This window comes from Geodermatophilus pulveris (assembly GCF_900188375.1).
Taxonomy (GTDB): domain Bacteria; phylum Actinomycetota; class Actinomycetes; order Mycobacteriales; family Geodermatophilaceae; genus Geodermatophilus; species Geodermatophilus pulveris.
This window is the reverse complement of the sequence record NZ_FZOO01000004.1, coordinates 224,813-282,483: the sequence shown is the minus strand read 5'-3', so window position 1 is coordinate 282,483 and position 57,671 is coordinate 224,813. Positions and strand designations below refer to the sequence as shown.

Annotated in this window: 49 protein-coding genes (2 of these 49 running past the window's edge); 10 read left to right on the top strand and 39 right to left on the bottom strand. The window is 77.0% G+C overall.

Translation table 11 applies throughout. From position 1 onward, the window contains the following. Positions 1-368 carry the 3' portion of a DUF222 domain-containing protein gene (locus CHB98_RS10515; RefSeq protein ID WP_143425055.1) on the top strand. The gene continues 151 nt to the left of window position 1, outside the view, so only the last 368 of its 519 coding nucleotides appear in the window; its start codon lies off the left edge, out of view; its stop codon occupies positions 366-368. A 236-nt stretch (positions 369-604) separates the two neighbouring features. Here the strand turns inward: CHB98_RS10515 and CHB98_RS21595 are convergent, their stop codons facing one another. Genes CHB98_RS21595 through hisD form a run of 4 tightly spaced genes read right to left on the bottom strand, consistent with a single transcriptional unit; the run spans position 605 to position 3,833 of the window. Next, the gene (locus CHB98_RS21595; protein WP_179224394.1) at positions 605-781 is read right to left on the bottom strand and encodes a hypothetical protein; all 177 of its coding nucleotides are present in this window, start codon (positions 779-781) and stop codon (positions 605-607) included. A gap of 51 nt (positions 782-832) precedes the next feature. After that, positions 833-1,429, bottom strand: coding sequence for an imidazoleglycerol-phosphate dehydratase HisB (gene hisB / locus CHB98_RS10510; RefSeq protein WP_089305537.1), 597 nt, complete (start codon positions 1,427-1,429; stop codon positions 833-835). Beyond that, complete coding sequence (locus CHB98_RS10505) at positions 1,426-2,574, bottom strand: histidinol-phosphate transaminase (protein WP_089305536.1); 1,149 nt, start codon at positions 2,572-2,574, stop codon at positions 1,426-1,428. Before CHB98_RS10505 ends, hisB begins: the two co-directional genes overlap by 4 nt. After that, the gene (gene hisD / locus CHB98_RS10500; protein WP_245821061.1) at positions 2,571-3,833 is read right to left on the bottom strand and encodes a histidinol dehydrogenase; all 1,263 of its coding nucleotides are present in this window, start codon (positions 3,831-3,833) and stop codon (positions 2,571-2,573) included. The genes CHB98_RS10505 and hisD overlap by 4 nt, the downstream gene beginning before the upstream one ends. A gap of 151 nt (positions 3,834-3,984) precedes the next feature. On the opposite strand from hisD, the gene CHB98_RS10495 reads away from it, so the two are divergent. Beyond that, entirely contained in the window at positions 3,985-4,782 is a 798-nt protein-coding gene (locus CHB98_RS10495) for an LON peptidase substrate-binding domain-containing protein (RefSeq protein WP_089305534.1), read from the top strand. Here the strand turns inward: CHB98_RS10495 and CHB98_RS10490 are convergent. The 5 genes from CHB98_RS10490 to lspA form a co-directional block, all read right to left on the bottom strand. Beyond that, positions 4,779-5,429, bottom strand: a complete 651-nt coding sequence (locus CHB98_RS10490; protein ID WP_089305533.1) for a hypothetical protein — start codon at positions 5,427-5,429, stop codon at positions 4,779-4,781. The genes CHB98_RS10495 and CHB98_RS10490 overlap by 4 nt on opposite strands. A gap of 76 nt (positions 5,430-5,505) precedes the next feature. Further along, entirely contained in the window at positions 5,506-9,075 is a 3,570-nt protein-coding gene (gene dnaE, locus CHB98_RS10485) for a DNA polymerase III subunit alpha (RefSeq protein WP_245821060.1), read from the bottom strand. Between the two features lie 216 nt (positions 9,076-9,291). Next, positions 9,292-10,071, bottom strand: coding sequence for a CPBP family intramembrane glutamic endopeptidase (locus CHB98_RS10480; protein ID WP_089305532.1), 780 nt, complete (start codon positions 10,069-10,071; stop codon positions 9,292-9,294). A 6-nt stretch (positions 10,072-10,077) separates the two neighbouring features. Beyond that, positions 10,078-11,037 (bottom strand): RluA family pseudouridine synthase, encoded by a 960-nt coding sequence (locus CHB98_RS10475; protein ID WP_089305531.1) that lies wholly within the window; start codon positions 11,035-11,037, stop codon positions 10,078-10,080. A 36-nt stretch (positions 11,038-11,073) separates the two neighbouring features. After that, complete coding sequence (lspA, locus tag CHB98_RS10470; RefSeq protein WP_089305530.1) at positions 11,074-11,739, bottom strand: signal peptidase II; 666 nt, start codon at positions 11,737-11,739, stop codon at positions 11,074-11,076. A gap of 98 nt (positions 11,740-11,837) precedes the next feature. Between lspA and mqo the strand changes: the two genes are divergently transcribed. After that, positions 11,838-13,331 (top strand): malate dehydrogenase (quinone), encoded by a 1,494-nt coding sequence (gene mqo / locus CHB98_RS10465; protein ID WP_089305712.1) that lies wholly within the window; start codon positions 11,838-11,840, stop codon positions 13,329-13,331. Between the two features lie 101 nt (positions 13,332-13,432). Here the strand turns inward: mqo and CHB98_RS10460 are convergent, their stop codons facing one another. Then, positions 13,433-14,944 carry a potassium/proton antiporter gene (locus tag CHB98_RS10460; RefSeq protein WP_089305529.1) on the bottom strand — a complete coding sequence of 504 codons (1,512 nt, stop codon included), beginning with the start codon at positions 14,942-14,944 and terminating at the stop codon, positions 13,433-13,435. A 122-nt stretch (positions 14,945-15,066) separates the two neighbouring features. Between CHB98_RS10460 and ileS the strand changes: the two genes are divergently transcribed. Continuing rightward, on the top strand, positions 15,067-18,258 hold the full coding sequence (ileS, locus tag CHB98_RS10455; RefSeq protein ID WP_089305528.1) for an isoleucine--tRNA ligase: 3,192 nt from the start codon (positions 15,067-15,069) through the stop codon (positions 18,256-18,258). 19 nt (positions 18,259-18,277) lie between these two features. Here ileS and CHB98_RS10450 read toward each other — a convergent pair whose 3' ends face one another. The 19 genes from CHB98_RS10450 to mraZ all read right to left on the bottom strand — a co-directional run bounded on the left by CHB98_RS10450 (position 18,278) and on the right by mraZ (position 38,634). Continuing rightward, positions 18,278-19,081: a hypothetical protein gene (locus CHB98_RS10450; RefSeq protein WP_089305527.1), complete on the bottom strand. Its 804-nt coding sequence runs from the start codon at positions 19,079-19,081 to the stop codon at positions 18,278-18,280. A gap of 122 nt (positions 19,082-19,203) precedes the next feature. Then, positions 19,204-19,893, bottom strand: coding sequence for a DivIVA-like cell division protein Wag31 (wag31, locus tag CHB98_RS10445; RefSeq protein WP_089305526.1), 690 nt, complete (start codon positions 19,891-19,893; stop codon positions 19,204-19,206). Positions 19,894-19,994: 101 nt separating this feature from the next. Beyond that, a complete protein-coding gene (locus tag CHB98_RS10440; RefSeq protein ID WP_089305525.1) occupies positions 19,995-20,294 on the bottom strand; it encodes a YggT family protein in 300 nt (99 codons plus the stop codon). Positions 20,295-20,342: 48 nt separating this feature from the next. Further along, the gene (locus CHB98_RS22715) at positions 20,343-21,155 is read right to left on the bottom strand and encodes a cell division protein SepF (RefSeq protein WP_089305524.1); all 813 of its coding nucleotides are present in this window, start codon (positions 21,153-21,155) and stop codon (positions 20,343-20,345) included. Between the two features lie 31 nt (positions 21,156-21,186). After that, positions 21,187-21,927 carry a YggS family pyridoxal phosphate-dependent enzyme gene (locus tag CHB98_RS10430; RefSeq protein ID WP_089305523.1) on the bottom strand — a complete coding sequence of 247 codons (741 nt, stop codon included), beginning with the start codon at positions 21,925-21,927 and terminating at the stop codon, positions 21,187-21,189. Positions 21,928-22,000: 73 nt separating this feature from the next. Next, the gene (gene pgeF / locus CHB98_RS10425) at positions 22,001-22,732 is read right to left on the bottom strand and encodes a peptidoglycan editing factor PgeF (RefSeq protein ID WP_089305522.1); all 732 of its coding nucleotides are present in this window, start codon (positions 22,730-22,732) and stop codon (positions 22,001-22,003) included. Positions 22,733-22,768: 36 nt separating this feature from the next. Continuing rightward, on the bottom strand, positions 22,769-24,028 hold the full coding sequence (ftsZ, locus tag CHB98_RS10420; RefSeq protein WP_089305521.1) for a cell division protein FtsZ: 1,260 nt from the start codon (positions 24,026-24,028) through the stop codon (positions 22,769-22,771). 359 nt (positions 24,029-24,387) lie between these two features. Further along, positions 24,388-24,972 carry a peroxidase-related enzyme gene (locus tag CHB98_RS10415; protein ID WP_089305711.1) on the bottom strand — a complete coding sequence of 195 codons (585 nt, stop codon included), beginning with the start codon at positions 24,970-24,972 and terminating at the stop codon, positions 24,388-24,390. 40 nt (positions 24,973-25,012) lie between these two features. Beyond that, positions 25,013-25,825 carry a cell division protein FtsQ/DivIB gene (locus CHB98_RS10410; RefSeq protein WP_245821059.1) on the bottom strand — a complete coding sequence of 271 codons (813 nt, stop codon included), beginning with the start codon at positions 25,823-25,825 and terminating at the stop codon, positions 25,013-25,015. Continuing rightward, positions 25,822-27,291, bottom strand: a complete 1,470-nt coding sequence (gene murC / locus CHB98_RS10405; protein WP_089305520.1) for a UDP-N-acetylmuramate--L-alanine ligase — start codon at positions 27,289-27,291, stop codon at positions 25,822-25,824. The genes CHB98_RS10410 and murC overlap by 4 nt, the downstream gene beginning before the upstream one ends. After that, positions 27,288-28,379, bottom strand: a complete 1,092-nt coding sequence (gene murG / locus CHB98_RS10400) for an undecaprenyldiphospho-muramoylpentapeptide beta-N-acetylglucosaminyltransferase (RefSeq protein WP_089305519.1) — start codon at positions 28,377-28,379, stop codon at positions 27,288-27,290. The genes murC and murG overlap by 4 nt, the downstream gene beginning before the upstream one ends. Before the next feature lie 35 nt (positions 28,380-28,414). Continuing rightward, positions 28,415-29,959, bottom strand: a complete 1,545-nt coding sequence (gene ftsW, locus CHB98_RS10395) for a putative lipid II flippase FtsW (RefSeq protein ID WP_245821058.1) — start codon at positions 29,957-29,959, stop codon at positions 28,415-28,417. Positions 29,960-30,093: 134 nt separating this feature from the next. Beyond that, a complete protein-coding gene (gene mraY / locus CHB98_RS10390; RefSeq protein ID WP_089305518.1) occupies positions 30,094-31,173 on the bottom strand; it encodes a phospho-N-acetylmuramoyl-pentapeptide-transferase in 1,080 nt (359 codons plus the stop codon). Beyond that, entirely contained in the window at positions 31,170-32,549 is a 1,380-nt protein-coding gene (locus CHB98_RS10385) for a UDP-N-acetylmuramoyl-tripeptide--D-alanyl-D-alanine ligase (RefSeq protein ID WP_281251853.1), read from the bottom strand. Before CHB98_RS10385 ends, mraY begins: the two co-directional genes overlap by 4 nt. Positions 32,550-32,565: 16 nt before the next feature. Then, entirely contained in the window at positions 32,566-34,134 is a 1,569-nt protein-coding gene (locus CHB98_RS10380; RefSeq protein WP_089305516.1) for a UDP-N-acetylmuramoyl-L-alanyl-D-glutamate--2,6-diaminopimelate ligase, read from the bottom strand. Positions 34,135-34,240: 106 nt separating this feature from the next. Next, positions 34,241-36,061 (bottom strand): peptidoglycan D,D-transpeptidase FtsI family protein, encoded by a 1,821-nt coding sequence (locus tag CHB98_RS10375; protein ID WP_089305515.1) that lies wholly within the window; start codon positions 36,059-36,061, stop codon positions 34,241-34,243. Continuing rightward, a complete protein-coding gene (ftsL, locus tag CHB98_RS10370; protein WP_089305514.1) occupies positions 36,058-36,735 on the bottom strand; it encodes a cell division protein FtsL in 678 nt (225 codons plus the stop codon). The genes CHB98_RS10375 and ftsL overlap by 4 nt, the downstream gene beginning before the upstream one ends. After that, on the bottom strand, positions 36,732-37,703 hold the full coding sequence (gene rsmH / locus CHB98_RS10365) for a 16S rRNA (cytosine(1402)-N(4))-methyltransferase RsmH (RefSeq protein WP_143425053.1): 972 nt from the start codon (positions 37,701-37,703) through the stop codon (positions 36,732-36,734). Before rsmH ends, ftsL begins: the two co-directional genes overlap by 4 nt. A gap of 496 nt (positions 37,704-38,199) precedes the next feature. Further along, positions 38,200-38,634 carry a division/cell wall cluster transcriptional repressor MraZ gene (mraZ, locus tag CHB98_RS10360; protein WP_089305513.1) on the bottom strand — a complete coding sequence of 145 codons (435 nt, stop codon included), beginning with the start codon at positions 38,632-38,634 and terminating at the stop codon, positions 38,200-38,202. Between the two features lie 528 nt (positions 38,635-39,162). On the opposite strand from mraZ, the gene CHB98_RS10355 reads away from it, so the two are divergent. Genes CHB98_RS10355 through CHB98_RS10345 form a run of 3 tightly spaced genes read left to right on the top strand, consistent with a single transcriptional unit; the run spans position 39,163 to position 43,908 of the window. Continuing rightward, positions 39,163-40,155 carry an AAA family ATPase gene (locus CHB98_RS10355; protein WP_089305512.1) on the top strand — a complete coding sequence of 331 codons (993 nt, stop codon included), beginning with the start codon at positions 39,163-39,165 and terminating at the stop codon, positions 40,153-40,155. Between the two features lies 1 nt (position 40,156). Then, positions 40,157-41,512: a DUF58 domain-containing protein gene (locus CHB98_RS10350; RefSeq protein WP_089305511.1), complete on the top strand. Its 1,356-nt coding sequence runs from the start codon at positions 40,157-40,159 to the stop codon at positions 41,510-41,512. Next, positions 41,509-43,908 carry a transglutaminase TgpA family protein gene (locus CHB98_RS10345; RefSeq protein WP_089305510.1) on the top strand — a complete coding sequence of 800 codons (2,400 nt, stop codon included), beginning with the start codon at positions 41,509-41,511 and terminating at the stop codon, positions 43,906-43,908. Before CHB98_RS10350 ends, CHB98_RS10345 begins: the two co-directional genes overlap by 4 nt. A 62-nt stretch (positions 43,909-43,970) precedes the next feature. Here the strand turns inward: CHB98_RS10345 and CHB98_RS10340 are convergent, their stop codons facing one another. From CHB98_RS10340 to dinB, 3 genes are all read right to left on the bottom strand, one after another. Then, positions 43,971-44,309 (bottom strand): DUF2750 domain-containing protein, encoded by a 339-nt coding sequence (locus CHB98_RS10340; protein ID WP_089305509.1) that lies wholly within the window; start codon positions 44,307-44,309, stop codon positions 43,971-43,973. A gap of 80 nt (positions 44,310-44,389) precedes the next feature. Continuing rightward, positions 44,390-44,800: a DUF3040 domain-containing protein gene (locus CHB98_RS10335; RefSeq protein ID WP_089305707.1), complete on the bottom strand. Its 411-nt coding sequence runs from the start codon at positions 44,798-44,800 to the stop codon at positions 44,390-44,392. Positions 44,801-45,033: 233 nt separating this feature from the next. After that, on the bottom strand, positions 45,034-47,085 hold the full coding sequence (dinB, locus tag CHB98_RS22335; protein ID WP_245821057.1) for a DNA polymerase IV: 2,052 nt from the start codon (positions 47,083-47,085) through the stop codon (positions 45,034-45,036). A 270-nt stretch (positions 47,086-47,355) separates the two neighbouring features. On the opposite strand from dinB, the gene CHB98_RS10325 reads away from it, so the two are divergent. From CHB98_RS10325 to CHB98_RS10315, 3 genes are all read left to right on the top strand, one after another. Further along, on the top strand, positions 47,356-47,673 hold the full coding sequence (locus tag CHB98_RS10325) for a BatC protein (RefSeq protein ID WP_089305508.1): 318 nt from the start codon (positions 47,356-47,358) through the stop codon (positions 47,671-47,673). 233 nt (positions 47,674-47,906) lie between these two features. Further along, positions 47,907-48,983, top strand: coding sequence for a cupin domain-containing protein (locus CHB98_RS10320; protein WP_342744022.1), 1,077 nt, complete (start codon positions 47,907-47,909; stop codon positions 48,981-48,983). Positions 48,984-49,002: 19 nt separating this feature from the next. After that, on the top strand, positions 49,003-49,944 hold the full coding sequence (locus tag CHB98_RS10315) for a ferredoxin family protein (protein WP_089305705.1): 942 nt from the start codon (positions 49,003-49,005) through the stop codon (positions 49,942-49,944). On the opposite strand, the gene CHB98_RS10310 is transcribed toward CHB98_RS10315, so the two are convergent. The 7 genes from CHB98_RS10310 to CHB98_RS10280 all read right to left on the bottom strand — a co-directional run. Continuing rightward, positions 49,941-51,110, bottom strand: coding sequence for an alkaline phosphatase family protein (locus tag CHB98_RS10310; RefSeq protein WP_089305506.1), 1,170 nt, complete (start codon positions 51,108-51,110; stop codon positions 49,941-49,943). The genes CHB98_RS10315 and CHB98_RS10310 overlap by 4 nt on opposite strands. Beyond that, positions 51,107-51,868, bottom strand: a complete 762-nt coding sequence (locus tag CHB98_RS10305; protein WP_089305505.1) for a methyltransferase domain-containing protein — start codon at positions 51,866-51,868, stop codon at positions 51,107-51,109. The genes CHB98_RS10310 and CHB98_RS10305 overlap by 4 nt, the downstream gene beginning before the upstream one ends. Before the next feature lie 60 nt (positions 51,869-51,928). Further along, positions 51,929-52,408 (bottom strand): VOC family protein, encoded by a 480-nt coding sequence (locus tag CHB98_RS10300; protein WP_089305504.1) that lies wholly within the window; start codon positions 52,406-52,408, stop codon positions 51,929-51,931. Positions 52,409-52,506: 98 nt separating this feature from the next. Beyond that, positions 52,507-56,256 carry a DNA polymerase III subunit alpha gene (locus CHB98_RS10295; RefSeq protein ID WP_089305503.1) on the bottom strand — a complete coding sequence of 1,250 codons (3,750 nt, stop codon included), beginning with the start codon at positions 56,254-56,256 and terminating at the stop codon, positions 52,507-52,509. Beyond that, positions 56,253-56,738, bottom strand: coding sequence for an SAV_6107 family HEPN domain-containing protein (locus tag CHB98_RS10290; RefSeq protein ID WP_089305502.1), 486 nt, complete (start codon positions 56,736-56,738; stop codon positions 56,253-56,255). The genes CHB98_RS10295 and CHB98_RS10290 overlap by 4 nt, the downstream gene beginning before the upstream one ends. Next, complete coding sequence (locus CHB98_RS10285) at positions 56,738-57,061, bottom strand: DUF6504 family protein (protein ID WP_089305501.1); 324 nt, start codon at positions 57,059-57,061, stop codon at positions 56,738-56,740. The genes CHB98_RS10290 and CHB98_RS10285 overlap by 1 nt, the downstream gene beginning before the upstream one ends. Positions 57,062-57,353: 292 nt before the next feature. Next, positions 57,354-57,671: the 3' portion of an HNH endonuclease signature motif containing protein gene (locus CHB98_RS10280; protein ID WP_089305500.1), read on the bottom strand. 1,170 nt of this gene lie beyond the right edge of the window; 318 of the gene's 1,488 nt are visible here — the last part of the coding sequence; its start codon lies off the right edge, out of view; the stop codon is at positions 57,354-57,356.

Here is a 57,671-nt window from a genome sequence, read left to right as displayed (position 1 = left end):
GCGACGGCGCGGTCACGAGGATCGTGCTGGGCCCGGACGGCACCCCGCTGGACCACGGCCGCACCCACCGGCTGGTCCCCGCCCACCTGCGCCGGGCCGTGGAGGTCCGCGACCAGGGTCGTGTGTTCACCGGCTGCCAGGCGCCGACCGCATGGTGCGACGTGCACCGCGTACCGGCCTGGATCGACGGCGGGGACACCTCGCTGGCCAACTCCGCGCTGCTGTGCGAACGGCACCGCACCGAGGTCCACCACGGCTTCCGCGTCGAGCGACGACCCGACGGCCGGTGGCACACCTGGCGCCCCGACGGCACCCGGATCCCCACCGGTCCGGGCAGCACCGGACCACCCCTGACCACCGCCGCGTGACCCCGCCGACGACCAGCCACCACGCCGCGGCCGTCGCGGCGCTCCGACCTGCTGCTGCCGGCCTCACCGGCGCGATGCGGCGACCGTCGCGCGACACCTGCCGGTGTCGGCCGCCTACCCGGCAGCCGCGGTGTGGGGGCTGGCCGCTGCGTCCCCGGCCTGGCCGCGGTGCTCGGCGCGCTCGGCGTCGCGGCCGCCGCGCACCGACGGTCCTGACCGCGGTCGGGCGCCGGCGCTCACACCAGGCGCAGCACCCCGGACGCGGTGGCCAGCACGGCCGCGATCAGCAGCAGGACGGCGAAGACGACCTGCGGGCCGGTGCGGCCCCGGGTGTCGTGGTCGGCCTTCCAGATGCTCCAGGCCCCGCCGAGCAGGAAGCCGCCGAGGATGAGCAGGCCGGCGCCGTAACTCACGCGAGGCACCGGAGCGAGGTGGTGCGAGGCACCGGAGCGGGGGGCATGGCGCTACAGCGCGCCCTTGGTGGACGGCACGTCGGTCACCCGCGGGTCGATCGCGACCGCGGCCCGCAGCGCCCGCGCCAGCGCCTTGAACTGGCACTCCACGATGTGGTGGGCGTCGCGGCCGGCGTGGAGCACCCGCACGTGCAGGCTGATCCGGGCGTTGAACGCGAAGGACTCGAACACGTGCCGGGTGAGCGACGTCGGGTAGTCCGGCCCGATCACCGGCGTCATGCCCTCGGGCTCGGCGTGCACGACGTACGGCCGGCCGGACAGGTCGACGGCGGCCTGCGCGAGCACCTCGTCCATCGGGATGGTGGCGTCGCCGTAGCGGGTGATGCCCCGCTTGTCGCCGAGCGCCTGGGCGAAGGCCTGGCCGAGGGCGATGGCGACGTCCTCCACCGTGTGGTGGGCGTCGATGTGCAGGTCGCCGTCGGCCCGCACGGTGAGGTCGATGCCGCTGTGCCGGGACAGCGAGGTCAGCATGTGGTCGTAGAACCCGACCCCGGTGCTGATCGAGCTGGTGCCGGTGCCGTCGAGGTCCAGCTCGACGACGAGCTTGGTCTCGTTCGTCTCGCGCTCGACGCGTGCGGTGCGGGTCATGGGCCCGATCCTCCCAGGTGCAGCTCGCGGGCCACCTCACCCAGCGCGGTGAGGAAGGCGTCGGTCTCCTGCGGTGTGCCCGCCGTGACGCGCAGCCAGCCGGGCAGGCCGACGTCGCGGACCAGGACGTCGCGCTCCAGCAGCGCCTGCCACACCCCGGGGGCGTCGGCGAACCGCCCGAACAGCACGAAGTTGGCGTCGCTGGGCACGCTGGTCAGCCCCAGGCCGGGCAGCGCGGCGACGATCCGGTCCCGCTGCGCCTTGACCGCGTCGACGGTGGCCAGCAGCGCGTCGGTGTGCGCCAGCGCCGTCCGCGCCGCGGCCTGGGTCAGCGAGGACAGGTGGTAGGGCAGCCGCACCAGCTGCAGCGCGTCGACCACCGCCGGGTCGGCGGCCAGGTAGCCGAGCCGCAGGCCCGCCATGCCGAACGCCTTGCTCATCGTGCGGCTGACCAGCAGCCGCGGCCGGCCGGGCAGCAGGGTGAGCGCCGAGCGGGTGCCGGTGCGGGCGAACTCGGTGTAGGCCTCGTCGACGACCACCACGCCGGCGCGCCCGTGGCCGTAGGACGTGGCGTCGTGGATCCCGGTGATGGTCTCCAGCGCGACCGCGGTGCCGGTGGGGTTGTTCGGGCTGGTCACGAAGACGACGTCCGGGCGCACCTCGCGCACCTGCGCGGCGGCCTGCGCGGGGTCGATGGTGAAGTCCTCGCGGCGGTGCCCGTCGACCCACGCCGTGCCGGTGCCGGCGGAGATGATCGGGTGCATCGAGTAGGACGGCGTGAAGCCCAGCGCGGTCCGCCCGGCGCCGCCGAAGGCCTGCAGCACCTGCTGCAGCACCTCGTTGGAGCCGTTGGCCGCCCACACCTGCGCCGGCCCGACCGGCTCCCCGCTGGTGCGGGTCAGGTAGGCCGCCAGGTCCCCGCGCAGCCCCAGCGCGTCCCGGTCGGGGTAGCGGTTGAGCTCCACCGCGGCGTGCCCGAGGGCCGCGCCGAGGTCGGCGAGCAGCTCGGTGGGGAGCGGGTGCGGGTTCTCGTTGGTGTTCAGCCGGTGCCGCACCCGCAGCTGCGGGGCGCCGTAGGGCGTGCGGCCGCGCAGCTCCGGCCGCAGCGGCAGCTCCTCCAGCGACGTCCGGGGGGTGGCCGTCACGGGTGCTGCCGGGCCCGGACGGCGGCGGCGTGGGCGGGCAGGTCCTCGGCACCCGCGAGCGCGTCGACGTGCCCGGCGACGTCGGCCAGGGCCTGCTCGTCGTACTCGACGAGGTGGATGCCGCGCAGGAACGACTGCACGGACAGGCCGCTGGAGTGCCGGGCGCAGCCGCCGGTGGGCAGCACGTGGTTGGACCCGGCGATGTAGTCGCCCAGCGAGACCGGCGACCAGGCGCCGACGAACACCGCGCCGGCGTTGCGCACCCGCATCGCCACCGCGCGGGCATCCCGGGTCTGGATCTCCAGGTGCTCGGCGGCGTAGGCGTCCACCACGCGCAGACCGGCGTCGACGTCGTCCACCAGCACGATGCCGGACTGGCTGCCGTCCAGCGCCGTGGTGATCCGGTCGGAGTGCTTGGTGGCCGCCACCTGGCCGGGCACCAGGTCCAGGACGGCGTCGGCGAGCGCCTCGCTGTCGGTGACCAGCACCGCGCCGGCCAGCGGGTCGTGCTCGGCCTGGCTGACCAGGTCGGCGGCGACGTGCACCGGGTCGGCGGTGTCGTCGGCCAGGATGGCGACCTCGGTGGGGCCGGCCTCGGAGTCGATGCCGATGAGGCCGCGCAGCAGCCGCTTGGCCGCTGTCACGTAGACGTTGCCCGGGCCGGTGACCAGGTCCACCGGCTCGCAGGAGCCGGCGCCGTAGCCGAACACGGCGATGGCCTGCGCCCCGCCGACGGCGTACACCTCGCCGACACCGAGCAGCGCGCAGGCGGCCAGCACGCCGGGGTCGGGCAGTCCGCCGTGGTCGCGCTGCGGCGGGGAGGCGACCGCGATGGACTCCACGCCGGCGATCTGCGCGGGGACGACGTTCATGACCACGCTGGACACCAGCGGCGCCAGCCCGCCGGGCACGTACAGGCCGACCCGGCGCACCGGCAGCCACCGCTCGGTCACCGTGCCCCCGGGCACCACCTCGGTGGTGACGTCGGTGCGGCGCTGGTCGGCGTGCACCCGGCGGACGCGGGCGATGGACTCCTCGAGCGCGGCGCGCACGGCCGGGTCGATCCCGGCCAGCGCCGCGTCGATCGCGTCGGCCGGGACGGCGAAGTCCTCGGCGTCGACGCCGTCCAGCCGGGCGGTGATCTCCCGGACGGCCTGCGCGCCGCGCACCCGCACGTCCTCGCACAGCGGCCGCACCGTGGCCAGCACCGAGTCGATGTCGGTGGCGGCGCGGGGCAGCAGGCCGGCGAGTTCAGGCACCCCCGGCAGGGCGGATCCACGCAGGTCGATGCGGGCGAGCACGGGGTACCTCCGGAGGGAGCGAGGGAACACCCCAGGGTAGCCGCCCGGGCCCACGGGGCCCGCGTGCTGCCCGGTCGGGAGGGGCCGGCCACCCGTAGGCTCGCCTGCCGTGGACGTCATCCCGCTGTTCCCGCTGGGGACGCCGCTGTTCCCCGGGGTGGTGCTGCCGCTGCAGGTCTTCGAGCCGCGCTACCGGCGGCTGGTGCGCGACCTGCTGGAGCAGCCGGAGGGCACCGCCCGGTGCTTCGGCGTGGTCGCCATCCGCCAGGGGTGGGAGGTCGAGCACGTCGCCCCGGCCGAGGCCCTGTACGACGTCGGCTGCACCGCCCGGCTGCAGACGGTGCGGCCGCAGCCCGACGGCGGCTTCCGCGTGGTCACCGTCGGCGGGGACCGCTTCCGGCTGCTGGACCTCCTGGTCGGCGAGGACCCGCCCTACCTGCAGGCCGAGGTCGAGTGGCTGGCCGAGGAGGAGGCGGCCGAGGAGGCCGCCGGCGACCAGGAGGGGCTCGCCACCCCGCGCGGGTGGCCGGCCGACGCCTCGCACGACGACCTGGTCTCCGCGGTGGCCCGCGGCTCGATGGAGGTGCTGGTGCGCGGCGTGGGCGACCTCTTCGCCCGCTACGTCGCCGCGGTGACCGCGCTGACCGGCGAGGTCGACGGCGAGGAGCCGGACACCTCCGACCTGCTCGACGCCGTCTCCGGCGACCCGCGGGCGCTGTCCTACCTGGTCGCGTCGGCGGCGCTGCTCACCACCGAGGACCGGCAGACGCTGCTCGCCGAGTCCGCCACGCGCCGCCGGCTGCAGACGGAGTCCCGGCTGCTGCGCCGGGAGCTGACCCTGCTGGAGACCGTCGGCGCGGTGCCCGCGCCGATCCAGCGCTTCGCCGGGCCGCGCAGCGTCAACTAGAGGACCCCCTGCTCGCCGCCGCTCGCGCGCTCGCGCCGGGGCCCTGCAGAGGGCCAGCTGCCGCCATCGGGGCGGTCGAGGTCCTCGGCGGCGGTGAGCAGCGTGGCCACCACGTAGGCCAGGACGGCGACGAAGGGGGCGACCGCCAGAGCCGCGGTGGACGTCAGCTGCAGCGGGGTGACCAGCCGGGCGCCCACCTCCGCCAGCTCGGCCGCCGAGGGCCCGGCGCCCAGCACCTCCCCGAGCTGCCAGGCGGCCAGCGCGGCCAGCGCCGTCCCGGCGGCCAGACCGAGCAGGGTGGCCACCCCGCGGCGGCGGCGCAGCCGCCAGGCCACCAGGCCGGCGACCAGCCCCAGGGCGGCCAGCAGGAGGGTGTACACGGCGTCGTCGGCGATGAGCAGCTCCGTCGGCGGACGCCCGACGGGGACCGGGCCGTCCGCGGTGACCTCGAAGGTGGCCCGCGGCGCCAGCGCCCACCACAGCAGTCCGGCCGGGACACCGGCCAGCAGCAGCACCCCGGTGAGCACCAGCGAGCCGGGCAGGTCGCTGCGCAGCTCGGCGCGCCCGGGCCACCGGTGTCCCTCGGCCCACCGGGCCGGGAGGGCGGGCGGCGGCCCCGGGGGGGCGGGTGCGGGGGTGCTGTCCACGGACCCAGTGAACCCCGGCGGGCGGCCGGCCTCACCCACCGCCACCGGGGCCGCGCCCGGTGGGAGGCGGCCCCGGCTACAGCAGGGCGACGCTGGTCGGGCCCAGCAGCGCCTTGATGTCGCCCATGAGCGCGGTGCTCGGGCGCACCCGCAGACCCTGGTCCAGCCGCAGCACGGTCTCCCGGCTGCCGTTGACCAGCTTCAGCTGGACCTCGGTGGTGCCCGGGTGGCTGCCGAGGACCTCGCGCAGCCGCTCGACGACCGGCGGGGTGCAGCGGGCGGCGGCCATGGACACCAGCACCGGGCCGCGGGCGCCCTCGGTGAGCTCGGGGATGGTGACCTCGGAGCCGAACAGCGACGGCTGGTCGTCGCGCCGGCTGATCCGGCCCTTGACCACGACGATCTGGTCGCGGACGACCTTCTCGGAGACCTCCGCCCAGGTCTTGGGGAAGAACAGCACCTCGATGCCGGACTCGAGGTCCTCGACCGTGGCGATGGCCCAGGGCGCGCCCTGCTTGTTGGTCCGCGGGGCGACCGACGTCAGGATCCCGGCGATGGTGACGTTGGCGCCGTCCTCGACGCCGCCGGCGTTGATCTCGACGATCGGGGTGTCGGCGTTCGCGGCGAGCACGTGCTCCACGCCGTGCAGCGGGTGGTCGGAGACGTAGAGGCCGAGCATGTCGCGCTCGAACACCAGCCGCTCGGACTTCGACCAGTCCGCGGTGGGGACGGCGATGTCCAGCGCCCCGCTGAAGGGGTCGTCGCCGGCGTCGCCGAAGCTGCCGAACAGGTCGAACTGCCCCTCGGCCTCCTTGCGCTTGAGGGCCATCGCGGAGTCCACGGCCTGCGCGTGGACGGCGACGATGCCCTGCCGGGAGTGGCCGAGGGAGTCGAAGGCCCCGGCCTTGGCCAGCGACTCGACGACCTTCTTGTTGCAGGCCACCGTGTCGATCTTGCGCATGAAGTCCGCGAAGTCCTTGAAGGCGCCCTTCTCCTCGCGGGCCCGGCGGATCGAGTCGACGACGTTGTGCCCGACGTTGCGCACCGAGGCCAGGCCGAAGCGGATGTCGGTGCCGACGGCGGTGAAGTCCCAGGAGGACTCGTTGACGTCCGGCGGGAGCACCTTGATGCCCATCCGCCGGCACTCGGCCAGGTAGACCGGCCGGCGGTCCTTGTCGTCGCCGACGCTGGTGAGCAGCCCGGCCATGTACTCGGCCGGGTAGTTGGCCTTGAGGTGGGCCGTCCAGTACGACACCAGGCCGTAGGCGGCCGAGTGGGCCTTGTTGAACGCGTAGTCGGCGAACGGGACGAGGATGTCCCACAGCGTCTTGACCGCCGCGGCGGAGTAGCCGCGCTCCTTCATCCCGGCCTCGAAGCCGACGAACTCCGCGTCCAGGACCGACTTCTTCTTCTTGCCCATGGCCCGGCGCAGCAGGTCGGCCTTGCCGAGGGAGTACCCGGCGACCTTCTGCGCGATCGCCATGACCTGCTCCTGGTAGACGATCAGGCCGTAGGTGGTGCCGAGGATGTCCTCGAGCGGCTCGGCCAGCTCCGGGTGGATCGGCGTGATCTCCTGCTGGCCGTTCTTGCGCAGCGCGTAGTTGGTGTGCGAGTTCGCGCCCATCGGGCCGGGGCGGTAGAGCGCGCCGACGGCGGAGATGTCCTCGAAGTTGTCCGGCCGCATCAGCCGCAGCAGCGAGCGCATCGGGCCGCCGTCGAACTGGAACACCCCGAGGGTGTCCCCCCGGGACAGCAGCGCGTAGGTGGCCGGGTCGGTGAGGTCCTTGCTGATCTCGTCGAGGTCGACCGGGTCCTTGCCGTTGGCCACGATGTTGCGCAGCGCGTCGTCGATGACGGTGAGGTTGCGCAGGCCCAGGAAGTCCATCTTCAGCAGGCCGAGCGTCTCGCAGGTCGGGTAGTCGAACTGCGTGATCACCGCGCCGTCGGCCTCGCGCCGCATGATCGGGATCGAGTCGATCAGCGGGTACCGGCCGATGATGACGCCGGCGGCGTGCACGCCCCACTGGCGCTTGAGGCCCTCGAGCTTGCGGGCCTGGTCGACCACCTCGGCCGCGCCCGGGTCGGACTCGTAGCGGGCGCGGAACTCCGCGGCCTCCTTGTAGCGCGGGTGGGCCGGGTCGAACACCCCCGACAGCGGGATGCCCTTGCCCATCACGTCCGGGGGCATGAGCTTGGTCAGCTCGTCGCCCACCGAGTAGGGCCGGTCCAGCACGCGGGCGGCGTCCTTGATCGCGGCCTTGGCCTTGATGGTGCCGTAGGTGACGATCTGGCTGACCCGCTCCTCGCCGTACTTCTGCGAGACGTACTGGATGACCTCGCCGCGGCGGCGGTCGTCGAAGTCGATGTCGACGTCGGGCATGGAGACCCGCTCGGGGTTGAGGAACCGCTCGAAGATCAGCCCGTGCGCCAGCGGGTCGAGGTCGGTGATGCCCATCGCGTAGGCGGCGAGCGACCCGGCCGCCGAGCCGCGGCCCGGGCCCACCCGGATGCCGTTGTCCTTGGCCCAGTTGATGAAGTCGGCGACCACGAGGAAGTACCCCGGGAAGCCCATCTGGGTGATGATCCCGACCTCGTAGTCGGCCTGCGCGCGCACGTGGTCGGGGATGCCGCCCGGCCAGCGCTTGTGCAGGCCGCGCTCGACCTCCTTGACGAACCAGGAGGTCTCGTCCTCCCCCGGCGGCAGCGGGAACCGGGGCATCAGGTCCGCGCCCTCGGTGAACTCCACCTCGCACTGCTCGGCGACCAGCAGCGTGTTGTCGCAGGCCTCGGGCACCTCGCTGAACAGCGCGCGCATCTCCGCGGCGGACTTCAGGTAGTAGCCGTCGCCGTTGAACTTGAAGCGGTTGGTCTCGTTGAGGCGCGACCCGGTCTGGATGCACAGCAGCGCGTCGTGCGCCTCGGCGTCCTCGCGGTGGGTGTAGTGCAGGTCGTTGGTGCCCAGCAGCGGGATGCCCAGCTCCCGGGCGATCTCCAGCAGCGCCGGGCGGGTCTTCTTCTCGATGGCCAGCCCGTGGTCCATGACCTCGGCGTAGAAGTTCTCCCGGCCGAAGATGTCCTGGAAGTCGGCGGCGGCCTGGCGGGCGCGGTCGCGCTTGCCGGCCCGCAGCCACATGTTGACCTCGCCGGACGGGCAGCCGGTGGTGGCGATCAGGCCGGTGCCGTAGCGCTCCAGCAGGTCCCGGTCGAACCGCGGCTTGCGGTACTGCCCCTCCAGGCTGGCCATCGAGGAGATGCGGAAGAGGTTGTGCATCCCCTCCGTGGTGCGCGCCAGCAGCGTCATGTGCGTGTAGGCGGCCTTGCCGCGCGAGGACCCGCCCTCGCCGTCCTCGTCGATGAGGTTGTCGCCGAAGTCGAACGGCGCCCGGTCGAACCGGGAGCCGGGCGTGTAGTAGCCCTCCATGCCGATGATCGGCTTCACGCCGGCGTTCTTCGCCTGCTTGTAGAAGTCGTAGGCGCCGAAGACGTTGCCGTGGTCGGTCATCGCCAGCGCGGGCATCCCCTCGCGGGCGGCGGCCGCGGTGACCTCCGGCAGCTTGGCCGCGCCGTCGAGCATCGAGTACTCGGTGTGCACGTGCAGGTGCACGAAGGAGTCGGAAGCGCCGGGTCGGGGGCCGGTGGTGCTCACGGGCTCAGGTGCTCCTCACGGGTCGTTCGTGCCCGGCCGTCGGGGATCGGAGCGGGCGACCGGCGGGGAAGACCGGCGGTGCTGTGGTCCGGGGTGCGGGCCGGGGGCGGACCCGATCCTCGCACCACGGTGGTCTACTCCGGGGGACCGACAGGTCGGTGTCCGGTCACAGCGGCCGGCGCGCCGGGGCGTGCGCGGCGGGGGCCCCGGCGGCGTTCACGCCGGCCCCGGGACGGCGTCGGGCAGCGCCGCGGCGGGCACCAGCAGGAAGCGCAGGTCGATGAGCGCGTGCAGGAGCACCGGCAGCAGCAGCGACCCGGTGCCCAGGTGGAGGGCGGCCATCACGCCGCCGAGGACGCCGGTGGCCACGACGCCGGCGACCCCCTGGTAGGCGTGCGCCAGCCCGAAGGCCAGCCCGCCGAGGACGACCAGCACCGGCGTGGCCAGCCCGCCGCCGACCGCGGCGACGACGGCGAGCAGGAAGCCGCGGTAGAGCCACTCCTCGCACACGCCGGCGGTGACGCCGACGACGGTGAACAGCCGCCGCTCGGCGGGCGTGCGCGGCAGCAGCGCGAGGGTGGCGTGCGCGGCCGGCTCGGCGTGCCGCCCCTCGCCCGGCCGGGGCACCGCGGCGGTCAGGGCGCCCGAGCGCAGCGCCCGGGTGGAGAGGACGACGAAGGCCAGCACCAGCACGGTGGCCGCGGCGGTCAGCGGGCCGGGCCACGACTGCGGCCAGCGCAGCCCCACGGCCCCGGCGTCCACCCCGGGGGCGGCCAGCCACACCACGAGCGCGACCGCGGCCAGCCCCCACTCCAGCACCAGCAGCCGCGCGTAGAAGGACCGGCGGGCGCGGGCGTCGGTGCGCAGCCGCCCCTCGAAGCGGCGGTGCAGCACGTACCCGACGAGCGGCTCCCCGACGACCAGGTACCCGGCGACGACCACCGCCGACAGCGCGGCCGGGCCCCAGCCGGCGAGCGACCCGGGCAGCCCGGTCACCGCTGCTCAGGCCTCGGCGCGCAGGACGTCGAGCGCGCCGGCCAGGTCGGGCGGGAAGGGGCTGGTGAACTCCACCCAGCGCCCGTCGGCCGGGTGCGGGAGGCCCAGCCGCGCGGCGTGCAGCCACTGCCGCGAGACGCCCAGCCGGGCGGCGAGGGTCGGGTCGGCGCCGTAGGTGGTGTCACCGACGCAGGGGTGGCGCAGCGCGGAGAAGTGCACCCGGATCTGGTGGGTGCGGCCGGTCTCCAGCCGGATGTCGACCAGGCTGGCGGCCGGGAAGGCCTCCACCACCTCGTAGTGGGTGACCGACGGCCGGCCGCCCTGGACGACGGCGAAGCGCCAGTCGTGCTTCGGGTGCCGGTCGATGGGGGCGTCGATGGTGCCGCGCGAGGGATCGGGGTGGCCCTGCACGAGGGCGGCGTAGCCCTTCTCGACGGTGCGCTGCTTGAACGCCGCCTTGAGCGCGGTGTACGCCCGCTCGCTCTTGGCCACGACCATCAGCCCCGTCGTCCCGGCGTCCAGCCGGTGGACGACGCCCTGCCGCTCGGCCGCCCCGGAGGTGGCGATGCGGTAGCCGGCCGCGGCCAGCCCGCCGATCACGGTGGGGCCGTCCCAGCCGGGGCTCGGGTGCGCCGCCACGCCGACGGGCTTGTCGACCACCACCAGGTCGTCGTCGTCGTGGACGACGGTCAGCCCGGCGACCGGCTCCGGGGCCGCCGGCTGGGTCGGGTGGGCGTGCGGCAGCGGGGGCAGCTCCACCTCCAGCCAGGACCCGCCGCTGACCCGGTCGCCCTTGCCGCGCACCCGGCCGTCGAGGACGACGCGGCCCTCGTCGGCGAGGTCGGCGGCCGCGCCGCGGGACAGCCCGAACAGCCGGGACAGCGCCTGGTCGACGCGCTGGCCCTCGAGCCCGTCGGGCACCGGGAGCGCCCGGTGCTGGCCGGCGGGTGTGCTCACGGCGTCCATTCTGCTCACGGCGCCGGGCCGTCGCGGCGGCGCAGGTCAGCCGCGCGCCGGGGCGTCGTCCCCGGCGTCGCGGCCGGTGCTGCGCGTGCCGTCGAACTCGATCCCGCGCAGCGCGAGCACGACGCCCAGGACGCCGCCGCAGACGATCGCGGAGTCGGCGACGTTGAACACCGGGTAGACCTCGCCGTCCGGCGCGAACACGGAGACGAAGTCGACGACGCCGCCGCGCAGGAACCCCGGCTCGCGGAAGACGCGGTCGACCAGGTTGCCCAGCGCCCCGCCCAGCACCAGGCCCAGCGACACGGCCCAGCCGGTGGACCGCAGCCGGCGCGCGGTGCGCACGATGACCACCGCGACGGCGACCGCGATGAGCGTGAAGACGATGGTGAAGCCCTCCGCGAAGGAGAACGCCGCACCGGTGTTGCGGGTGTGCGTCAGGTACAGCGCGCCGCCGAGCAGCCGGATGTCCTCCCCCCGCTCGACGGTGGCGACCACCAGCAGCTTGGTGGCGAGGTCGACGGCGAGGACGGCCAGCGCCAGGAGGAGGAGCAGCCGGGTGCGGGGGCGGCGTCCCGCGGCCCCCGCGACGGCGCTGTCCGGGGTCTCGCTGGCTTCGGACAGGGGAGCTCCTCGGTCGGGTGGTCGGCGGGCCGGGGACCGCCGTCCCGACCTTAGCCGCGGCGCCGGTGTGACCCTTCTCATGACCCTGTGCGACGCAAGTCACCACGCGCGGTGAGGTGTCGGCCCCCGAGTTGGCCGACGTTGGGGAGGCCGCAACTCCCCGAGACCGGAAGGTGCTCGTGTCCACCGAACCGGCCCCCGCCACCGACCCCGACGTGGTCCTCGTCGGCGGTGGCGTCATGAGCGCGACGCTGGCGTCGCTGCTCGGCGTCGTCGCCCCCGACTGGAGCGTCACGGTCTTCGAGTCCGGCCCCGCGGTGGCCGGCGAGAGCTCCGACGCCTGGAACAACGCCGGCACCGGCCACGCGGCGCTCTGCGAGCTCAACTACACGCCGGCGGGCCCGGACGGCACGGTCGACGTCGGCAAGGCCGTGGCGATCAACGAGCAGTTCGCCGTGTCCCGGCAGTTCTGGTCGCACCTGGTCCGCTCCGGGCTGACCGGCTCACCCAAGGACTTCATCACCCCCGTCCCGCACGTCGGCTTCGTGACCGGTGAGGCCGGCCGGGCCTACATGCGCGCCCGCCATGCGGCGATGACCGCGCGGCCGGTGTTCGAGGGGCTGGAGTACACCGACGACGCCGACGTCCTCGCCGGGTGGGTGCCGCTGGTGATGGCCGGGCGCCCGGCCGACCAGGTGGTCGCCGCCACCCGCGCTGCCGCCGGCACCGACGTCGACTTCGGGTCGCTCACCCGGCTGCTGTTCGGCGCCGCGGAGGACCGCGGCGTGCACGTGCACGTGCACCAGCGGGTCACCGACGTGCGGCGCCGCGACGACGGCCGCTGGGCGGTGACCGTGCGCGACACCCGCAGCGGCGAGCGGCGCACCGTCCGCACCCGGTTCCTGTTCGTCGGGGCCGGCGGCGGCGCGCTGCCGCTGCTGCAGAAGGCCGCCCTGCCGGAGATCCGCGGCTTCGGCGGCTTCCCGGTGAGCGGGCTGTTCCTGCGCACCCGCTCCCCCGAGCTGGTGTCGGCCCACCAGGCCAAGGTCTACGGCCAGGCCGCCGTCGGCGCGCCGCCCATGTCGGTGCCGCACCTGGACCTGCGGCTCATCGACGGCGACCACTCGCTGCTGTTCGGCCCGTACGCCGGCTTCTCGCCGCGGTTCCTCAAGGCCGGCTCGGTGTTCGACCTGCCGCGCAGCGTCACGGCGGACAACCTGGCCTCCATGCTCGGCGTGGCCCGCACCGAGCTGGCGCTGACCCGCTACCTGGTCGGCGAGCTGCTGCAGTCGCGCGCGGACCGGCACCGCACCCTCACCGCCTTCGTGCCGCGCGCCGAGCAGGCCGACTGGGACGTGGTCACCGCCGGCCAGCGGGTCCAGGTGATCAAGCGCGACCCGGCCACCGGCCACGGCGTGCTGCAGTTCGGCACCGAGCTCGTCGTCGGCGGCGACGGCACGATCGCCGGCCTGCTGGGGGCCTCCCCCGGGGCCTCGACCGCCGTGTCGGCGATGCTGACCGTGCTCGAGCGCTGCTTCCCCGACCGGATCGCCGCCTGGCGGCCGCTGCTGCAGGAGGCGATCCCCTCCTACGGCCGCCGGCTGGACGACGACCCGGTGCTGCTGGCCGAGGTCCGCACCGAGACGATGCAGACCCTGGAGCTCACGGGCTGAGCCGGCCCTGTCGGGGCTGCCGGCCGACACCGCGACCACGTGCCCGGGAGGACCTCCCGAGGAGCCGCTGCCGAGTGCCGTCCCCGGCCGGGCACGTCCCCCTAGTCCACCTCGGTGGCGGTGCCGGTCTCGCCGCGCCAGCTGGCCAGCCGGCCGGCCCGGCTGACCGCCCGCAGCCGGCGCTCGGCCTCCGCGCGGGACTGCCGGGCCGACACCAGCAGCGCCTGGTCCCCGCGCATCAGCCGGGTGGTCGGGCCGGGCACGAAGGACCGGCCGTCCCGGACGATGAGCACCACCGCGGCGTCCTCGGGCAGCCGCAGCTCGGGCAGGTAGACGCCGTGCAGCCGGGAGCCCTCGGGCACGGTCAGCTGCATCAGTTCGGCGTCCAGCTCCTCCAGCGGCGCGGACTCCACGTCGACGTCCCGGGGGGTCACCGGCGTGGCGATGCGGAGCCGCCGGGCCACCCGGGGCAGCGACCACCCCTGCACCACGGTGAAGACCACCACCAGCACGAAGACGGTGTCGAAGACGAAGGCGGCGCCGGGCACCTGGGCGGTGAGCGGGAAGGTGGCCAGCACGATGGGGACCGCACCGCGCAGCCCGGCCCAGGAGATGAAGACCTGCTGCCGCCACGGCATCCGGAACCACACCAGGCTGAGCGCCACCGACAGCGGCCGGGCCACCAGCGTCAGGGCGACGCCGACGAGCAGCGCCGGACCCAGCGCCTCGGGCAGCCGGCTCGGGGAGACCAGCAGGCCGAGCAGCACGAACAGCCCGATCTGCGCCAGGGACGCCATGCCCTCGGCGAACCCGATGCTGGCGGCGCGGTGCGGCAGGGCGGCGTTGCCGAGCACCAGCCCGCACAGGTAGACCGCGACGAAGCCGGAGGTGTGCAGCAGGTCGGCCAGCGCGAAGGCCAGCACGCACAGCGCCAGGGTGGCCAGCGGGTAGAAGCCCGACAGCGGCAGCGCCGAGCGGCGCAGCAGCCAGGCCCCGGCGAACCCCAGGCCCACGCCGATGACCGCGCCGCCGGCCAGCTCGCCCACGATGACCAGCTCGGTCACCCACCAGGACGTCTCGTCCCCGCCGGTCAGCCGCTCGGCCAGGACGACGACCAGCAGGATGACCGGGGCGTCGTTGAGGCCGCTCTCCACCTCCAGCGCGGCGACCATCCGCCGCGGCAGCGGCAGCCGGCGCAGCGTGGCGAACACCGCCGCGGCGTCGGTGGAGCTGACCACCGCGCCGAGCAGCAGGGCGAACGGCCAGTCCAGGCCGAGCAGCCACACCGCGATCGCCGCGGTGGTGCCCACGCTGACGGTGACGCCGACCGTCGACAGCGCCAGCCCCGGCCCGACGGCGCGGCGGACGTCGGCCCAGCGGGTGGTCAGGCCGCCCTCGGCGAGGATGACGACCAGCGCGGCGACGCCGAGGGTCTGGGTGAGCGCGAAGTCCTCGAACTCCACGCCCAGGCCGCTCTCCCCCAGCGCCACGCCCAGGGCGAGGTAGAGCAGCAGGCTGGGCAGGCCGAGCCGGTCGGCCACCCGCAGCGCGATCGCGGACACCAGGACGACGGCGGCGCCCACGGCGAGCGCGACGGTGACCGTCGTGTTCACCGCGCGCGCCCGTCCACCGCCGCAGTCTCCCGTACCCCGAGGCCAGGGCCGTCCCGCGACCGGCGGGCAGTGCGGCGGACGGGCTCGGCGATCCCGCTGGCGGCCTCGGGGATGATGGGGCGGTGAGCTCACCCGGCCCCTTCCGCGCGCTCCCCCCGCAGGTCGACCTGCCCGCCCTGGAGCAGCAGGTCCTGGACCGCTGGGAGGCCGACAAGGTCTTCGCCCGCTCGCTGGAGGCCTCCGCGGGCCGGCCGCAGTGGGTCTTCTACGAGGGCCCGCCCACCGCCAACGGCCGGCCGGGCACGCACCACATCGAGGCGCGCGCGTTCAAGGACGTCTTCCCCCGCTTCAAGACGATGCAGGGCTGGCACGTGCCCCGCCGGGCCGGCTGGGACTGCCACGGCCTCCCGGTGGAGATCGCCGTCGAGCAGGAGCTCGGCTTCGCCGGCAAGCCGGACATCGAGCGCTACGGCATCGCACAGTTCAACGCCCGCTGCCGGGAGTCGGTGGAGCGGCACGTGGGCGACTTCTCCGAGCTGACCCGGCGGATGGGCTACTGGGTCGACCTGTCCACCGCCTACTGGACGATGGACCCCGCCTACGTGGAGAGCGTCTGGTGGTCGCTGCAGCAGGTGCACGCCAAGGGCCTGCTGGTCGAGGACCACCGGGTGGCGCCCTACTGCCCGCGCTGCGGCACCGGGTTGAGCGACCACGAGGTCGCCCAGGGCTACGAGTCGATCACCGACCCGTCGGTGTACGTGCGGCTGCCGGTCACCGACGGCGAGTGGGCCGGCCGGGCCGACCTGCTGGTGTGGACGACGACGCCGTGGACACTGCCCAGCAACACCGCGGTGGCGGTCAACCCCGACGTCACCTACCTGGTCGCGCGCGACAACTCGGACCCGACCCGCCCCACCCTCGTCGTCGCCGAGCCGCTGCTCGACTCCGTCTTCGGCGACACCGAGGACGTCGAGGTGCTGGCCCGCACCGCCGGGCGGGACTGGGAGCGGGTGCACTACCGCCGCCCGTTCGACCTGGTCGACTTCCCCGAGGGGGACGCGCACTTCGTCGTCCTCGCGGACTACGTGACCACCGACGACGGCACCGGGCTGGTGCACCAGTCCCCCGCGTTCGGCGCCGACGACCTCGCGGTGTGCCGCGGCTACGGCCTGCCGGTGGTCAACCCGATCGACGCGACCGGGCACTTCCTGGCCGACGTCCCCCTGGTGGGCGGGCACTTCTTCAAGGCCGCCGACGCCGCGCTGGTCGAGGACCTGCAGGCCCGCGGCGTGCTGTGGCGCGAACAGCGCTACGAGCACAGCTACCCGCACTGCTGGCGGTGCCACACGCCGCTCATGTACTACGCGCAGCCGTCCTGGTACATCCGCACGTCGGCGGTCAAGGACCAGCTGCTCGCCGAGAACGGGAAGACCCGCTGGCACCCCGAGACCATCCAGTGGGGCCGCTACGGCGACTGGCTGCGCAACAACGTCGACTGGGCGCTGTCGCGGGACCGCTACTGGGGCACGCCGCTGCCGGTGTGGCGCAACGACGCGGACCCCTCGCGGGTGGTCGTCGTCGGCTCGCTGGCCGAGCTGTCGGAGCGGACCGGCCGGGACCTGTCCGGCCTGGACCCGCACCGGCCGTTCATCGACGAGGTCACCTTCACCGTGCCCGGCGAGGAGGGCACCTACCGGCGGGTGCCGCAGGTCATCGACGCCTGGTACGACTCCGGCGCGATGCCCTTCGCCCAGTGGGGGGCGCCGCACCGGAACCGGGCGGAGTCCGAGGCGGCCTACCCGGCGCAGTTCATCGCCGAGGCCATCGACCAGACCCGCGGCTGGTTCTACTCGCTGATGGCCGTCGGCACGGTGGTGTTCGGGCGCAGCTCCTACGAGGACGTGCTGTGCCTGGGCCACATCCTGGCCGAGGACGGCCGCAAGATGAGCAAGCACCTGGGCAACATCCTCGAGCCCATCCCGCTGATGGACCGGCACGGCGCCGACGCCGTCCGCTGGTTCATGCTGGCCGGGGGCTCGCCGTGGTCGGCCCGCCGGGTCGGGCACGAGACGCTGTCCGAGGTGGTCCGCAAGGTGCTGCTCACCTACTGGAACACCGCCAGCTTCTTCACCCTGTACGCGGAGACCAGCGGCTGGGACCCGTCGGCCTCCCCTGCTCCGGCGCCCGCCGACCGGCCGCTGCTGGACCGCTGGGCGCTGGCCACCCTCGCCGAGGTCACCGACGGCGTCACCGCGGCGATGGAGGACTTCGACACCGCCGGCGCCGGCCGGCTGATCGCGCAGTTCGTCGACGACCTGTCCAACTGGTACGTGCGCCGCTCCCGGCGGCGGTTCTGGGACGGCGACCCGGCCGCGCTGGCCACGCTGCACGAGGTGCTCGACGCGCTGACCCGGATGATGGCGCCGTTCACCCCGTTCGTCACCGAGGAGGTGTGGGCCCGCGCGGTCGCGCCGGGTCTCGCGGACGCGGGGGGCCAGGCGCCCGTGGACTCCGTGCACCTGGCCTCCTGGCCGGCCGCCGACGCCGGCGCCCGGGACCCACGGCTGGTCGAGCAGGTGGCGCTGGTGCGCCGGCTGGTCGAGCTGGGCCGCTCGGCCCGCACGAGCGCCAGGGTGCGCACCCGCCAGCCGCTGGCCCGCGCGGTCGTGGCGGCCCCGGGCTGGGCGGACCTGCCGCGCGACCTGGTGGCCGAGGTCGCCGACGAGCTCAACGTGGCCGAGCTGACCGACCTGTCCGCGGTTGGCGGGGACCTGGTCGACGTGTCGGTCAAGGTCGACTTCCGCGCCGTCGGCCGCCGGCTGGGCGGGCGGGTGCAGGCGGTGGCGAGGGCGGTCGCCGCCGCCGACGCGGCCGCCCTGGTGGCCGCCTACCGCGCCGGCACGGCGGGCGTCGAGGTGGACGGCGAGACCGTCCCGCTGGAGGACGGCGACCTGGTGGTGACCGAGACCCCGCGGGAGGGCTGGACGGTGGCCAGCGGCGGCGGGCTCACCGTCGCGCTGGACCTGGAGCTGACCCCGGAGCTGGAGCGGGCCGGGCTGGTCCGCGAGGCGGTGCGGCTGGTGCAGGAGGCCCGCAAGACCAGCGGGCTGGCCGTCAGCGACCGCATCGAGCTGTGGTGGACCGCCGGCGACGGGTCCGGTGGTGAGCAGATGGCCCGGGCGCTCACCGAGCACGGCGCGCAGGTGGCCGAGGAGGTGCTCGCCGTGCGGGTGCACGCCCAGCAGCCGGGGGACGGCGACGGGGTCGAGGGCCCGGCCGGCTCCCGGTTCTGGCTGGCCCGCGCCGGCGGGTGAGACCGCGCGCGCCTGCTGGCTAGCCGCGCGCGGCACGCCGGCGGGAGCGCTCCACGTCGGCGAGGTGGCGCACCGGGCGGCAGGCGGCGCACGGCGTGAACCCGTCGGTGCGCGCCTCGACCATGGGCAGCGGCACCGTCGCCCGGCCGTCGAGGGTGGGGCAGCCGGCGACGTGGTAGCGGGGGTGCTCGTCGACGACCAGGACCTCGTCGGCGAGGTCGACGACGAGCAGCAGGTCGGTGACCTCGACGTCCTCCTCGCCGGGCTCACCGGACCGCGGGTCGACCGTGGCGCCCCGGGCCTCGTGCGCGCCGCGGCGCCGCGGCACCTCGTCGTCGGCCTCCTCGTCGGCCTCCTCGTCGGTCTGCTCGTCGGGAGCCGGGTCGTCGACGTCGTCGTCCGGGTCGTCGGCGGCCGCGTGCGCGGCGTGTCCCCTGGCCGGCGCCGCGGGGGGTGCCTGCGCGGGTGGCCCCTGGGCCGGTGGCGCGGCGGCCAGTGGCGGCTCCGCCCGCAGTGCGGTGGCACCGGCCAGGGTCACGGCGGGCTGGGGCGTGGTGTCCGCCGCCATCCCGTCCGCCGCCGTGCTGTCCGCCGCCGTGCTGTCCGCCGTGGTGTCGTCCTCCACCGCCGGCGCGGCCCCGGGTGCGGGGCCGGGGGCCGGCCCGGGCCCGCGCGGGGCGCGCACCCAGCCGACGACCAGGACGGCCGCCGCCACCCCGCACACCGCCACGCACGCCCAGTACAGGCCCTCCGAGCCGGTGACGACGCCGCCGAGGAAGAGCGCCAGGCCCACCAGGACCAGCAGACCGGCGGCGACGACCACCCGCGAACTGTAGCCGGGGCCACAGCGTCCCCCGTGCCGCTGACACGGCGAGGTGCTGGAACGGCCCCGGGTCAGGGTCCCGTCCCGAGCCTGCGAGGGACGGGGGGACGCGGGGCCCTTCCTCAGGCGCTGGCGTGCTGCCGGCTGTTGGAGGCCGGCTCCGCCGAGCCGCGGCTGTCCAGGTCGCGCAGGTGGGACTCCAGGTAGGAGCGCAGCCGGGTGCGGTACTCCCGCTCGAAGGTGCGCAGCTCCTCGATCTTGCGCTCCAGGCTGGTGCGCTTCTCCTCCAGCGGGCCCATGACCTCGGCCTGCCGGCGCTCGGCGTCCTGGCTGATCGCGGCGGCCTTGGCGCGGGCCTCGCGCTCCATCGTCTCCGCGCGGGTGCGGGCGTCGCCGACCATCGACTCGGCGCGCGTCTTGGCCTCGCTGACCAGCTGCTCGCTGCGGGCGCGGGCCTCGCCGACCACCTGGTCGGCCTGCGCCTTGGCCTCGCTGACGTACTTGTCGGCGGTCTCGGTGGCCAGCGCGAGCATCCGCGAGGCCCGGATGCTGTCGTCCTCGCGCGCGGGGGCCGGCGGGGGCGGCGGCGCCGCGACGGGCGCGGGCGCGGGGGGCTCGGGCGCCTCGACGGCGCGGGCGGTGCGGCCGGTCACGGAGCCGGCGCGCAGCTCGTTGTTCTCCTCGATCAGCCGGGCCAGCTCGGCCTCCACCACGTCGAGGAAGGCGTCCACCTCGTCCTCGTCGTAGCCGCGCTTGCCGATCGGTGGCTTCTTGAAGACGACGTTGTGCACGTCGGCAGGCGTGAGTGGCATCGACTTCACCTCAGGTCGGGCAGCGGGGACAGGGACGACGTCGAGCGAGCGGCGGGCGGCCCCCGCGGGCCGCCGGTGTCACCGGCCCGGGGGGTCGGCGGTCACACGGAGGCGCGCGCGAGGCTGTCCACGATGCCACGCAGGATGTACACGGCGATCAAGAGCACCATAAACGCGAGGTCCAGCCGGATCGACCCCAGGTTGAGCGGGGGGATCACCTTGCGGATCGCCTTGAGCGGCGGGTCCGTCGTGGCGTACACGACCTCGAGACCGGCGGCCACCAGGCCGGACGGGCGCCAGCTGCGGGCCAGCACCATCACCCAGTCGACGACGAAGCGCGCGAAGAGCAGGACCAGGAAGACGAGCAGGACCGACGAGACGATGTTCCAGAAGAGAGCCACGGTCCTCGCTCGTCCAGGGGCACCCGCTGGTGCCGGTCGGTGCTGCCGTCAGGCCTCGGCGGTGTGCGGGAAGCCGCCCTCGCGGATCTTCGCCTTGTCCTCGGCCGTCACGTCGACGTCCCGCGGGCTGAGCAGGAACACCTTGTTCGTGACGCGCTCGATGCTACCGCGCAGGCCGAACGACAGGCCCGCGGCGAAGTCGACGAGCCGCTTGGCGTCCGCGTCGTCCATCTCGGTGAGGTTCATGATCACCGGCTTGCCGTCGCGGAAGCTCTCGCCGATCTGGCGGGCCTCGTTGTACGTGCGGGGGTGCAGCGTGGTGATCCGGTAGGGCTGCGGCGCCGGGGCGGGCTCGGGGGCCGGGGCGGGCTCGGCGGCGACCGGCTCGCGGACGGCGAGGCCGGCGGCGCCCACCGGGCCGGAGACGGCGGTCGCCTGGCTGGGCACCGACGCGCCGCCGGACAGCCCGCCCAGGCGGGTGGCGCCGCCGGGGGCCGGGGCCAGGCCCAGGCCGCGGGCAGCCCCGGGACGGCGGGGCAGGGCCAGGGGCTCGGGATCCGGGGCCGGCGGGAGGTCGGTGTCGACGTCGGCGAAGCGGGCGTCGACCCGGTAGTCGGGGTCGCGGTAGCCCTCCGACCGGTAGTCCGCCGGCTCGTAGCGGTCGCCGCCGTCGTAGCGGTCGGCGGCCTCGTAGCGCTCGGGGTAGCCGTCCTCGGACGCGTACCGGGGGTACCGGCGGTCCTCGCGGCGGTCGTAGTGGTCGGCGTCCCCGGGAAGGGCGTCGTACCGGCCGTAGGCCCGGGCGTCGTCGTCCTCCACCAGTCCGAGGTAGATGCCCATCTTGCGCATGGCTCCGGCCATCAGCCCGCCCCTCTGTCATCCGCGCGCGTGCTCACCCGGGCTGCTGGGACCCGTGTGACTGGTGTGACTCGTCCTCCGGGGAGGGTAGGGGGCGCGCCCCGAAGAGCGCGGTTCCGACACGCAGCAGGGTGCTGCCGGCGGCGACCGCCTCCTCCAGGTCGGCGCTCATGCCCGCGGAGAGGTCGACGGCCCCGGGGTGGTCGGCGCGCACCCGCTCGGCCAGCCCGGCGAGCCGGGCGAAGGCCGGCCCGGGTGCCGCGCCGCGCGGGGCGACCGCCATGAGCCCGCGCAGGACGAGGCCCTCGGTGGCGGCGACGGCGTCGGCCAGCGCCGGCACCTCCGCGGGGTCGGCGCCGCCGCGCTCGGCCAGCTCCCCCTCCGGCCCGCCGAGGTCGACCTGCAGGAACACCTCGACCGGGCGCCCGGCCGCCACGCCCGCGCGGCCGAGGGCGCGGGCCAGGGAGAGCCGGTCGACCGAGTGCACCACGGCGCCGAGGCGGGCGACCGCGGCGGCCTTGTTGCGCTGCAGCTGGCCGACGAAGTGCCAGCGCAGCGGCAGGCCGGCGAGCTCCGCGGCCTTGCCGGCCAGCTCCTGGGCGCGGTTCTCCCCGAAGTCGGCCTGGCCGAGCGCGGCGAGCTCCCGGACTGCGGCGGCCGGCCAGGTCTTGCTCACCGCGAGCAGGGTGACCGTCGCGGGGTCGCGGCCGGCGGCGCGGGCGGCGGCGTCGATGCGGGCGCGGAGTGCCTGCAGGCGGTCGGCCGGGGAGGTCACGGCGCCATGCTGGAACGGCCCTCGCGCAGGGGCCCGCCCCGAGCGTAGCGAGGGGTGGGGGGCGGGAGGGTCCTCATCCCAGCCAGACCACGCCGGCCTGGCGCCCGGTCACGCCGTCGCGGCGGTGGGAGAACAGCCGGCGGTCCTCGACGGTGCAGCGGGGGTCGTGCACGACCTGGCCGACGCCGGCGCCCCGGAGCAGCGCGTCCAGCCCGGCGCGCAGGTCCAGCCCCGCGGTGCCCCGCCGGGTGCGCACGGCCGCGGCCGGCGCCACCCGCGCCACCTCGGCCTGCATGGCCCGCGGCACCTCGTAGCAGGCGCCGCACACGGCCGGGCCGAGCAGCGCGGTCACGTCGGCCGGGCGGCTGCCCAGCCGGGCCATGGCGGCCAGCGTGGCGGGGACGACGCCGGCCCGCACGCCCTCCCGTCCGGCGTGCACCGCGGCCACCACGCCGGCGGCCGGGTCGGCCAGCAGCACCGGCACGCAGTCGGCGACGAGCACGCACAGCACCAGGCCCGGCGTCCGGGTGACCACCGCGTCGGTGGCGGGAAGCGGGCCGTCGGCCGGCCCGTCGACGACGGCGACCCGCGTGCCGTGCACCTGGTCCATCCAGACCAGCCGCTCGCCGGGGACGCCGAGCTCGCCGGCGAGCCGCCCGCGGTTGGCGCCCACCGCGGCGGGGTCGTCGCCGACGTGGCCGCCGAGGTTGAACGAGTCGTAGGGCGGCACGGACCCACCGCCCCGCCGGTCGGTGACGACCCTCCGGGGTCGCACCGCCGACGGGGCGGTGGGGACGGGGTTCACGGTGACGACGCTACCCGCGGCGGCACGGGGGTCCTCCTACTGGCGGAGGAACTCCGGGATGTCGAGCTCCTCCTCGAAGTCCTCGTCGGACAGCGGGCGGCGGCCACCACCGGTGCCCGGCGTGGCGCCCTGGACCGGCGGCAGGGGCGGGACGGTGATGCCCCCGCCCGTGCCGGGCCGGCCGGGCAGCTGGGAGGCCGGCGGCGGTGCCTGCTGCGCCTGCGGGGAGGGCGCCGGGGCGGCCATCCGCTGCCCCGCCGGCGCGGTGGGCGGGTGCACCGGCATGCGCGAGGGCGCCGGGGGGGCGGCCGGGACCGCGGCGATCCCGGCGTCCTTGCGGCCGCTGGGCCGCCCGCCGTCGAACCCGGCGGCGATGACGGTGACCCGCACCTCGTCGCCGAGGGCGTCGTCGATGACCGCACCGAAGATGATGTTGGCGTCGGCGTGCGCGGCGTCGGACACCAGCGAGGCAGCCTCGTTGATCTCGAACAGGCCGAGGTCGGACCCGCCGGAGATCGACAGCAGCACGCCGTGGGCACCCTCCATCGAGGCCTCGAGCAGGGGTGAGGCGATGGCCTGCTCGGCGGCCAGCAGCGCCCGGTTGTCCCCGCGCGCGCTGCCGATGCCCATCAGCGCCGACCCCGCACCCGACATGACCGACTTGACGTCGGCGAAGTCCAGGTTGATCAGGCCCGGGGTGGTGATCAGGTCGGTGATGCCCTGGACGCCGGAGAGCAGCACCTGGTCGGCGGTGCGGAAGGCGTCCATGACGCTGACGTTGCGGTCACCGAGCTGCAGCAGCCGGTCGTTGGGGATCACGATGAGCGTGTCGCACTCGTTGCGCAGCTCCTCGATCCCGGACTCGGCCTGCACCGCGCGCCGCTTGCCCTCGAAGGAGAACGGGCGGGTGACGACGCCGATGGTGAGCGCGCCGAGCTTGCGGGCGATCGAGGCGACGACGGGCGCGCCGCCGGTGCCGGTGCCGCCGCCCTCGCCGGCGGTCACGAAGACCATGTCGGCGCCCTTGAGCACCTCCTCGATCTCCTCGCGGTGGTCCTCGGCGGCCTGCCGGCCGACGTCGGGCTGCGCGCCGGCGCCGAGGCCCCGGGTGAGCTCGCGGCCGACGTCGAGCTTGACGTCGGCGTCGCTCATCAACAACGCCTGGGCGTCGGTGTTGATGGCGATGAACTCGACGCCCTTGAGGCCGACCTCGATCATCCGGTTGACCGCGTTCACCCCGCCGCCGCCGATGCCGACGACCTTGATGACCGCGAGGTAGTTGTGCGGAGGTGTCATGTGGGGCTCCCGACCTCGACCCTCATCCTGAACTGGAGCTTTACGGTTATGTCAACTAGGTCGACGCGCACGAAGTTAGGTGCGCCTCGACGGGCCCTACAAGCACCCTCCCCGGACCGGCGTGTCGCCTTGCCGCCACCCCACCGTCCCCGCGCGACACAGGGGTCACGCGGGCTCCACCGTGCGTGACGACCCGCGCCGCCGGGGACCTCGAGTGCAGGTCGAGGCCGCGGACACGCCCGCGACGGGAACCCGGTGAAGTCGTCTGCACCACCGGGCGTGTCGCGGCGCCGCGCGTGTCGCCGCGGCCGCCGTCGGACACGGCGCGCGACCGCCCGGCGACCCGGCGCGGTCCCCGGCTAGCGGCGCGGGACGCGGCCCATGAGGAAGAACTCCGCGTTGGGCGGGATGGCCGCCCAGTGCGCCAGCCGGTTGGACAGCGCGAACAGCGAGACGATCGCGCCGACGTCCCACACGTCGTCCTCGGTCAGGCCGTGGCCGCGCAGCCGCTCGAGGTCACCGGCGGTGACCGCCGCCGGGTCCACCGCCAGCCGGACGGCGACGTCGAGGACGGCGTGCAGCCGCTCGGTGACCGGGGCCTTGCGCCAGTCGATCGCCACCTGGTCGGCCAGGTACGGGTCGCGGGCGCGGATGCGGGCGATCGCGCCGTGGGCCACCACGCAGTACAGGCAGTCGTTGGCCGCGCTGGTGGCGACCACGATCAGCTCGCGGTCGGCGGTCGACAGCCCGGGGGTGTCCTTGTCCATGAGCGCGTCGTGCATGGCGAAGAAGGCCGCCGCCTCGGCCGGGCGCCAGGCCAGCGCGGCGAAGACGTTGGGCAGGAAGCCGGCCCGCTCCTCGACCTCGGCGTAGCGCTCGCGCAGCTGCTCGGGCAGCTCCTCGCGCGGGGGGACGGGGAAGCGGCTGACCGGCCCGGTGCTCACCGGCCCACCCTCCCCCGTCCGCTCGACGACGGCCACCCCCTCAGCGGAGGACGACCGCCGAGGGGGTGCTGACGTCGATGGTGTCCGCGGGCTCCAGCGCCCCGGCGCGCAGCCGGCCGAGCAGCGCGACCAGGGTCTCGGCCTTCTCCCCCACCTCGTCGGCGCTGCCCCACAGCACGGTGGTCCCGTCGGCGAGGGTCAGCCGGACGTCCTCCGGGCTGGGCGCGCGGGCGCCGGCCACGTCGGCGCGGACGTCCTCCGGCAGCGCGACCAGGGCGGCCAGCGCGGCGCGGGTGGCGCGGTCCCCCGGCCCGGGGTCGGCCACGTCCAGGGGCACCGCGCCGGCCGGCGGCCGGCCGGTGACGGTGTCGAAGAGGACGCCGTCCCGGTCGACCAGCGAGCGCTCGCCGGCGTCCTCGACCACCGCGACGGGCACCCGCTCGACGACGGTGACGACGACGCTGCGCGGCCAGCCGCGGGTCACCTCCACGCCGGCGACCTGGGGCAGCCGGGCCACCCGGGCCTCGGCCGCGGCCACGTCGACCCGCAGCAGCGGCGTCCCCTCGGTGACGCCCGCGACGTCGACGACCTCGGCGGCGGTGAGCGTGCCGGCGCCGTCGACCCGCACCGCGGCCACGGCGAGCACCGGGCTGCCCCACAGCAGCCACCCGAGCAGGCCGAGCACCGCGACGGCGACGCCCGCGCGGACCAGCAGCCTGCGGCGGCGGTCGCCGGGGCGGGCGGGCCGGCGGTGCGGCCGGCCCGCGGCCGGGCGGCGCGGCGGCCGGGCCTCCGCCCGGGAGGACCCCCCGCCGTGCGAGCGGTCGCTGGTGGTGGTCCCCGAGCGGCTCACCGCGGGGGCCCGCCGAGGTCCGCGCGCCCCGGCGCGAGCCGGGAGCGCAGGGCCTCGAGCACCTCCGGGCCGACCATCGACACGTTGCCGGCGCCCATGGTGACGACCAGGTCGCCGGGGCGCGCCCGCCCGGCCAGCTCGGGGGCGGCGGCCGACCAGGACGGCTCGAAGCGCACCCGCCCGGCCGGCAGCGGGACGGCGTCGGCGACCATCGCGCCGGTGACGCCGGGGACCGGGTCCTCCCGGGCGCCGTAGACGTCCATGACCACGACCTCGTCGGCCAGGGCGAGCGCGGCCCCGAACGCGGTCGCGAACTCCCGGGTGCGGCTGTACAGGTGCGGCTGGAAGGCCACGACCACCCGGCCGGGGCCGGCCACCGCGCGGGCGGCGCGCAGCTGCGCCGCCACCTCGGTCGGGTGGTGGGCGTAGTCGTCGTAGACGCGCACCCCGCCGACGGTGCCCTTGAGCTCGAAGCGCCGGTGCACGCCGCCGAAGCGGCCCAGGCCCGCGACCAGCCCCTCGGCGGGCAGCCCCAGCTCCAGCCCGGCCAGCAGGGCGGCGGCGCTGTTGCGCGCCATGTGCTCGCCGGGCACCCGGATGGCCACCCGGCCGAGCACCGCGCCGTCGAGGACGGCGGTCCAGGCGGTGGTCTCCGCGCCGACCTCGACGTCGACCAGCCGCAGGTCGGCGTCCTCGGCGGTGCCGTAGGTGCGCACGCGGGCCGGGGTCGGCACGCCGCGCAGCCGGGCCGAGCCCGGGTCGTCGGCACACAGGACGGCGAAGCCGGCCGGGTCCAGCGTCTGCAGGAACCGGTCGAAGGCGGCCTCCACCGCGGCGAGGTCGCCGTAGTTGTCCAGGTGGTCGGCCTCGACGTTGGTGACGATCGCGGCGTACGGGTCCAGCAGCAGGAACGACCGGTCGCTCTCGTCGGCCTCCGCGACGAACACGTCGCCGCCGCCGGCGTGCGCGTTGCTGCCGGACTCGTTGAGGTCGCCGCCGATGGCGAAGGAGGGGTCCACGCCGCAGGCCTGCACGGCGACGGTGAGCATCGAGGTGGTCGAGGTCTTCCCGTGCGTGCCGGCCACCGCGACGCTGCGCCGGCCGGCCATCACCGCGGCCAGCGCGACGGCGCGCGGCAGCACCCGCAGGCCGCGCTCGCGGGCGGCGGCCAGCTCGGGATTGTCCTCGCGGATGGCGGTGGAGACCACGACGGTGTCGGCCGCGTCCCCACCGGAGCCGAGGTGCACCGGGTCGTGGCCGAGCTCCACCCGGGCGCCGAGCGCGCGCAGCGCCAGCAGGGTGGGGGTGTCCCGGCGGTCGCTGCCGGAGACCCGCACGCCGCGGGCCAGCAGGATGCGGGCGATGCCGCTCATCCCGGCCCCGCCGATGCCGACGAAGTGCACCGCGCCCAGCTCGGCGAGCTCCGGCACCGGCCCGGTCCACGCGGCGACCGCAGCGGCAGTCATCTCCTCGCCACCTCCAGCACGATGTCGGCCAGCCGCTCGTCGGCGTCCCGGGCGCCGGCGGCCGCGGCGTGCCCGGCGTACCGGGCCAGCACGGCCGGGTCGGTGACCAGGGGGACGACGTGCTCGGCGATCCAGGACGGCGTCAGGTCGGCGTCCTCGACCAGCATGCCTCCCCCGGCCTCGACCACGGGCAGCGCGTTGCGCCGCTGCTCGCCGTTGCCGATGGGCAGCGGCACGAACACCGCCGGCAGCCCGACCGCGGACAGCTCGGCCACGGTGACCGCGCCGGACCGGCACAGCGCGAGGTCCGCGGCGGCGTAGGCGAGGTCCATCCGCTCCAGGTAGTCGACGACGACGTAGGGCGCCTGCCCGGGCGCCCGCGCCGGCACGGTGACGTCGGTGTTCCTCGGGCCGCGGGCGTGCAGCACCTGCACCCCGGCGGCGGTGAGCGCGTCGGCGGCCCCGGCGGCCGACCGGTTGAGCGAGGCCGCCCCCTGGGAGCCGCCGAAGACCAGCAGCGTCGGGCGGCCGGCGTCCAGGCCGAAGGCGGCGCGGGCCTCGGCGCGGCGGGCGGAGCGGTCCAGGGTGCTGATCGCCGTCCGCAGGGGCATGCCGACGTGCTCGGCGCCGTGCAGCGGGGTGCCGGGGGCGGTGACGGCCACCCGCGCGGCGAGCCGGGCGCCGACCCGGTTGGCCAGGCCGGGCAGCGCGTTCTGCTCGTGCACCACCACCGGTGTCCGCTCGCGGCGGGCGGCCAGGTACGCCGGCAGCGCCACGTACCCGCCGAAGCCGACGACGACGTCGGCGGCCAGCTCGCGCAGCAGCGCGCGGGTCTCCGCGACCGCGCCCAGCACCCGGCGGGGCACCCGCAGCAGGTCCGGCGTGGGCCGGCGCGGCAGCGGCACCGGCGGGATCAGCCGCAGCTCGTAGCCGCGGGCGGGCACCAGCCGGGTCTCCAGGCCGCGGGCGGTGCCCAGGCAGGTGACCCGCGGGGCCGGGTCGCGCCGCCGCAGCGCGTCGGCCAGCGCCAGCATCGGCTCGATGTGCCCGCCGGTGCCGCCGCCGGCCAGCACCACGCTCGGGCCCACCGTGCTCCCCTGTCCGCTCCCGCGGGGCGGCCCGCTCACCGCGGCCGCCGGGGTTGCTCGGGCGCGGACGCGCGGGCCCGGGGCGGCGGCTGGCGGCGCGCCTCGGGCACCCGGCCGCGGCCGTCCGGCGTCCGCCGCTCGCGGGCCGCGGGCCGCTCGCGCGGGACGCGCTCCCCCGGCGGGACCGGGACGACGCGGGCGACGGTGCGCGCGCCGGAGCCCGCGGCGCGCGGGGCGGGCGGGCCGCCGTCCGGGCCGGGGTGCCCGGCGCCCCGGCCGGCCCGCTCGGGGCGGCGGGGGCGGCGCGGGTGCAGCGGCGCGACGGCCCGCTCGGGCACCGGCAGCACCCAGCGCGACAGCCGCCCGCGGTCGGTGCGGCGCAGGTGCTCGACGGCCTCGGGCTCGGAGCGGGCGAAGCGGATCAGCAGGCCGACGATGAACAGGGTGAGCACCAGGGAGGTGCCGCCGGCGGACACCAGCGGCAGCGTGAGGCCGGTGACCGGCAGCAGACCCACCACGTAGCCCATGTTCAGGGCCGCCTGCCCGACCAGCCACACGGTGATCGCCACGCAGGCCAGCTGGACGAAGCGGTCGGCCGAGCGGCGGGCGATGCGGAAGCCGGCCCAGGCCAGCACCCCGTAGAGGGCGACGACGACCAGGCAGCCGAGGAAGCCGAGCTCCTCGCCGATGATCGCGAAGATGTAGTCCGACTCCGCCTCGGGCAGCAGGTTCCACTTCATCGCGCTGTTGCCCAGCCCCACGCCCCACAGCCCGCCGGTGGCCAGCGCGTAGAAGCCGCGGATGGCCTGGAAGCCGGCGTTGGACGGGTCGGCGAACGGGTCGAGGAAGGAGGTGACCCGCTCCAGCCGGTAGCTCGCGCCGGCGACCATGACCGCCAGGAGGGCGGCGCCGGCGACGGCGAAGCAGGCGAACCAGCGCAGCGGCAGGCCGCCGGCCCACAGCAGGCCGACCAGCACCAGACCGAGGCTGACGATGCCGCCGAAGTCCGGTTCGCGGTAGAGCAGGAAGGACAGTGCGGCGAAGACCGGCAGCAGCGGGACCAGCAGCGTCCGGACGGTGAGGAACCGCTCCCGCGTGGCCAGGACGTGGGCGCCCCACAGCGCGAAGACGAGCTTGGCCGTCTCCGAGGGCTGGAAGGTGGTGAAGCCCAGGTCGATCCAGGCCCGGGAGCCGTTGAGCCGCAGCCCGATCCCCGGGACCAGCACGAGGACCAGCAGCACCGCCGCGACGACCAGGCCGAGCGTCGCCCACCGCCGGATGAACCGCACCGGCAGCCGCACCGCCACCAGCGCCGCGCCCAGGCCGAGGACGGCGAAGACGACCTGCTCCACGCCGGGCCGCCAGGCGGGCTGGTCGTCGAGCGCGGCCTCGATCGCCGAGGCGGAGAAGACCATGACCAGGCCGATCGCCAGCAGCATGCCCGCCGCCCCGAGCACCAGCTGGCAGCTGGTCATGGGCCCGTCCAGCCAGGGCGGCAGCACGAACCGGCGCGCCGGCGGCCGGCCGGCCGGCACGGGCCGGCGCCGGCCGGGGGCGGGGGGCGCGCCGGTGGACTCCACCGGGCCATCGTTCCCGCTGGCCGCGATCTCCCGGCGCACCGCCTGGGCGTGTCGCAGTGGTGAGGTGCTGGAACGGCCGCCCTCCAGGGGCCCGCGCCGAGCGTGCGAGGCGTGGGGGGCAGGGTGGTCCTTCTTCACAGGCCGGTGAAGGCGAGCCAGTCGGCGTAGAACAGCCCGAGCCCGAAGGCGACCGACATCCCCGTCACCAGCCAGAAGCGGACGATCACGGTGTTCTCCGTCCAGCCGGCCAGCTCGAAGTGGTGGTGCAGCGGCGCCATCCGGAACACCCGGCGGCGGGTGGCCCGGAAGAAGGCCACCTGGATGACCACCGACAGCGTGACCGCGACGAACAGCCCGCCCAGGACGACCAGCAGCAGCTCGGTGCGGGTGACCACGGCCAGCCCGGCCAGCAGCCCGCCGAGGGCCAGCGAGCCGGTGTCGCCCATGAAGATCCGCGCCGGGCTGGTGTTCCACCAGAGGAAGCCCAGGCAGGCGCCCAGGCCGGCAGCGGCGACCAGGGTGATGTCCAGCGGGTCGCGGACGGTGTAGCAGCCGACGATCGGCTCGCTGGTGCAGTCGTGGGTGAACTGCCAGAACGAGATGATCGTGTAGGCCCCGCAGACCATCGCCGAGCAGCCGGCGGCCAGCCCGTCCAGCCCGTCGGTCAGGTTGACCGCGTTGGAGAACCCGGCGATGAACAGGTAGGCCAGGAGCACGAAGCCGACCGTGCCGAGGGCCAGCGGCTCCATGTCGCGGACGTAGGAGACGAACGTCGACGCCGGGGTGAGGCCCGCCTCGTCGGGGAAGTTCAGCGCCAGCACGGCGAAGGCCACCCCGACGACCAGCTGGCCGACCAGCTTGGAGGTCTTGTTCAGGCCCAGGCTGCGCCGGAAGCGGATCTTGAGGTAGTCGTCGAGGAACCCGACGGTGCCCAGGCCCACCATGAGGAACAGCACGAGCAGGCCGCTGGCCGACGGGCCCCGGCCGGGCTGGTCGAGCAGGAACAGGTGGGCCATCAGGTAGCCGCCCACGGTGGCCGCGACGATCACCGTGCCGCCCATGGTGGGCGTGCCCTTCTTCGCCAGGTGGCTCTCCGGGCCGTCGTCCCGGATCTCCTGGCCGAAGCCCTTGCGGCGGAACAGGTGGACGGCGACCGGCGTGGCCAGGATGGAGATGACCAGGCCGAACGCGGCCGCGACGAGGATGGACCTCACGCGCCTGCCCCGGCGGCCAGCAGGTCGGCCGCGAGCAGCTCCAGCCCGTAGGACCGGCTGGCCTTGACCAGCACGACGTCACCGGGCACCAGCACCTCCGTCAGCAGCTCGCGGGCGGCGGCCCGGTCGGGCACGCGGACCGCCCGGGCCGGGGTCGCCCCGGCGGCGGCGGCGCCCGCGGCTATCCCTACCGCATCGGCGCCGACGGCCACGACCAGGTCCACCCCGGCGGCCACGGCGTCCCGGCCCAGGCGCTCGTGCTCCCCGGCGGCGCCGGGGCCGAGCTCGGCCATGGCGCCGAGGACCGCCACCCGGCGGCGCGCGGGCAGCCCGGCCAGGGCGGCCAGCGCGGCCCGCATCGACTCCGGGTTGGCGTTGTAGGCGTCGTTGACCACGGTGACGCCGTCCTCCCGGCGGGTCACCTCCATCCGCCAGCGGCTGCGCGGCTCGGCGGCCGACAGCGCGGCGGCGACCGCGTCCGGCGCCATGCCGGCGGCCAGCGCGGCGCCGGCGGCCGACAGCGCGTTGGCGACCTGGTGCTCCCCGACGACCCGCAGCCGCACCGGCGCGCGGCTGCCGCCGGTGACCAGGGTGAAGGCGGCCCGCCCGGTGTCGTCGAGGGCGACGTCCTCGGCGCGGACGTCGGCGCCCCCCGCGCGGCCGGTGGTCAGCACCCGGGCGCGGGTGCGCGGCGCCATGCCGACCACGCGGGGGTCGTCGGCGTTGAGGACGGCGGTGCCGGACTCCGGCAGCGCCTCCACCAGCTCGCCCTTGGCCACGGCGATCCCGTCGGCCGAGCCGAACTCGCCCAGGTGCGCGGAGCCGACGTTGAGGACGACGCCGACGTCGGGCCGGGCCACCCGGCACAGGCGGGCGATGTGCCCGCGGCCGCGGGAGCCCATCTCCAGCACCAGGAAGCGGGTGCCCGCGTCGGCGTCGAGCACGGTCAGCGGCAGGCCGATCTCGTTGTTGTAGGAGCCCGGCGGGCTGACCGTGGCGCCGGCGCTGGCCAGCACCTGGCCGAGCAGGTCCTTGGTGCTGGTCTTGCCCGACGAGCCGGTGATGCCCAGCGTGGTGAGCCCGCCCGCGGCCAGCCGGGCGTGCACGGCGGCGGCCAGCCGGCCGAGGGCGGCCACCGGGTCGTCGACGACGACGCACGGCAGGGCGCCGTCCGGGCGGGTGGCGAGGGCGGCGACCGCGCCGGCGGCCGCGGCGGCGGGCAGGAAGTCGTGCCCGTCGACCCGCTCGCCGGGCAGCGCGACGAACAGGTCGCCGGGGGCCACGGTGCGGGAGTCGGCGGTGACCCGGCCGGTGACGGTGCCGTCGGCGGCGGCCGGCTCGCCGCCCACCGCCTCGGCCACCTCGGCGAGGCTCATCGGGATCACGGCAGCATCACGGCGGGGGCTCCACTCCGGCCGGCGCGAGCCGCGCCAGGGCCTCGCGCAGCACGGCGCGGTCGTCGAACGGGTGCAGGGTGCCGGCCACCTCCTGGCCGGTCTCGTGGCCCTTGCCGGCCACGAGGACGGCGTCGCCGGGCCGGGCGGCGGCGACGGCGGCGGCGATCGCCGCGCGGCGGTCGCCGATCTCGCGCACGTCACCGCGCCGGTCGGCCGGGACGCCGGCGACCACCGCAGCGCGGATGGCGGCGGGGTCCTCCGAGCGGGGGTTGTCGTCGGTGACGACCAGCAGGTCGCTGCCCCGCGCGGCGGCCTCGCCCATCGTCGCCCGCTTGCCGGGGTCGCGGTCGCCGCCGCAGCCGAGCACGGTGAGCACCCGGCCGGCGGTGTCGGCGCGCAGCGCGGCCAGCGCGGTGGCGACCGCGTCGGGGGTGTGCGCGTAGTCGACGACGGCGACGAAGGGCTGCCCGGCGTCCACCGGCTCCATGCGGCCGGGCACCACGGTCTGCGCGATGCCGGCCAGCGCGGTGGGCACCGGCACGCCGACGGCGTCGAGCAGCGCGACCGCGAGGACGGCGTTGGCCACGTTGAACCCGCCGGGCAGCCGCACCGTGGCCGGCCAGGTCCGCCCGCCGGGGCCGTGCAGGGTGAACGCCGTCCCGCCGCCGGGGGCGGGGGCGAGGCCGGTGGCCCGCCAGTCGGCGTCCGCGCCCCGGCTGGAGACGGTGACCGCCCGGCGGCCGGCGAGCATCCCGGTCAGCCGCCGCCCGTACGGGTCGTCGACGTCGACGACCTCGACGGCGGCCCGGCCGTCGAACAGCCGGGCCTTGGCGCGGAAGTAGTCCTCCAGGTCGCGGTGGAAGTCCAGGTGGTCGCGGCCGAGGTTGGTGAAGCCGGCGGCGGCGAACCGGATGCCGCCGACGCGGCCCAGCACCAGCGCGTGGCTGGACACCTCCATGACGACGGTCTGCACCCCCGCGTCGGCCATCCGGGCCAGCAGCGCGTGCAGGGCGGGCGCCTCCGGCGTCGTGCGGACGCTGGGCAGGGCGGTGACCGTCGGCGTCCCGTCGGGGGCCACGCCGCGGGTGCGGGTCTCCACGGTGCCCACCAGGCCGGAGGCCCGGCCGGCGGCGGCCAGGCCGGCCTCGACCAGGTAGCTGGTCGTCGTCTTGCCGTTGGTGCCGGTGATCCCGACGACCTGCACCCGCCGGGCGGGCTCGCCGTACACGCGGGCGGCGACCGGGCCGAGCAGCGCGCGGGGGTCGTCGGCGAGGCACACCGGCAGGCCGGTGGCGGCGGCGTCCACCCGGCCGCCCGGGTCGGTGAGGACGGCGACGGCCCCGCGCGCGGCGGCGTCGCCGGCGTGGCGGGCGCCGTGGGTGCGCGCGCCGGGCAGGGCGGCGTACAGGTCGCCGGGGCGGACCTCGGCCGAGGCCAGGGTCACGCCGGTGACGGCGGTGCCGGGGTCGCCCTGGACGGGCGTGCCGAGCAGGTCGGCGAGGTCGGCGAGGGTCAGGGAGGTGCGCTCCGGGGGCCGGACCGCCTCCCTCCCGCTCTCGCTCACGGGACTCCAATCTACCGGCGGGCCCGGTCCCACCCGCCCACCCCACGCGGGAGCGCACCGACGCCGTCCGACGACCTGCCGAGCCGGTCGGCGGGGACCGGCGCGCTCAGCGCTCCTTGCCGGTGAGCCGGAAGTCCGGCCGGGGCGTCCCCGAGGGCACGATGCCGTCGGCGGTGAGGGCCTGGCGCATCACGTCGGCGAACACCGGGGCGGCGACCTGGCCGCCCTCGGCGTCGCTGGACGGCCGCTCGAGGTCCACGGCCACCACGTACTGCGGGTCGTCGGCCGGGGCGAACCCGACGAACGTCGTCACGTAGCCGCCGCCGGCGTAGCAGTTGCACTCCGGGTTGGCCCGCTGCGCGGTGCCGGTCTTCCCGGCCACCCGAAAGCCCTCGACCTGGGCCAGCGGGGCCGTGCCACCGGGGCCGACGACGGCCTCGAGCATGTAGGCGACGTCGTCAGCGATGGCCTCGCCGATCACCCGGGTGCTCCGCGGGGGCGGCGGGGCCTGGCCGCCGACGGAGGACACGACCCGCGGCTCGACGCGCACCCCGCCGTTGGCGATCGCCTGGTAGACCGACGCCATCTGCAGCGTGGTCACCGACACGCCCTGCCCGATCGGCACGTTGGCCGCCCGGCTCTCCGTCCAGTCGGCGGAGTCCTGCAGGATGCCGGCGCTCTCGCCGGGCAGCTCGATGCCGGTCCGGCTGCCCAGGCCGAAGGCGCGCAGGTACTCCTCGAGCCGCTCGTCGCCGACCTCGCGGGCCAGCATGATCGTCCCGACGTTGCTGGACTTGGCCAGCACCCCGGTGACGGTCCAGTCGATCGGCGCGTGGTCGTGCGCGTCGCGGACGACGACGTCCCCGGCCCGGATGGACCCGGCCACGCTCAGCACGGTGTCCGGCGTGGCCCGCCCCTCCTCCAGCGCCGCGGCCAGGGTGACCGCCTTGAGCACCGAGCCGGGCTCGAAGACGCTGGACACGAGGGGGTTGCCCAGCAGGTCCGGGTCGGTCCGCGAGTAGTTGCCGGGGTCGTAGCCGGGGCAGGAGCCCATGGCGGCGACCTGGCCGGTGCGCACCTCGAGGACGACGGCCGAGGCGCGGGTGGTGGCGCCGTCCTGGCAGGCCTCCTGCAGCCGCTGCTCGGTGACGAACTGCAGGTCGGAGTCCAGCGTCAGCTCGACGGTCCGCCCGTCGACGGCGGGGGTGGACTCGTCGATGCCCGACGGGATCGGATGCCCGCCGCTGCCGACCTCCACCCGCCGCTCCCCCGGCATGCCGGCCAGCTGCTCGTCCATCGTCTGCTCGACGCCGGCCAGCCCGGCACCCTCCCGGCCGACGAAGCCGACGACCTGCCCGGCCACCGACCCCGCCGGGTAGAGCCGCACGGGGTCGTCCTCGGAGAAGATGCCGTCCAGCCCGAGCTCGTCGATGGCGTCGACGGTCTCCGGCCGCACCTGGGAGGCCAGCACGACGTAGCGGCCGTCGGCCGACAGCAGCTCGGTGAGCTCGGAGACCGGGACGTCGAGCAGCGTGGTCAGCGCCAGCGCGGTGCGCGCGGGGTCGGCGACGAGGGTGGGGTCGGCAGTGACGCGGGAGGCCGCGACGGTGTAGGCCAGCGGGTCGCCGTCGCGGTCGACCACCGGGCCGCGCAGCGGGGCGATGTCCTGGACGCGGATGCGGTCCTGCGTGGCGGCCAGCGCGTACTCGCCGCTGTCGACGCCCTGGAGCAGCCACAGCCGGCCGATGATCACCAGCAGCGGGACGACGACGAGCGCCAGGCCGATGCTGAACCGCCGCCGGCTCACCGGCAGCGCCCCGCGCAGCCGGCGGCTGCCCGGCGCGCGGCGGGAGGTGAACGCGCCCGTCCCGCCGCGGCGCGGCGGGGTGCCGCCCAGGGGACGGCGGGGGGAGCCCGGCCCGGTCACCCGGCACCCCCGGCCACCGGCACCTCGGGCACGACGGGGACCGCGGCGTCCCCGGGCAGCCGGGGCGCCTCCTCGGGCTCGGGCGCCTCCGCGGGCACCGCCTCGCCGCGCAGGGTCACCGTGCCGTCCTCCCCGACGACCAGGTAGGCGGCCGGCCCGGCGGGCACCATCCCGGCCTCGCGGGCGGCGGCGGCCAGCTCGGCGGGGGTGCCGCCGGCGATCACCTGCTGCTCCAGCCGCTGCACCTCCTGGGCGCGGTCCTCGTTGGCGGCGGCCAGCTGGGTGGCCTTGAGGGAGTTGACCGCGATGGCGGTGTTGAGGAACAGCAGCCCCAGCGTGGTGGCGAGCAGCAAGGTCACGACCAGCAGCACGAGCCGGGCGCGGGAGTCGCCGACGGCGCTGCGGACGCGGCCGGTGGGCGAGCCGGCCGCCGGCCGGGGCACCGGGCCGGCCGGCGGGACCGGGGACGCCGCGGGGCGGGGCCGCACCGCCCCGGTGCGCACCGGGGCGGTGTGCGAGCGCACCCGCCGGCCGGTCGCGGGGGCGGCCGCCCGCGGGGCGGGCAGCGGCCGCTCACCGGTGGGTGCGGGCCGGGCGGGGGCCGGGGCGGGCCCGGTGCCGCGGCCGGGACGGTCCCCGGGCGGGGGGCCCGCGGCGCGGGCGGCGGCGCTCACGCGGCCCGCCGGATCCGCTCGGCGGCCCGCACGCGGGCCGACGCAGCGCGCGGGTTGGCCGCGACCTCCGCCCCGGACGCCGCCTCGCCGCGGGCGAGCAGCCGCAGCGTCGGGCCGAGGTCGGGCAGGGGCACCGGCAGCTCCGGCGGCGTGCGGTCCACCGCACCGGCCGCGAGGGTCTGCTTGACGATGCGGTCCTCCAGCGAGTGGAAGGTGATGACGGCCAGCCGCCCGCCGACCGCGAGCGCGTCCAGGGCCGCCGGCAGGGCGCGCTCGAGCGCGCCGAGCTCGTCGTTCACCTCGATGCGCAGCGCCTGGAAGGTGCGCTTGGCCGGGTGCCCGCCGGTGCGGCGGGTGGCCGCGGGGATCGCGTCGCGCACCAGGTGCGCCAGCCGCCCGGTGTGCGTGAACGGCGCCCGCTCGCGCTCGCGGACGACGGCCGCGGCGATCCGGGGCGCGAAGCGCTCCTCGCCGTAGACCCGAAGCACGCGGGCCAGGTCGGCGGCGGCGTAGGTGTTGACCACGTCGGCAGCGGTGCGCGGCGCCGACGGGTCCATGCGCATGTCCAGCGGGGCGTCGGTCGCGTAGCTGAAGCCGCGGTCCGGGCGGTCCAGCTGCAGCGAGGACACGCCCAGGTCGAACAGCACGGCCTGCACCTCGGCCAGGCCGAGCCGGTCGAGCACCTCGGGCAGCTCGTCGAAGACGGCCGGGACGACGGTGGCCCGGTCGGCCACCCCGGCGCCCGCCAGCCGGCGGGTCGCCTCGGCGCGGGCGTCGGGGTCGCGGTCCAGGCCGACCAGGCGCAGCCCCGGGTGGGCCCGCAGCAGGGCCAGCGCGTGCCCGGCCAGGCCGAGCGTGGCGTCGACGAGGACGGCGCCGGCCGCCGAGCAGGCGGGGCCGAGCAGCCCGGTGACGCGGTCGAGCAGGACCGGCACGTGCACCGCGGGCGGCGCCGGCTCGGTGCTCATCGTCGGCGGCTCCTGGAGGGCTCGGGGCGCCCGGGGGCGCGGGGGCCCGTCCATGGTGGGGCTGGGCGACGGTCGGCGGGCGGAGGGACGACGGCGTTTCGCCGGTAGCCGGGGGACGCGGCGGGGGCGCCCGGTGCGGGAGGGCGGGCAGGGACGGGCGGGACGGCGGCGGGAGGCCGGGGTCGTGGGGCAGCCGGTGGGGCGGGGTGGGGCCGGTGGGGCGGGGTGGGGTCCCGGCCCGGGCGACGCTGCCCGGCCCGGCCCCGCGGGGTCCGCCTGGCGTCGGGGAAGTACGTCAGGTGGAGCCCCGCGGGGAGGGCGGGCGGGCCCGCGCCGGTGGGGGCCGGTGCGTGCCCGGGGGACGGTGCGTCGCTGCCTCCGGTGCGCCGGGGTCCGAGCCGCGGGGAAGACGACTCGGGCCGGTCCGGTCGAGCCGCGGGGAAGTCGGCTCGCTCGGGAGGGGGCCCGGAGGGGTCGGGGGGACGGGACGTGGGGTTCAGGAGAGGGTGGGCATCCCCTCGCTCTCCATGTCGGCGTAGGCGGCCTCCTGCTCCGCCACGTAGGCGTCCCAGGTGCCGGCGTCCCAGATCTCGAAGCGGGTGTCGACGCCGACGACGACCACGTCGCGGTCCAGGCCGGCGTACTCGCGGAGGTTGGCGGGGATGGTGATGCGGCCGGTCTTGTCCGGCTCGACCTCGACCATCGAGCCGAAGCTCATGCGCGCGCGCATGCGGGCCGCCGCCGTGTCCGACGGGGCCATCGCGGCGGCCGCGGTGCTCTGCTCGGCGACCCGGGCCATGGTGAGGCCGTACACGCAGCGCTCCTGGCCCTTCTTGATCACCATGCCGTCGGCCACCTGCTCGCGGAAGCGGACGGGGAGTGCGAGCCGGCCCTTCTCGTCGAGGCGCAACGGGTAGCTGCCGACGAACACCGGAACACCTCCCCCATCGGTCCTCCTCGCGCTCCCGGGGCGTCCCCGGGACGCGCCCTACCTCCCCACCGGGCCACACAGTAACCCACTACGCCCCACCGAACACCACTCGACACCATGTCGTGACGGGCCCTCGCCACCCCCCCTCGCGCAGGTCAGCGAGCCACCTGCGGGGGCTCTCGCGGGGGTGGGGCGCGGTGGGGCGCCACCCTCCCGGAGCCCCCCTGCGGGCGCCCCCGGCGGGCACCGCCGAGGGGTCCCGGTGGGGTGCCGGTGGGGGCCGCACCGGGGCGGTGGGTGGAGGCGGCGGTGGCGGGGTGCGACGACACGCCCGGACGGCGCCCGGCCACGTACGGTTGGGGGCCGCCGGGTCGCACGGTCGAGGGACCCGCACCCGCCCGCTCGCGGGCGGCGAGGAAGCTGCGTGACCGATGAGGCTCCGTGACCGGGGAGGCTCTGTGACCGGGGAGGCTCCGTGAGCGGGGGTGGCCGGGTGACCGGGGGAGGCTGCGTGACCGAGGAGGCTGCGTGACCGAGGTGACCCGGACCAGCGACGGCACCGGGGACGGCGCGGTCGCCCTGGCCGACGTCGCGGCGGAGGGCGCCCGCATCGCGGCCAACATGGCGCGGGTCGTGCACGGCAAGCCCGAGGTCGTCCACCTCGCGCTGGTCGTGCTGCTCGCCGAGGGCCACCTGCTGATCGAGGACGTGCCCGGCGTCGGCAAGACCACGCTGGCCAAGGCGCTGGCGGCGTCGGTCGACGCCAGCGTGCGGCGCATCCAGTTCACCCCCGACCTGCTGCCCAGCGACGTCACCGGGGTGTCGGTGTACGACCAGGAGACCCGGGAGTTCGAGTTCAAGCCCGGCGCGGTCTTCGCCAACATCGTCGTGGCCGACGAGATCAACCGGGCCTCGCCGAAGACCCAGTCGGCGCTGCTGGAGTGCATGGCCGAGCGGCAGGTCACCGTGGACGGCGTCAGCTACGAGCTGGCCCGCCCCTTCCTGGTGATGGCCACCCAGAACCCGATCGAGATGGAGGGCACCTACCCCCTCCCCGAGGCGCAGCGCGACCGGTTCACCGCCCGGGTGTCGATGGGCTACCCCGACCGCGAGGCCGAGCTGGCCATGCTCGACGACCTGGTGACCACCGACCCGCTGGCCACCCTGACGCCGGCCACGGACGCCGCGGGGGTGCGCGCGCTGGTCGCCGCCGTCGGCCGGCTGCACGTCTCCGAGGCGGTGCGCCGCTACGTGGTGGCGCTGGTCGAGGCCACCCGGCGCTCGGCCGACCTGCGGCTGGGGGCCTCGCCGCGCGCCGGGCTGCAGCTGCTGCGCACCGCGCGGGCCACCGCGGCCCTGGCCGGCCGGGACCACGTCCTCCCCGACGACGTGCAGGCCGTCGCCGTGCCCGTCCTCGCGCACCGCCTGCTGCTCACCCCGGACGCCGCCGCCGCCCGGCGCACCGCCGAGCAGGTGGTCGGCGACCTGCTGAGGACCGTCCCCGTCCCCCGCGGCCGCTGAGGTGGCCGGCCCGGTCGCCACCGCGCTGGCCAGCCTGACGCTGCGCGGCCGCTGCCTGGTCGCCGCGGGGCTCACCCTGCTGCTGCTGGGGGTGCTGCTGGGCGAGACCCCGCTGGTGCAGGTGGCGGTGTTCGTGCTGGCCCTGCCGCTGCTGTCGGCCGTGGCGGTGGCCCGGCACCGCTTCCGGGTCGCCGCCCGGCGCACCGTCACCCCGGCCCGGGTGCCGCGGGGGCGCGACGCGGAGGTGCTGCTGGAGCTGAGCAACGCCGGCCGCGGCACCGGCGGGCTGTGGCTGCTGGCCGAGACGGTGCCGCCGGAGCTCGGCCCGGGCCCGCAGTTCGTCGTCGACCGGCTGCCCGGCGGCCGGGCGGCGGCGCTGCGCTACCGCGTGCACGGCGGGCGCCGCGGCCGCCACCGCCTGGGTCCGCTGCGGCTGCGGCTGGTGGACCCCTTCGGCCTGGTGCTGCGCAGCGTCGTCGGCGCCGACACCGCGAGCCTGGTCGTGGTACCCCGGGTGGTGCCGCTGGGCCCCGGCGGGCCCGGCGGCGGGCACGGCGGTGGCGGGTCGGGCGCCCGCCGGTCGATCGCCGTCCACGGCGAGGACGACGTCAGCACCCGGCCGTACCGGGAGGGCGACGACCTGCGCAAGGTGCACTGGCGGGCGACGGCCCGCTCCGGGGAGCTGATGGTGCGGCTGGAGGAACGGCCGTGGCGGGCCCAGGCGACCCTGCTGCTGGACACCCGCACCCGCGCCCACCTGCTCGCCCGGCCCGCCCCCGCCGACCGCCGGGCCCCCGCCGGCCCCGACGCGCCCCCGCCGGACAGCCTGGAGTGGCTGGTCGAGGCGGCCGCCAGCATCGGCACCGAGCTGGTCGCCCGCGGGGCCACGCTGCGGGTGGTGACCGAGGCCGGTGAGCTGACCGCCGCCCAGGCCGGCGCGGGGCTCGGGCCGGTGGAGCTGCTGGACGTGCTGGCCACGGTGACGCCGTCCCGGCTGGCCGGCCTCGCCCCGGGTCTGGGGGTGCTGTCCCGCGCGGCCGGTGAGGGGCCGGTGGTGGCGCTGCTCGGCGCGGTCGGCCCGGAGGACGCCGCCGAGCTGGCGCGGGTGCGCTCCGGCCCGGCCGCCGACCTCGCCGTCCTCGTCGACGTGGGCAGCTGGGCCGACGCGGACGGGGCCCGCCGGCGGCGGCCGGTCGGGGCCGCCGCGCGCGCGGAGCTGACCCGCCAGCAGGACGCGGCGGCCGACCTGCTGCGCGCGGCCGGCTGGCAGGTCGCCGTCGCCGGCGCCACCGACTCCGTGGCCGACGTCTGGGCCCGGGTGGCCCGGCCCGCCGCCGTCGCGGGCGGCCTGCGGTGAGCGGGGACACCGCCCGCACGCTGCTGCGCGACGCGGGGACGACCGCCGCCGCCGCCGTCGCCACCGCCCTGGGCACGCTCGCACTGGTGCCGGTGTTCACCACCGGCGCCTGGGTGCCCCCGGTGCTGGCCGCCGTCACCGCGGTGGCCGCCGCCGGCCTGCTGCTGCGGGTGGCCGCTGCCGCGCTGGCCGGGGACCGCCCGGCGCCGGACTGGTGGGCCGCGCTGGTCCGCGTCGCGGTGCCCTTCGGCCAGCTCGTCGTGCTGGCCTGCGTGCTGACGGCGCTGTTCGCGCCGGACCGGGCGTGGGGCGGCTGGCTGCCGGTGGACGGCAGCCTCGGCGACCTGGGCGCGGTGCTGGCCGACGGGACCGTGGAGCTGCGCGAGCAGAGCACGCCGGCCCTGCCGCTGACCGGCCTGCTCGCCCTCACCACGCTCATGGCCGGCCTGGTCGCGGTCGCGGTGGACCTGGTGGCCGTCGGGTCGCGGCAGCCGGCGCTGGCCGGGCTGGGCCTGCTGGTCCTCTTCTGCGTCCCGGTGAGCACGGTGATCGGCTCGATCGGCGTGCTGCCGGTCGCCGCGCCGTCGGTCGGGCTGGCGCTGCTGCTGTTCGCCGACCAGCACCGGCAGCTGAGCCGGCGGCTGCAGGAGGGGCGGCGTCCGCTGCTGGGGCCCGGGACGCTCACCGCCGTCCGGACCGGGGCGGCCGCCGTGCTGCTCGGGCTGGTCGTCGGTGCCCTCGTCCCCACGCTGACCGAGGGCGCGCGGCCCTTCGCGTTCGGCCGCGGCGGGGGTGGCGGCTCCACGGGCACCGCGCTGGACCCGGCGGCGGCCCTGCAGGGGCAGCTGACCCTCGACGAACCGGTGGAGCTGCTGCAGCTCGACGCCTCGGTGCCCGACCCCGGCCACCTGCGGGTCGTGGCGCTGGAGGTCTACGACGCGGACGCGGGCTGGACGGTCGGCAACCTCGACGGGCAGGCCGCGGTCGCCGACGAGGCCGAGCTGGCCACCCTGCCCGGCCGGCAGGGCGGCCGGCCGGTGGACGCCCTGGTGACCGCGCTCGGCCACGAGGACCGCTTCCTGCCGCTGCTGTACGCGCCGCAGTCGGTGGACGTGGCCGACCCGGAGCAGTGGCGGTTCGACCCGGCCACCGGCACCGTCTTCGGCCGGGACGTGTCGACGGCGGGGCAGACCTGGTCGGTCGCGGCGGTGGAGCCGCGCCCGACGCCCGAGCAGCTGGCCGCCTCCGGTGAGCTGCCGCCGGAGCTGCCGCTGGTGCAGCGCTACACCGCCCTGCCGCCGCTGGACCCGGCCGTCGAGGAGCTGGTGGGCACGCTGACCGCGGACGCCCGGACGCCGTACGAGCGGGTGCAGGCGGTGTACGGGCACTTCACCGACCCGGCGAACGACTACCGGTACTCCCTGTCCACCGCGCCCGGCACCGGCGGCGACGACCTGGCCGACTTCCTGCGGCTGCGGCAGGGCTACTGCGAGCAGTACGCCGGCGCGATGGCGGCCCTGGTCCGGGCCGCCGGCGTCCCGGCCCGGGTGGTGCTCGGCTACACCCCCGGCACGGCGCAGCCCGACGGCAGCCGGCTGGTCACCAGCAACGACGCGCACGCCTGGGTGGAGGTCTACTTCGACGACCTCGGCTGGGTCCCCTACGACCCCACCCCGATCGACACCGACCGCGCGGTGGAGCTGCCCTGGGCCCCCCGGGCGCCGGACCAGGAGCTCGACCCGCGCACCGACCCGCTGCCCGCGCCGCTGCCCGCGCCGGTGCCCCAGGCCCCGCAGGAGCTGCCCGCCCCGCAGGAGCTGCCCGCCCCGCAGGCCGCACCGCAGCAGGGCGGCACCTGGGTACCGGCGCTGCGCACCGCGGGCACGGTGCTGGCCGTGCTGGCCGTGCTGGCCGTGGCCGCGGTCCCCGCGGGCCTGCGGGTGCTGCAGCGGCGTCGCCGGCTGGCCACCGGCAGCCCCGCCGGGCTGTGGGACGAGCTGGCCGCCACCGCGCTCGACCTCGGCCGGACCGCCGACCCGGCGCGGACGCCGCGGCAGGTGGCCGAGCAGCTGGCCGAGGCGGCCGCGCCCGGCGGCGGGGCGCACCGGCCCCACCGCCGGCCGGCCGCGGAGGCGGGGGTGGCCGGCGCGGTGGCCCGGCTGGCCCGCGCCGAGGAGGCGGCCAGCTACGCCCGGCCCGGCAGCGTGCCCGCCGTCGGCCCGGAGCTGCGGGCCGACCTCGCCACCGCCCGCCGCGGGCTGCTGGCCGCGGCCCCGCGGGGGGCCCGGCTGCGCGCCCTGCTGCTGCCGCCGTCCCTGCTCGCCGGGCTGCGCGCCGGCCTGCCGCGGCCACCCCGCCGCCCCCGCCCGCCCCACCGGACACTGCTGCGCGGCTGAGAGAGGACCCCTTGCCCCCCACCGCTCGCGAGCTCGCGGCGGGGCCCTGCACGGGGGCCAGGTCAGACAGGCCGGTCGAGTTGCAGGCGCAGCAGCCGCTCGGTCAGCTCGGCCAGCGGCACGGTGGCCGGGATCCGGCCGCCCTGCGGGTCCAGGCCCGCCTCCCCGACCCCGGCGGCCACCCACTCCGGGATCGCCTCGAGCAGCGCGTCCACGTCGAGGAACACCGGCCGCTCACCGGGGTCGGCACCGTCGCGCGACTCCGCCTCGGCCTGCCCGGGGTCGGTCCACAGCGGGACGACGTCGTGCCCGTGGCCGTCGGTCCACGGGGCCACGCCGTCCTCGTCGCCCCAGACCCACAGGCCGCCGGCGGCGGCGAGGGCCTCCCACACGTCGATCACGGTGCCTCCCGGGTCGGTCGGTGCCCGGACACGCCGACGGCCGCCGTCCATGGGACGGCGGCCGTCGCGGGTGTACCGGGCTACTGGTCGTAGCGGCGGCGGAAGCGCTCCTCGAGCCGGCTCTTGAGCGGCTGGCGGCGGGCCCTGCTGCTGCCCCCGCGCCCGCCCCGGCCGGGTGCCGAGCCGCCGGCCGGCGCGCCGGGGCCCACCTCGACCACGCCGGTGCCGGAGCGGTAGTTCAGGACGGCGAGCGCCAGCCCGCCGAAGGCGACCAGGAAGCCCAGGACGCCGAGCGGCACGGACGGGATGACCGCTCCACCGATGAGCGCGGCCATCCCGACGACGAACAACAGGAAGCCGAGCTGCAGCTTGCGGCGCGCCTTGCTGCGGCGGTCACCGGTGCGGACAGACGAGGCGAACTTGGGATCGTCGTCGACGAGGGCGCGCTCGATCTGCTCCAGCAGTCGCTGCTCGTGCTCGGAGAGCGGCACGTCGACCTCCACGTGGGCCAAAGGCAGTACCCGACGGCGTACCCGCCGTCGGTGACACCGAGGATACGAGCCCGCCGCGGGGTGCGAAAGGCGAGCCGCGCGCGTCCCGCCGTGATCACCCCCGTGGGTGGCCTCGGGCCTCGGCGGGGAGACGAACCGGGGACCGCCGGAGTTCCCGCCACCGGGTCGCGGACCACCGGCATGGCGCGGCGTGCTGCCGGGGACACGGGTGGTCACCGGGCCCCCTCCCCCTCGCGGCGCCACCCGTCCCGGTGCAGCCCGTCCCGGTGCAGCAGCGTCGCCGGGCGGACCGCGCCGGCACCGAAGCGGCGGGCGGCCCGGTCGGCGGCCAGCTCCGCCTCGCGGCGGCCGCGCTCCCGGGCGCCCAGCTCCAGCTGCCGCGGCGTCGACCCGGCCGGCACCAGGCGCTCGGCGCGCACCCCGACCAGCCGGATGCGGGCCCGGTCCAGGCCCAGGGCGTCGAAGAGCGCGCGGGCGGTGTCGTACAGCTCCTGCCCGACGTCGGTGGGGACGTCGAGGGTGCGGCTGCGGGTGATCGTGGCGAAGTCGGCGAACCGGACCTTGACCGTCACCGTGCGGGCCAGCCAGCCGCCGGCGCGCAGCCGCCCGGCCGTCCGCTCGGACAGCCGCAGCAGCTCCCGGTGGACGACGGCGGGGTCGTCGACGTCGGTGCCGAAGGTCTCCTCGTGTCCGGTGGACCGCTCCGGCTCGTCGGGCACCACCCGGCGGGGGTCGCGGCCCCAGGACAGCTCGTGCAGGTGCGCGCCGGCCGCCGTCCCCACGGCCCGCTGCAGCGTGCGCACCGGCACGTGCGCCAGGTCGCCGACGGTGCGCAGGCCCAGCCGCAGCAGCACCTCCTCGGTCTTCGCGCCCACCCCCCACAGCGCGCCGACCGGCAGCGGGTGCAGGAACCCCATGACCTCGGCCGGGCGGACGACCAGCAGCCCGTCGGGCTTGGCGGCGGTGGAGGCGAGCTTGGCCAGGGACTTGGTGGCGGCCACCCCCACCGAGCAGGTGATCCCCTGCTCGTCGTGGACGCGGGCGCGCAGGTACTCGCCGACCTCCGCGGCGTCGCCCAGCCGCCGCGCGGCGCCGGCGACGTCGAGGAACGCCTCGTCCAGGGACAGCGGCTCCACCAGCGGGGTGATCGAGCGGAACAGCGCCATCACCGAGCGGGACACCTCCGCGTAGAGCGCCATGTCCCCCGGCAGCACCGTGGCCGTCGGGCACAGCCGCAGCGCCCGCGACGTCGGCATCGACGCGTGCACGCCGTGACGGCGGGCCTCGTAGGTGGCCGAGGTGACCACGCCGCGGTTGCCGGCCCCGCCGACGATGACCGGCGTCCCGGCCAGCTCCGGGCGGCGGCGCACCTCGACGCTGGCGAAGAACGCGTCCATGTCGACGTGCAGCACGGTGCAGCCCGCCGCACGCCCCCGCTCCGGTGCCACCCCCCCCCCCCCCCCCCCCCCCCCCCCCCCCCCCCCCGCCCCCACGGCTCGAACACGTGTTCGACCTGCGGGGACGATAGCCGGTCGCTCCCGGAACCGGCCGCCTCGGCCGCGGGAGGTCACCGCTCGGGGACGACGGCGGTCCGGTCGCCCTCGCGCTCGTCCCTTCCCCGGCCACATCCTGGCGCCGAGCACCCCGCCGAGCGCCGCCGAGCCGATCGACAGGCCCAGCCCCAGGACCGCCCAGCCGGCGCCGGTGGTGGCGACCTCGGTGGCCTGGCCGGCGGCGACGTCGGGCAGGCTGGCCTGCTCGATGCCGGCCAGGTCGGTGAGGACCCCGGCCAGCGAGCCGAGCAGGGCACCGCCGCCGAGCAGGGTCAGGAGCACGATCGTCACCACGCCCAGCGCCCACACGAGGATCCCGTGCAGCAGGCCGTCGGCGACGCCGCGCCACAGCGCGCAGGCACCGGCGGTCAGACCACCGAGGAACAGGGCGACCAGCCCGTTGACGCCGCTGAACCAGTCGGCGTTGCTCCCCCCGGCGCCCGGGCCGACGTCCCACCACCCGAGGGCGAGGGTGGCCAGCTGGAGCAGCAGGAACGTGGGGACGGCCACGATCAGGCCCGCCCACACCGGCCCCCAGCGGACCCGGTCCCGCCGCGGCGGGCCGACCACCACCTGCATCGGCCCACCGGCGCGGTCGGCCTCCCCGTGCACCACGTGGGCCGCCCGGGTCGCGCCCTCGGTGCCGGCCGGGACCTCCCGGGCCACGTTGTCCTCGAAGGTCGCCTCGTTCCGTACCCGACTCTCGGTCATGACCTGTTCCTCCTCGTCTGTCGTCCACGTCCGATGACGTTCCGTGCCCCTGTGGGTTCCCCGGGCCGGAGGGCCGGCCACCTCCGCGCGGCAGCCGTCACCGGATCGTCAACGACCACTCCGGCGCCCCTCCGCGGCGCCGTGACCGAGCCGTCGCCCACCGGCCGTCCCCGCTGGTCGAGCTGGGAGTGTGAGTGGAAGATGGATGAGGTACAGCAACGCCCGGCGGGCCGCCGGCCGGCGGCCCGGACCCGACCGAAGAGGAGACCCATGGCGCTCGACGACGACGACATGACCAGCACCGAGGGCCACGGCCCGGCTGACGGCGGGGCCGACGGCGGGGCTGACGGCGGGGCTGACGGCGGGGCTGACGGTGGTGCCGACGGCGGCGCGGGCCACGGCCCGGCCGACGGCGGCGCGGTCGGCGGGGGGTCCGACGGCGGGGCTGACGGCGGGGCCGACGGTGGTGCCGACGGCGGCGCGGGCCACGGCCCGGCCGACGGCGGCGCGGCCGGTGGCGGGTCGGACGGTGGTGCCGACGGCGGTGCCGACGGCGGTGCCGACGGCGGCGCGGACGGTTCCGCCTGACCGAGGACCACACCACCCAGGGCCGGCCGGGGGACGCCCGGCCGGCCCTGCGGCGGTGCACCGCCCTGGAGCCGCGGGTCTTCGCCGAGGAGTACTGGGCCCGCCGGCCGCTGCTGACCCGCGCGGAGGAGACCGGTAACTCCTTCGCCGACCTGCTCGACCTCGCCGCGGTCGACGAGCTGCTGTCCCGCCGCGGGCTGCGCACCCCGTTCCTGCGGATCGCCAAGGACGGCGTGGTCGTCGACGCGAAGCGCTTCACCACCTCCGGCGGCGCCGGCGCGGAGGTCGCCGACCAGGTCTCCTCGGACTCGGTGGCCCGGCTCTTCGCCGACGGCAGCACCGTCGTCCTGCAGGGTCTGCACCGGCTGTGGCCGCCGCTGGTCGAGTTCGCCGACCAGCTGGCCGCCGACCTCGGCCACCCGACGCAGGTCAACGCCTACGTCACCCCGCCGTCCTCGCGGGGCTTCGCCCCGCACTACGACGTGCACGACGTGTTCGTGCTGCAGGTGGCCGGCGAGAAGCACTGGCGCATCCACGAGCCGGTGCTCACCGACCCGCTGCGCACCCAGCCGTGGACCGACCGGGCCGCCGCCGTGGCCGCCGCCGCCGAGCGCGAGCCGGTGGTCGACGCGGTGCTGCGCCCCGGCGACGCCCTCTACCTGCCGCGGGGCCACCTGCACTCGGCGACCGCCCTGGGGGCCATCAGCGCCCACCTGACCGTCGGCATCCACTCGGTGACCCGCTGGGCGGCCGCGGAGTCCGCGCTGGACCTGGTCCGCGTGCTCGCCGCCGACGACCCGGAGCTGCGCCGGTCCCTGCCGCTGGGCGTGGACCTCGCCGACCCGGCCGCGGTGGCCGGCGACGTCACCGCCGTCGTGACCGCGCTCCGGGGCTGGCTGGACCGGGTCGACCCCGCCGAGGTCGCCGACCGGCTGCGCGCCCGCACCTGGGCACAGGTCCGCCCCGAGCCGGTCGCGCCGCTGGCCCAGGCGACCGCGGCGGCGACCCTGTCGCCGGACACGGTGCTGCAGCTGCGTCGCCGGCTGCGCTGCCGGCTGCAGCCGGCAGCCGACGGCCGGGTGACGCTGCTCGCCGGGCGGCGCTCGCTGGAGCTGCCGGCCGAGACCGGGGCGGCGGTGGCCGCGCTGCTGGCCGCCGGTGAGCTGAAGGTCGCCGACCTGCCGGGCCTGGACGCCGCCGACCAGCTCACCCTGGCCCGGCGGCTGGTGACCGAGTCGATCGTCACGGTGCCCGGGGCGACCGCGGAGGACGATGGGGGGCGTGGACGCGCGCCCGGAACCGGATCGTGAGCCGGCCGGACCCCCGGGCGTGACGGCACCGGCCGACTTCTGCCGCGTCCCCGCGGCCCCCGGGCTGCCCGAGGGCCGGCTCACCGAGGACCGCTGCTCGGTGCAGGCCCTCGTCCGCGGGGACCCCGGCGTCGCGACGGCCTCGCCGGCCCAGCGCTGGCTGCTGGTCGAGCAGCCCGGCCCGTGGGGCACCGACGCGCTCACCCAGTCCCGCTTCGACCCCGCGGTGGCGCCCCGGCTGGCGCACCGGGCGCGGGCCGAGGGGGTGCGGGTGCTGATGATCCGCCGTCCGGGCGACCGGCTGGCCGACTCGCAGCGGCGGTGGGCCTACGTCGACGGCCGCCCGGGCGCCGAGGGCGTGTGGTGGTCGGTGCGCGACCGCGACGGTGACCTGGTCGACGCGCCCTGGGACGGGTCGGTCGGCGACCCCGCCGGCGGGCCGGTCTACCTGGTCTGTGCGCACGGCGCGCACGACGCCTGCTGCGCCCTGCGCGGGCGGCCGCTGGCCCGGACGCTGCCGGCCGACGACGTCTGGGAGTGCAGCCACCTGGGCGGCTGCCGCTTCGCCGGCAACGTGCTGGTGCTGCCGCACGGCTTCGCCTACGGCCAGCTGCCCGGCGACGGCGCCGAGCTGGTCGCCGCGCACACCGCCGGGCGGGTCGCGCTGCCGTGGCTGCGCGGCCGCTCGGGGCTGCCCGCCCCGGTGCAGGCCGCCCAGCACACCGCCCGGACGGAGCTCGCGCTGCTCGGCGTCGACGACCTGCACCCGCGTGACGTGCGCCGGCTGACCCCTGCGGGGGTGGATGTCGAGCGGTGGGTGGTGACCCTCGCCGGCCCGGACGGCGACGTGGTCACCGAGGTGGAGAGCCGGCCCTCGGCGGGGGCCGCGCCGCTGACCTGCCGGGCGACCCACCCCGCGCACAGCCGCACCTGGCGGGTGCGGCTGCTGCCGGGGCTCTAGCCGAGGGCGCGCCCGCGGGCGGCCAGCAGCGGGACGGCCAGCTCGACCGGGGTCAGCGAGCCGTGGTAGCCGACCAGCCGGCTCGGGCCGGGCTCCCGCTCGGTCGCGGTCATCGCCCAGGTGCCGCGGGCCAGCGCGACGACGTCCCCGATCCGCCCGGCCACCCCGTCGTCCACCGGGCCGAAGACGCCGCTGGCGATCGCCTCGTCGCGGCCGGCCACCCAGGCCCGCTCGCCGAGCACCTCCTGCCACCGGGCCAGCAGGTCGGCCTCCGCGCCGGGCACCGCGTGCAGGTAGCGAGCCCGCGGCTCGCCGGCCAGCAGGCGCACGCCGTCGGTGAGCTCGGGGGTCGCGTCCAGGTCCAGCCGGGTCCCGGCCGGGACGTCGAGCATCCCGTGGTCGGCGGTGACCAGCAGCGCGGCGTCGTCCGGCAGGCCGTCGACCACCTGGGCCACCAGCGCGTCGACCAGCGCCAGCTGGGCGCGCCAGCTGGCGGAGTCCACGCCGCGCACGTGGCCGGTGAGGTCCAGCTCGGCGGTGTAGCCGTAGACCAGGGTGCGCGGTGCGGCGGCCAGCGACTGCAGCACCACGGCGGCCAGGTCGCCGGCGCCGACCGTGCCGGCGTAGCGGGCGCCGCGGTAGGCGGCGCGGGACAGCCCGGAGCCGGCGAAGGCGTACGGGGCGACGACGGTGACCTCGACGCCGGCGTCGGCGGCCTGCGCGAAGACGCTGCGCCGCGGCTGCCAGACGTCGGGGTCGGGGTCGTCGCGCCACCGGACGTGGTCCAGCGTGCGGTCCTCCCCCGGGACGGCGGTCACGAAGCCGAGGACGCCGTGGCTGCCCGGCGGCAGGCCGGTGCCCAGGGTGGTGAGGCTGACCGGGGTGGTGCTGGGGCAGGGGGCGGACAGGTCGCCGGCGGGCGAGGCCAGCGCGGCGAGGGTCGGGGCGAGGGCGGCGTGCGCGCGGACCAGGTCCGCGCCGAGCCCGTCGACCAGCAGGACGGCGACCCGGCGTGCGCCGCCCAGCGCGGTGGTGAGGCCGAGCGGGTCGGCCGGCAGGTCGCCGCGCGGCACCGGGACGCCGAGCGCGGCGGCGGCGCCGGGCAGGACGTCGGCGAGGCTGGCCGTGCCGTAGGCGGGGCGGGCGAGGTCGGCGGGGAGCCTCACGGGCGGGTCGCGAGCAGGTGCACGCCGGCGGCGACGTCGCGGTAGGGCGAGGTGGCGGCCAGCGCGAGCTCCAGCCGGCGGACCGCCTCCGGGTCGGCGCCGGAGGCGGGGTCGCCGGGGGCCATGTCGAGCAGGTCGGCGACGACGGCGACGCCCCGCCACGACCCGGGCCGCAGCCCGGCGGCCTCGACGAGGGCGAGCAGGTCCGCGGGGGTGAACCGGCGCCGGGCCGGGCGGCTGGCGCGCCGCGGGGCCGGGTCGCGGTCCTCCAGCAGGGACAGCGCCTCCACCGGGTGCCCGGAGACGGCCCGGGACAGCACCGCGCCGGCCCGATTGGCGGTGGCCACGCTGGCGGTGCCGCCGGGGCGCAGGGCGCGGCCCAGCTCGCCCAGGGTGGCGGCGGGGTCGTCGACCACCTCGAGCACCGCGTGGCACAGGGCCAGGTCGTAGCCGCCGCCCCCGGCGCCGGGGAGGACCTCGTGCAGCAGGTCGCCGTCGCCCTGCACGCCGTGCACCCGCGCCCCGACGCCGGCGGTGTCGGCCCGCCGCGTCAGCGTGGCGAGGGCGTCGGCGCTGGGGTCGACGACGGTGACGTCGTGCCCCAGCCGGGCCAGGCGGACGGCGGAGTTGCCGGTGCCGCCGCCGACGTCGAGGACCCGCAGCGGGTCGCCCCCGACGAGCGGGTCGAGGGCGGCCCAGACGGCGGCCGCGCGGACGGGCAGCTGGTCCGCGGCGGACGAGGCGGGGGCAGGCGGCACCCGTCGGAGCCTAGTGCCGCCCGGCGGGGACGGCCCCCGTCCGTCCGTCGGGACCGCCGCTCACGCGGTGACCCCGTCGGCGGCCCGCCGGATCTCAGCGAGGTCGATGCGGCGCATCTGCATCATCGCCTCGGTGGCCCGGCGGGCGCGGCCGGGGTCGGGGTCGGCGAGCAGGGCGGGCAGCTCGGTGGGGACGACCTGCCAGGAGACGCCGAAGCGGTCCTTGAGCCAGCCGCACACGCTCTCCTCGCCGCCGTCGGTCAGCCGGTCCCAGTAGTGGTCGGCCTCCTCCTGGTCGCGGCAGGCGATCTGGAAGGAGATGGCCTCGGTGAACCGGAACTGCGGGCCACCGTTGAGCGCGACGTACTCCTGGCCGTCCAGGGTGAAGGCGACGGTCATGACGCTGCCCTCGGGCGCGGGCATGCCCGGCCCGTAGCGGGTGACCTCGCCGATCCGCGAGTTCGGGAAGATGGAGGTGTAGTGCGCGGCGGCCTCCTCGGCCCGGCCGTCGAACCACAGGCACGGGATCTGCGTGGGCACGGGGTGCTCCCTTCCTCGGTGGTGTGCCGGGGTAGACGCCGGCGGCACCGGGAACTCATCGGTCACCGGCCGGTCCTGGCCGGCTCAGGGGCCTCGTCTCAGTGGCCGGAGCTGCCCGGGCTGGAGTGCCACAGCTTGCGCGGCGCCGCGGCGGCCCGGCGGGCGGCGGTCGCGGCGTCCTCCCCCGCGGGCTTGATGTCGGCGTAGGGCGACATCCGGAACCCGGTGGGGTGCACCAGCACCGGCCGGACGACGACCGGCCGCGGCCCGCGGGAGGCCGCCGCCCCGGCGATCGACTCCTCGGTGCACTCCCCCGCGGCGGCCATGTGGGCGGCCACCGCGTCCGGCCCGCCGGTCTCCCAGGCCTCGTGCAGCGCCGGCAGCTCCCAGGCCCCGGTGGCGCGGATGGACACCCCGCGCGGGCCGGTGCGCCGCAGCACCCCGCGGATGACCAGCAGCCACGAGTGGAAGACGGTGGCGGCGTAGGGGCCCTGCGCGTCCTCGAAGAAGGTCGAGTCGGTGCAGCCGGTCCCGTCGTCGAGGGTCACGAACACCACCCGGCGGCCGGAGCGGATCGGCGGGGTCTGGGTGGCCACCTTGACCCCGGCGAGCAGCACCTCCGCGCCGCTGCGGCTGCCGAGCAGCTCCCCCGCCGGCACCGCGCCGAGCGCGGCGAGGAACGGCCGGTAGAAGTCGACGACGTGCCGGCTGGCGTCCAGGCCGAGCACCTCCAGCTCGGCGCGGACCAGCTCGGCGTCGGTGAACTCCGGCAGCCCGCTGCCGGCCGCCCACGCCGGGCCGGTGTCCTCCTCCGGCAGCTCCAGCCCCAGCAGGTCCAGGCTGAGCTGCCCGGTCGTGGCGACCCGTGCGCCGCTGCGGCTCCACCGGTCCAGCTCGCCGATCTGCAGCAGCAGGTCGCGGCGGGTGACCTGCCGGCGGCCGCGGGTGGGCCGGCCGGCCTCGCGGTCGCGGACCCCGAAGCCGTAGAGGGAGTCGAACCCGCCGGCCAGCACCAGCCGCTCGACCACCGGGCGGGACACCGAGGCGCGCTGCCAGAAGTCGGCGAGCGAGCGGTAGGGCTGCCCGGCCACGACCCGCTCGACCTCGTCGGCCGAGATGCCCTTCACGTCGGTCAGGGACAGCCGGATGCCGTAGCGGGACGGGTCGGGCACCGCCGGCGGCATCCACGCCGGCCGGGTCCACGTCCTGCCGTCGTCCCCGGGGTCGACCCGTTCCACCCGGTAGGTGCCGGTCGAGGCGTTGACGTCCAGGCCGAGCACGCGGACGCCGAAGTTGCGGGCGTCGTCGAGGATGAGCCGCTTGGGGTACATGCCCGGGTCGTGGGTGAGCACCCCGGCGAGGAAGGCCGCCGGGTGGTGGGCCTTGAGCCAGGCGGACTGGTAGGTGGGCAGGGCGAACGCGGCGGCGTGGGCCTTGCAGAAGCCGAAGGAGCCGAAGGCGACCAGCACCTGCCACACCTGCTCCACGACCTCGGCCGGGTAGCGCGCCACCGCCAGGGGCATGAACCAGGCGCGCACCTCGGCGTGCAGCTCCCGGTCGCCCAGCGCGCGGCGCGCCTCGTCGGCCTGGGCCAGGTCGCAACCGGTCATCTGCGCGACGATCTGCAGCACCTGCTCGTGGAAGACGACGACGCCGGCGGTCTGCTCGAGGAACGGGGCGAGGTCGGGGTGCGGGTAGACCGGGTCCCGCCAGCCGTTCCGGGCCAGCAGGAACGGGGTGACCATGTCGCTCTTCACCGGCCCGGGCCGGAACAGCGAGATGTCGATGATGACGTCCTCGAACGTCTCCGGGCCGAACTTGCCGACCAGCTCGCGCTGCCCCGGCGACTCGATCTGGAACATGCCGAGGGTCCGGGTGCTGCGGATCAGCTCGAAGGTCGTCGGGTCGTCGCGCGGGACGGCGTCCACGTCGACGACCTCGCCGTCGACCCGGGCCACCTCGTCGAGGGCGTGCGCGATCGCCGACTGCATCCGGATGCCCAGCAGGTCCAGCTTGAGCAGCCCGAGCTCCTCGACGTCGTCCTTGTCGAACTGGCTCATCGGGTAGCCCAGGTAGCTGTTCTCCACCGGGGTGCGGTCGAGCAGCGTGGCGTCCGACAGCAGCACGCCGCACGGGTGCAGGGCGATGTGCCGGGGCAGCCCGTCGAGCCGGGCGACGAGGTCGAACAGCAGGTCCAGCTCGCCGGTGCCGCCGACGCGCCGCGAGCCCAGCCGGCCGGCCCGCAGCTCGGGGAGGTCCCGGAGCGCGGCGTGCACCTGGTTGGCCCGGATGTGCGGGAAGGCCTTGGCGACCGCGTCCACCTCGGCCGGCGGCAGGCCGAGCGCGGCGCCGACGTCGCGGATGGCGTGCCGCACCCGGTAGGTGTCCATCATCGAGATGCAGCTGACCCGGTGGGCGCCGAAGCGGCCGATCACCGCGTCGTAGACCTCCATCCGGCGGGCGGACTCCACGTCGATGTCGACGTCGGGCAACTGGTGGCGCAGCGGGGAGAGGAAGCGCTCCATCAGCAGGCCGTAGCGGATCGGGTCGACGTCGGAGATGCCCAGCAGGTAGGTGACCAGGCTGCCGGCGCCGGACCCCCGCGCCGCGGCCCGGACCCCGAGGCCCTTGATGAGGTCGACGACGTCGGCGACGGTGAGGAAGTAGGAGGGGTAGCCGAGGGCGTCGATCACGGCCAGCTCCTCGTCCAGCCGGCGGGTCACCTCCGCCGTGCCGGCCATGCCGCGCCGGCCCAGGCCGGCCTCGCAGCGGGCGAGCAGCACCGCCGAGGGGCCCAGGCCCCGCTCGGCCGGGGTGGTCACCACGTCCAGCTCCGGGTAGCGGACGGTGCCGATGCCCAGGTCGCCCCGGACGTCGACGGCGCACTGCTCGGCCAGCCGGGCGGTGCGCTCCAGCAGCCGCAGCGCGGCGTCGCGGTCGGGGCCGGCGAGGTCCGCGGCGACCTCGGCCATCTCCTTACCCGACTTCAGGTGGCCCTCGGCGGTGCGCCGGTCGACGTGCCGGGTGTCCAGCGGCACCAGCCGGCGGGCGGCGTCCAGGACGTCGGCGGTGGGCGCGTCCAGGGCGTCGACGTAGCGGACGGCGTTGGTGAGCACCACCGGCACGCCCTCGGCCGCGGCGAAGCGCAGCAGCGCCTGCGCCCGGGAGCGGTCGCCCCGGCCGCGGTGGTGCACGACCTCGAGCACCAGCGCGCCGGGCCCGAACACCGCCCGCCAGGCCGACAGCCGGGCGGAGGCCAGGTCGGCCCGGCCGGCGGCCAGCGCCCGGCCGACCGGGGAGTCCGGGCCAAGCAGGGCCACCAGCCCGGTGGCGTGCTCGGCGGCCAACGCCAGCGAGCCCACCGGCTCCCCGCGGGTGCCGCGCAGGTGCGTGGCGCTGGTCAGCCGGCACAGCGACCGCCAGCCGGCGCCGTCCCGGGCGAGGAAGGTGACCCGCGGCCGCCGCGGTTCCACGGCGGCCCCGCCGCGGGCCGGCGACCGGCGCCCGGTGCCGGCCGGACCGGGCCCGTCGTCGTCCGGCGGGCCCGGCCGGCGGGCCTGCGCCCGCTGTGCCGAGTGCGCGCCGCCGACGGCCGGGGCCAGCGGCGGCGGGACGGTCGTGTCCACCGAGGACGTCACCGCGAGGTCCACCCCGAACAGCGGCCGCACGTCGGCCGCCCGGCAGGCGAGGGCGAACTTGACCGCGCCGTAGAGCCCGTCGCGGTCGGTGAGCGCGAGCGCCCGCATGCCGTGCTCGGCCGCCCGCTGGACCAGGTCGGCCGGGTGGTTGGCCCCGTACTGCATGGAGTAGCCCGAGGCGACGTGGAGGTGGACGAAGGGGTCGGTCACCGCCCGTTCCGGTGACCGGAGCCGCCGACCACCCGGGGACGGGCGTGCCGGGGCGACTCCGGCGGCGGGGTGCTGCCCAGGGTGGCCTCCACGACGGCGAGGAACGCCCGCACGTCGCGGACCAGGTCGTCGGCCTCGCGGTCGGTGACCGCCCGGGACAGCCCTGCCTCGGCGGCGGCCCGCTTGGCCGCACCGGCGGCGAAGAAGGTGGCCCACTCCCCCAGCTCGGGAGCGACCTGGCCGAGCAGCACCCACGCGCTGCGCGGGCGGCGCCGGCCGGACTCCGGCCGGGTGCGGGCGGCCAGCACCGCGGCGGCGGCCCGCAGCGCGCCGAGGTGGGCAGTGGCGTAGCGCTGCCGGGCGTCGGCGCTGGCCGCCGCCTCGGCCAGCGCCCGGGAGGCCTGGTCGAGCAGCTGGCGGGCGGACTGGGGCAGCGGCGGGGGCAGGGGCAGCTGGTCGGCCATGACGCGGACGGCTCCCATCAGTCGTGCACCCGCACGAGCGACCAGCGGTTGTCGGCGGACTCCCAGCTGAGGTCGTAGACGCCGGCGAAGCTCATCCGCGACCGGCCGGCCCGGACCGCCTCGACCCGCCACACCTCGCGGGTGGCGACCAGCTCGGCGGACGCGCCGGCCCCCGTGGCACCGTGCCGCCACCAGGGGGCGGTCTCCACCCAGGAGTCGAGCAGCTCCCCGACGACGTAGCGCGACTGCCCGCGCCAGAACTGCGCCGGCCCCAGCGGGCCGCGCTCGACCTGCACCTCCTCGCCGACCCGTTCGCCGACCCCGCTCAGCACCCGGCTCATCACAGACTCCCCACCGCTCCGCGCCGCCCCACCGGCCCCGGCCCGCCGTACCGGGTGGGGAAGGACCCGGGTGCGGCAGGAGGCCGACGTCTCTCGAACACGTGTTCGAACGACGTCGAGTACACCCGACGCCGCCGACATCGTCAAGCGGACCCACGACAGAACGGGACGCCGACGCCGGGCCCCGGGTCGCCGCTGCCCACCTGCACGGACGCCGGGCCCGATCGGCCGACGGACGCCGCCCGGGTCACCTCGGACGCGGACCGCCACCGCTCCCCCTGCGGCGGTGGCGTCACGTGCGCAGCGGGTCGGGTGGGGCGAGGTCGTCGAGCCAGGACGGGTCGGGTTCCGGGTCGTGGCACCAGCCGGGCGGGCTGGTGGACCGGGAGACCCCCGACGGCGTGCGGACGACCAACCGGCCGTCGGGCAGCAGGGTGAACGACCAGCCCCGGGCGAAGGTCTTGATCCGGTGGTGGCGCCGGCAGAGGCAGCAGAGGTTCCAGCAGGCGGTGGGCCCGCCGGCGGCGAACGGCCGACCGTGGTCGACGTCGCAACGGCCGGGGCGCCGCCGGCAGCCGGGCATGCGGCAGTGCCGGTCCCGGACCTCCAC

Coding starts and splice junctions, on each gene's coding strand:
- hisB (WP_089305537.1), bottom strand. CDS start 1,429: ATGACCCGCACCGCACGCGTCGAGCGCGAGACGAACGAGACCAAGCTC.
- CHB98_RS10475 (WP_089305531.1), bottom strand. CDS start 11,037: ATGGACGCCGTGAGCACACCCGCCGGCCAGCACCGGGCGCTCCCGGTG.
- lspA (WP_089305530.1), bottom strand. CDS start 11,739: ATGAGAAGGGTCACACCGGCGCCGCGGCTAAGGTCGGGACGGCGGTCC.
- wag31 (WP_089305526.1), bottom strand. CDS start 19,893: ATGCCACTCACGCCTGCCGACGTGCACAACGTCGTCTTCAAGAAGCCA.
- CHB98_RS22715 (WP_089305524.1), bottom strand. CDS start 21,155: ATGGCCGGAGCCATGCGCAAGATGGGCATCTACCTCGGACTGGTGGAG.
- ftsZ (WP_089305521.1), bottom strand. CDS start 24,028: ATGACACCTCCGCACAACTACCTCGCGGTCATCAAGGTCGTCGGCATC.
- murC (WP_089305520.1), bottom strand. CDS start 27,291: ATGACTGCCGCTGCGGTCGCCGCGTGGACCGGGCCGGTGCCGGAGCTC.
- CHB98_RS10385 (WP_281251853.1), bottom strand. CDS start 32,549: ATGAGCCTCGCCGAGGTGGCCGAGGCGGTGGGCGGCGAGCCGGCCGCC.
- rsmH (WP_143425053.1), bottom strand. CDS start 37,703: ATGAGCACCGAGCCGGCGCCGCCCGCGGTGCACGTGCCGGTCCTGCTC.
- dinB (WP_245821057.1), bottom strand. CDS start 47,085: ATGACCGAGAGTCGGGTACGGAACGAGGCGACCTTCGAGGACAACGTG.
- CHB98_RS10325 (WP_089305508.1), top strand. CDS start 47,356: ATGGCGCTCGACGACGACGACATGACCAGCACCGAGGGCCACGGCCCG.
- CHB98_RS10290 (WP_089305502.1), bottom strand. CDS start 56,738: ATGGGAGCCGTCCGCGTCATGGCCGACCAGCTGCCCCTGCCCCCGCCG.
- CHB98_RS10285 (WP_089305501.1), bottom strand. CDS start 57,061: ATGAGCCGGGTGCTGAGCGGGGTCGGCGAACGGGTCGGCGAGGAGGTG.